This is a genomic window from Streptomyces sp. col6, from assembly GCF_008042035.1.
Lineage (GTDB): Bacteria > Actinomycetota > Actinomycetes > Streptomycetales > Streptomycetaceae > Streptomyces.
In genome coordinates this window covers 1-49,875 of sequence record NZ_RDBL01000025.1, presented here as the reverse complement: position 1 = coordinate 49,875, position 49,875 = coordinate 1, and the positions used below count along the sequence as shown (strand labels likewise).

The 49,875-nt window shown below is 73.5% G+C and carries 51 protein-coding genes and 2 pseudogenes; 23 read left to right on the top strand and 30 right to left on the bottom strand.

Annotated features, from left to right (window positions below; translation table 11 throughout):
* On the bottom strand, positions 1 to 250 hold a 250-nt coding region (locus EAO73_RS36760; protein WP_224756467.1), incomplete at its 3' end, for a hypothetical protein.
* Between the two features lies 1 nt (position 251).
* Between EAO73_RS36760 and EAO73_RS26815 the strand changes: the two genes are divergently transcribed.
* On the top strand, positions 252 to 548 hold the full coding sequence (locus tag EAO73_RS26815) for a hypothetical protein (RefSeq protein ID WP_412075326.1): 297 nt from the start codon (positions 252 to 254) through the stop codon (positions 546 to 548).
* Between the two features lie 49 nt (positions 549 to 597).
* Here the strand turns inward: EAO73_RS26815 and EAO73_RS26810 are convergent, their stop codons facing one another.
* Positions 598 to 1,458, bottom strand: a complete 861-nt coding sequence (locus EAO73_RS26810) for a DUF4157 domain-containing protein (protein ID WP_147974156.1) — start codon at positions 1,456 to 1,458, stop codon at positions 598 to 600.
* 240 nt (positions 1,459 to 1,698) lie between these two features.
* Here EAO73_RS26810 and EAO73_RS26805 point away from each other — a divergent pair, with 240 nt between their 5' ends.
* Both EAO73_RS26805 and EAO73_RS26800 read left to right on the top strand, forming a co-directional pair.
* Positions 1,699 to 2,109 carry a VOC family protein gene (locus tag EAO73_RS26805; RefSeq protein WP_147974155.1) on the top strand — a complete coding sequence of 137 codons (411 nt, stop codon included), beginning with the start codon at positions 1,699 to 1,701 and terminating at the stop codon, positions 2,107 to 2,109.
* Positions 2,110 to 2,190: 81 nt separating this feature from the next.
* Entirely contained in the window at positions 2,191 to 3,270 is a 1,080-nt protein-coding gene (locus EAO73_RS26800) for an NAD-dependent epimerase/dehydratase family protein (protein WP_147974154.1), read from the top strand.
* A gap of 3 nt (positions 3,271 to 3,273) precedes the next feature.
* On the opposite strand, the gene EAO73_RS26795 is transcribed toward EAO73_RS26800, so the two are convergent.
* Positions 3,274 to 4,380: a sensor histidine kinase gene (locus EAO73_RS26795; protein WP_147974153.1), complete on the bottom strand. Its 1,107-nt coding sequence runs from the start codon at positions 4,378 to 4,380 to the stop codon at positions 3,274 to 3,276.
* Positions 4,377 to 5,207 carry a response regulator transcription factor gene (locus EAO73_RS26790; RefSeq protein ID WP_147974152.1) on the bottom strand — a complete coding sequence of 277 codons (831 nt, stop codon included), beginning with the start codon at positions 5,205 to 5,207 and terminating at the stop codon, positions 4,377 to 4,379. The genes EAO73_RS26795 and EAO73_RS26790 overlap by 4 nt, the downstream gene beginning before the upstream one ends.
* A 124-nt stretch (positions 5,208 to 5,331) precedes the next feature.
* Here EAO73_RS26790 and EAO73_RS26785 point away from each other — a divergent pair, with 124 nt between their 5' ends.
* From EAO73_RS26785 to EAO73_RS26775, 3 genes are read left to right on the top strand one after another with little or no spacing between them, the layout of a single operon-like run.
* The gene (locus EAO73_RS26785) at positions 5,332 to 6,036 is read left to right on the top strand and encodes a glycosyltransferase family 2 protein (protein WP_147974151.1); all 705 of its coding nucleotides are present in this window, start codon (positions 5,332 to 5,334) and stop codon (positions 6,034 to 6,036) included.
* A complete protein-coding gene (locus EAO73_RS26780) occupies positions 6,033 to 6,701 on the top strand; it encodes a DUF2064 domain-containing protein (protein ID WP_147974150.1) in 669 nt (222 codons plus the stop codon). Before EAO73_RS26785 ends, EAO73_RS26780 begins: the two co-directional genes overlap by 4 nt.
* Positions 6,698 to 7,534, top strand: a complete 837-nt coding sequence (locus EAO73_RS26775; protein ID WP_224756466.1) for a class I SAM-dependent DNA methyltransferase — start codon at positions 6,698 to 6,700, stop codon at positions 7,532 to 7,534. Before EAO73_RS26780 ends, EAO73_RS26775 begins: the two co-directional genes overlap by 4 nt.
* A 325-nt stretch (positions 7,535 to 7,859) precedes the next feature.
* Here the strand turns inward: EAO73_RS26775 and EAO73_RS26765 are convergent, their stop codons facing one another.
* A complete protein-coding gene (locus tag EAO73_RS26765) occupies positions 7,860 to 9,173 on the bottom strand; it encodes a molybdopterin-dependent oxidoreductase (protein ID WP_224756465.1) in 1,314 nt (437 codons plus the stop codon).
* Positions 9,174 to 9,339: 166 nt separating this feature from the next.
* Between EAO73_RS26765 and EAO73_RS26760 the strand changes: the two genes are divergently transcribed.
* Positions 9,340 to 10,734, top strand: a complete 1,395-nt coding sequence (locus EAO73_RS26760) for a hypothetical protein (RefSeq protein ID WP_147974149.1) — start codon at positions 9,340 to 9,342, stop codon at positions 10,732 to 10,734.
* A 12-nt stretch (positions 10,735 to 10,746) separates the two neighbouring features.
* Here the strand turns inward: EAO73_RS26760 and EAO73_RS26755 are convergent, their stop codons facing one another.
* Positions 10,747 to 11,355 carry an endonuclease gene (locus EAO73_RS26755; protein ID WP_147974148.1) on the bottom strand — a complete coding sequence of 203 codons (609 nt, stop codon included), beginning with the start codon at positions 11,353 to 11,355 and terminating at the stop codon, positions 10,747 to 10,749.
* A 25-nt stretch (positions 11,356 to 11,380) separates the two neighbouring features.
* The gene (ligD, locus tag EAO73_RS26750) at positions 11,381 to 12,265 is read right to left on the bottom strand and encodes a non-homologous end-joining DNA ligase (RefSeq protein WP_412075320.1); all 885 of its coding nucleotides are present in this window, start codon (positions 12,263 to 12,265) and stop codon (positions 11,381 to 11,383) included.
* Positions 12,266 to 12,556: 291 nt separating this feature from the next.
* Here ligD and EAO73_RS26745 point away from each other — a divergent pair, with 291 nt between their 5' ends.
* Together EAO73_RS26745 and EAO73_RS26740 are read left to right on the top strand one after the other, a co-directional pair.
* Complete coding sequence (locus tag EAO73_RS26745; protein ID WP_147974146.1) at positions 12,557 to 12,883, top strand: plasmid stabilization protein; 327 nt, start codon at positions 12,557 to 12,559, stop codon at positions 12,881 to 12,883.
* 84 nt (positions 12,884 to 12,967) lie between these two features.
* A complete protein-coding gene (locus tag EAO73_RS26740; protein WP_147974145.1) occupies positions 12,968 to 13,492 on the top strand; it encodes a DUF6328 family protein in 525 nt (174 codons plus the stop codon).
* Between the two features lie 60 nt (positions 13,493 to 13,552).
* On the opposite strand, the gene EAO73_RS26735 is transcribed toward EAO73_RS26740, so the two are convergent.
* Positions 13,553 to 14,518: an LLM class F420-dependent oxidoreductase gene (locus EAO73_RS26735; protein ID WP_147974144.1), complete on the bottom strand. Its 966-nt coding sequence runs from the start codon at positions 14,516 to 14,518 to the stop codon at positions 13,553 to 13,555.
* A 126-nt stretch (positions 14,519 to 14,644) separates the two neighbouring features.
* Between EAO73_RS26735 and EAO73_RS26730 the strand changes: the two genes are divergently transcribed.
* A complete protein-coding gene (locus EAO73_RS26730; RefSeq protein ID WP_147974143.1) occupies positions 14,645 to 15,019 on the top strand; it encodes a VOC family protein in 375 nt (124 codons plus the stop codon).
* A gap of 12 nt (positions 15,020 to 15,031) precedes the next feature.
* Here EAO73_RS26730 and EAO73_RS26725 read toward each other — a convergent pair whose 3' ends face one another.
* The 4 genes from EAO73_RS26725 to EAO73_RS26710 form a co-directional block, all read right to left on the bottom strand.
* Positions 15,032 to 15,700: an HAD family hydrolase gene (locus EAO73_RS26725; RefSeq protein WP_147974142.1), complete on the bottom strand. Its 669-nt coding sequence runs from the start codon at positions 15,698 to 15,700 to the stop codon at positions 15,032 to 15,034.
* A 34-nt stretch (positions 15,701 to 15,734) separates the two neighbouring features.
* Entirely contained in the window at positions 15,735 to 16,271 is a 537-nt protein-coding gene (locus tag EAO73_RS26720; RefSeq protein ID WP_191134235.1) for an isochorismatase family cysteine hydrolase, read from the bottom strand.
* Between the two features lie 69 nt (positions 16,272 to 16,340).
* Positions 16,341 to 17,531, bottom strand: coding sequence for an alcohol dehydrogenase catalytic domain-containing protein (locus EAO73_RS26715; RefSeq protein ID WP_147974140.1), 1,191 nt, complete (start codon positions 17,529 to 17,531; stop codon positions 16,341 to 16,343).
* 42 nt (positions 17,532 to 17,573) lie between these two features.
* Positions 17,574 to 17,753, bottom strand: a complete 180-nt coding sequence (locus EAO73_RS26710; protein WP_147974139.1) for a hypothetical protein — start codon at positions 17,751 to 17,753, stop codon at positions 17,574 to 17,576.
* Positions 17,754 to 18,084: 331 nt separating this feature from the next.
* Between EAO73_RS26710 and EAO73_RS26705 the strand changes: the two genes are divergently transcribed.
* Complete coding sequence (locus tag EAO73_RS26705) at positions 18,085 to 18,972, top strand: SDR family oxidoreductase (RefSeq protein ID WP_147974138.1); 888 nt, start codon at positions 18,085 to 18,087, stop codon at positions 18,970 to 18,972.
* Positions 18,973 to 19,056: 84 nt separating this feature from the next.
* A pseudogene (locus EAO73_RS37240) lies at positions 19,057 to 19,560 on the top strand (ornithine decarboxylase); the annotation flags it as partial.
* Positions 19,561 to 19,598: 38 nt separating this feature from the next.
* Here the strand turns inward: EAO73_RS37240 and EAO73_RS26695 are convergent.
* Complete coding sequence (locus tag EAO73_RS26695) at positions 19,599 to 20,690, bottom strand: glutamate--cysteine ligase (RefSeq protein ID WP_191134234.1); 1,092 nt, start codon at positions 20,688 to 20,690, stop codon at positions 19,599 to 19,601.
* Between the two features lie 150 nt (positions 20,691 to 20,840).
* Positions 20,841 to 21,950 carry a PAS domain-containing protein gene (locus EAO73_RS26690; RefSeq protein WP_147974136.1) on the bottom strand — a complete coding sequence of 370 codons (1,110 nt, stop codon included), beginning with the start codon at positions 21,948 to 21,950 and terminating at the stop codon, positions 20,841 to 20,843.
* A gap of 80 nt (positions 21,951 to 22,030) precedes the next feature.
* Between EAO73_RS26690 and EAO73_RS26685 the strand changes: the two genes are divergently transcribed.
* Entirely contained in the window at positions 22,031 to 22,735 is a 705-nt protein-coding gene (locus tag EAO73_RS26685; RefSeq protein WP_147974135.1) for a GAF and ANTAR domain-containing protein, read from the top strand.
* Here EAO73_RS26685 and EAO73_RS26680 read toward each other — a convergent pair.
* Positions 22,732 to 23,697: an iron-containing redox enzyme family protein gene (locus EAO73_RS26680; protein WP_147974134.1), complete on the bottom strand. Its 966-nt coding sequence runs from the start codon at positions 23,695 to 23,697 to the stop codon at positions 22,732 to 22,734. The genes EAO73_RS26685 and EAO73_RS26680 overlap by 4 nt on opposite strands.
* 284 nt (positions 23,698 to 23,981) lie before the next feature.
* On the opposite strand from EAO73_RS26680, the gene EAO73_RS26675 reads away from it, so the two are divergent.
* Entirely contained in the window at positions 23,982 to 24,539 is a 558-nt protein-coding gene (locus EAO73_RS26675) for a DJ-1/PfpI/YhbO family deglycase/protease (RefSeq protein WP_147974133.1), read from the top strand.
* A gap of 57 nt (positions 24,540 to 24,596) precedes the next feature.
* Here EAO73_RS26675 and EAO73_RS26670 read toward each other — a convergent pair whose 3' ends face one another.
* Entirely contained in the window at positions 24,597 to 25,430 is an 834-nt protein-coding gene (locus tag EAO73_RS26670; protein WP_147974132.1) for a class II glutamine amidotransferase, read from the bottom strand.
* A 138-nt stretch (positions 25,431 to 25,568) separates the two neighbouring features.
* The gene (locus EAO73_RS26665; RefSeq protein WP_147974173.1) at positions 25,569 to 25,931 is read right to left on the bottom strand and encodes a YrdB family protein; all 363 of its coding nucleotides are present in this window, start codon (positions 25,929 to 25,931) and stop codon (positions 25,569 to 25,571) included.
* A gap of 321 nt (positions 25,932 to 26,252) precedes the next feature.
* On the opposite strand from EAO73_RS26665, the gene EAO73_RS26660 reads away from it, so the two are divergent.
* The 3 genes from EAO73_RS26660 to EAO73_RS26650 all read left to right on the top strand — a co-directional run bounded on the left by EAO73_RS26660 (position 26,253) and on the right by EAO73_RS26650 (position 28,620).
* A complete protein-coding gene (locus tag EAO73_RS26660) occupies positions 26,253 to 26,720 on the top strand; it encodes a DUF5709 domain-containing protein (RefSeq protein ID WP_147974131.1) in 468 nt (155 codons plus the stop codon).
* A gap of 159 nt (positions 26,721 to 26,879) precedes the next feature.
* Positions 26,880 to 27,644 carry a VOC family protein gene (locus EAO73_RS26655; protein ID WP_147974130.1) on the top strand — a complete coding sequence of 255 codons (765 nt, stop codon included), beginning with the start codon at positions 26,880 to 26,882 and terminating at the stop codon, positions 27,642 to 27,644.
* Between the two features lie 169 nt (positions 27,645 to 27,813).
* On the top strand, positions 27,814 to 28,620 hold the full coding sequence (locus EAO73_RS26650) for a SigB/SigF/SigG family RNA polymerase sigma factor (protein ID WP_147974129.1): 807 nt from the start codon (positions 27,814 to 27,816) through the stop codon (positions 28,618 to 28,620).
* 33 nt (positions 28,621 to 28,653) lie between these two features.
* Here EAO73_RS26650 and EAO73_RS26645 read toward each other — a convergent pair whose 3' ends face one another.
* A complete protein-coding gene (locus EAO73_RS26645; RefSeq protein WP_147974128.1) occupies positions 28,654 to 29,901 on the bottom strand; it encodes a glycosyltransferase in 1,248 nt (415 codons plus the stop codon).
* A gap of 225 nt (positions 29,902 to 30,126) precedes the next feature.
* Complete coding sequence (locus EAO73_RS26640; protein ID WP_147974127.1) at positions 30,127 to 30,879, bottom strand: SDR family oxidoreductase; 753 nt, start codon at positions 30,877 to 30,879, stop codon at positions 30,127 to 30,129.
* Between the two features lie 127 nt (positions 30,880 to 31,006).
* Here EAO73_RS26640 and EAO73_RS26635 point away from each other — a divergent pair, with 127 nt between their 5' ends.
* The 4 genes from EAO73_RS26635 to EAO73_RS26620 all read left to right on the top strand — a co-directional run bounded on the left by EAO73_RS26635 (position 31,007) and on the right by EAO73_RS26620 (position 35,169).
* Entirely contained in the window at positions 31,007 to 31,774 is a 768-nt protein-coding gene (locus EAO73_RS26635) for a hypothetical protein (RefSeq protein ID WP_147974126.1), read from the top strand.
* A 63-nt stretch (positions 31,775 to 31,837) separates the two neighbouring features.
* Positions 31,838 to 33,109, top strand: coding sequence for a HEAT repeat domain-containing protein (locus tag EAO73_RS26630; protein ID WP_147974125.1), 1,272 nt, complete (start codon positions 31,838 to 31,840; stop codon positions 33,107 to 33,109).
* Positions 33,110 to 33,296: 187 nt separating this feature from the next.
* Positions 33,297 to 34,313 carry a carbon-nitrogen hydrolase family protein gene (locus tag EAO73_RS26625; protein WP_147974124.1) on the top strand — a complete coding sequence of 339 codons (1,017 nt, stop codon included), beginning with the start codon at positions 33,297 to 33,299 and terminating at the stop codon, positions 34,311 to 34,313.
* A 169-nt stretch (positions 34,314 to 34,482) separates the two neighbouring features.
* Entirely contained in the window at positions 34,483 to 35,169 is a 687-nt protein-coding gene (locus EAO73_RS26620; RefSeq protein WP_147974123.1) for a response regulator, read from the top strand.
* Positions 35,170 to 35,186: 17 nt separating this feature from the next.
* On the opposite strand, the gene EAO73_RS26615 is transcribed toward EAO73_RS26620, so the two are convergent.
* Together EAO73_RS26615 and EAO73_RS26610 are read right to left on the bottom strand one after the other, a co-directional pair.
* Entirely contained in the window at positions 35,187 to 36,920 is a 1,734-nt protein-coding gene (locus tag EAO73_RS26615; RefSeq protein WP_147974122.1) for a GAF domain-containing sensor histidine kinase, read from the bottom strand.
* Positions 36,921 to 37,042: 122 nt separating this feature from the next.
* The gene (locus EAO73_RS26610) at positions 37,043 to 37,903 is read right to left on the bottom strand and encodes a universal stress protein (RefSeq protein ID WP_147974121.1); all 861 of its coding nucleotides are present in this window, start codon (positions 37,901 to 37,903) and stop codon (positions 37,043 to 37,045) included.
* A 273-nt stretch (positions 37,904 to 38,176) separates the two neighbouring features.
* On the opposite strand from EAO73_RS26610, the gene EAO73_RS26605 reads away from it, so the two are divergent.
* Positions 38,177 to 39,184: an Acg family FMN-binding oxidoreductase gene (locus tag EAO73_RS26605; RefSeq protein WP_147974120.1), complete on the top strand. Its 1,008-nt coding sequence runs from the start codon at positions 38,177 to 38,179 to the stop codon at positions 39,182 to 39,184.
* Positions 39,185 to 39,220: 36 nt separating this feature from the next.
* Here EAO73_RS26605 and EAO73_RS26600 read toward each other — a convergent pair.
* From EAO73_RS26600 to EAO73_RS26580, 5 genes and pseudogenes are all read right to left on the bottom strand, one after another.
* Positions 39,221 to 41,612, bottom strand: a pseudogene (locus tag EAO73_RS26600) (glycoside hydrolase family 65 protein).
* Positions 41,609 to 42,382 (bottom strand): HAD family hydrolase, encoded by a 774-nt coding sequence (locus tag EAO73_RS26595; protein ID WP_147974119.1) that lies wholly within the window; start codon positions 42,380 to 42,382, stop codon positions 41,609 to 41,611. The pseudogene EAO73_RS26600 and the gene EAO73_RS26595 overlap by 4 nt, the downstream one beginning before the upstream one ends.
* On the bottom strand, positions 42,379 to 43,461 hold the full coding sequence (locus tag EAO73_RS26590; protein WP_147974172.1) for a zinc-dependent alcohol dehydrogenase family protein: 1,083 nt from the start codon (positions 43,459 to 43,461) through the stop codon (positions 42,379 to 42,381). Before EAO73_RS26590 ends, EAO73_RS26595 begins: the two co-directional genes overlap by 4 nt.
* 122 nt (positions 43,462 to 43,583) lie before the next feature.
* A complete protein-coding gene (locus tag EAO73_RS26585; RefSeq protein ID WP_147974118.1) occupies positions 43,584 to 44,420 on the bottom strand; it encodes a universal stress protein in 837 nt (278 codons plus the stop codon).
* Positions 44,417 to 45,322: a universal stress protein gene (locus EAO73_RS26580; protein WP_147974117.1), complete on the bottom strand. Its 906-nt coding sequence runs from the start codon at positions 45,320 to 45,322 to the stop codon at positions 44,417 to 44,419. Before EAO73_RS26580 ends, EAO73_RS26585 begins: the two co-directional genes overlap by 4 nt.
* Before the next feature lie 188 nt (positions 45,323 to 45,510).
* On the opposite strand from EAO73_RS26580, the gene EAO73_RS26575 reads away from it, so the two are divergent.
* Entirely contained in the window at positions 45,511 to 46,368 is an 858-nt protein-coding gene (locus tag EAO73_RS26575) for a universal stress protein (protein WP_147974116.1), read from the top strand.
* A 79-nt stretch (positions 46,369 to 46,447) separates the two neighbouring features.
* Here EAO73_RS26575 and EAO73_RS26570 read toward each other — a convergent pair whose 3' ends face one another.
* The 4 genes from EAO73_RS26570 to EAO73_RS26555 form a co-directional block, all read right to left on the bottom strand.
* Positions 46,448 to 47,146, bottom strand: coding sequence for a helix-turn-helix domain-containing protein (locus EAO73_RS26570; protein WP_147974115.1), 699 nt, complete (start codon positions 47,144 to 47,146; stop codon positions 46,448 to 46,450).
* Complete coding sequence (locus tag EAO73_RS26565; RefSeq protein ID WP_147974171.1) at positions 47,143 to 48,051, bottom strand: universal stress protein; 909 nt, start codon at positions 48,049 to 48,051, stop codon at positions 47,143 to 47,145. Before EAO73_RS26565 ends, EAO73_RS26570 begins: the two co-directional genes overlap by 4 nt.
* Positions 48,052 to 48,226: 175 nt before the next feature.
* On the bottom strand, positions 48,227 to 49,066 hold the full coding sequence (locus EAO73_RS26560; RefSeq protein WP_147974114.1) for an ECF transporter S component: 840 nt from the start codon (positions 49,064 to 49,066) through the stop codon (positions 48,227 to 48,229).
* Positions 49,063 to 49,875: ATP-binding cassette domain-containing protein (locus EAO73_RS26555; RefSeq protein ID WP_147974113.1), on the bottom strand; the 813-nt coding region annotated here is incomplete at its 5' end. The genes EAO73_RS26560 and EAO73_RS26555, both read right to left, overlap by 4 nt.

The window sequence follows — 49,875 nt, the reverse complement described above, 5'->3', positions numbered from 1 at the left end:
CCTCTTCCGGGCCGCCGCCACCGGACGGGCCGACGTGGTGGGCACCGCCGGCATGGGCGTCCTCCAGCGCACGGTCGGCAACGCGGCGCTCGGCCCGGTGATCCAGCGCGCCCGTGCCGCGGCCCCGGAGCAGGCCGAGGAGKCCGAGCCCGTCGGCGGCGGGCGACGCGGGGGCGGCCACGCCGACCAGCGCGCAGGTCAGGGTGCAGGACTCGCTGGGCGGCGGGACGAACACCGGGACGGCGCTCACGGTGCCGGCCGGCAAGGCGTTCCAGCTCACCGACATCGTCGTCCAGAACCCGCAGGGCGACGCCGGAACGCTGGTCGTCTCCGCGGGCAGGGAGACCCGGGTGCTGAGCCTGGGTCTGGAGAACTTCCGGGACTCCGACTACCACTTCGTGACGCCGATCGTGGTCCCGGCGGGCGGCAAGGTCACCATGACCATCGACTGCCGCAAGGTGGGCAAGCCGGTGGGTGCGCAGACGCCTTCGCGGTGTGCGGAGTCGATGTTCCTGGGCGGCACGATGCGTAACACCGAAGGCGGCTGACGAGCCGTCAGTCACCGCTGCGCAGCATCGAGGCCCCGCCCGTCGCACGTCAGGCCGGCGGGGCTTCCTCTTCCTCCTCCGGGCTCTTCTCCTCGGCGCGCTGGACGAACGAGCCCTGTACGTCGGCCGGTTGCTCGTCCTCGTCCTCCGTGGCCGCACGCTGCACGGCGGGCGCGGCCGAGGGCGCGGCGGCAGCCGGGGCCGCGGGAGCCGTGGGCGCGGGCTCGGAGAGGACCCGGTCGGCGTTGGCGACCGCCTCGCGTTCGAACCGGTCCGAGGGGTCGCTGACGCGGATGCCGCCGGGCGCGTCGGTCCCCTCGACGGGCCCGTTGCGCTGCTGGATGACATGGGTCAGCTCGTGCGCCAGCGTCGTGCGGCCCTGCGGCGACGACGGGTCGTAGGCGTCGCGCTGGAAGACGACGTTGTTGCCCACGGTGTAGGCGTGCGCGCCGACGCCCTTCGCCGATTCGTGGGCGGCCGAGTCGTTGTGGATGCGTACGTCGGAGAAGTCCGCGCCCATCCGGCTCTCCAGGTCCGTCCGGGTCTCGATGTCCAGGGGGGTGCCGCCGCCGGACGCGATGACGTCGTGCACCGGTGAGCGCGGCTCGGTCTCCTCGGCCTGCTCCGGGGCCGCGGCACGGGCGCGCTGGATCACCGGGCCGAGCGCCGCGTTGCCGACCGTGCGCTGGAGGACGCCCATGCCGGCGGTGCCCACCACGTCGGCCCGTCCGGTGGCGGCGGCCCGGAAGAGGTGGTGGGCGTCGCGGGTGTCGGAGCCGGCGGGCGTCTCGGCCGTCTCGGAGTGCAGACGGCCGCCGGACAGCCGCTCGTACGCGTCCCCGGTCTCCAGGGGTGGCGTGTGATGCTCGTGCTGGTGGTCGTGGTCGTGGTCCTGTGCGTTCACCGTCATCTCCCCTGACCGCACCGGGGCAGGCCCGCGCCGCACGGTCGCGGCGGACCGCCCGCTCCTGCCGGCTCCCCACCCTGGTGGACGCTTGGCTGCCCCGTCCAGCCCGGCCCCGTCCGGCCCGGGGCACCGCGCGGTGCCTCTTCGGGCAGCGGGCGGGTACGGACGGTCTTTGCCGCCGCCGGCGCCAACCGGTCAGGATTCGAGAAGCGAGGGCGGGGGGCGCTACCTAGCATGATCTTCATGGACATCACCATTCACACCAGCTTCCTCCCGCACGACGACCCGGAGGAGTCCCTCGCGTTCTACCGCGACACACTCGGCTTCGAGGTCCGCAACGACGTCGGCCAGGGCAAGATGCGCTGGATCACCGTCGGCCCGAAGGACCAGCCCAGCACCTCGATCCTGCTGGCCCCGCCGGCCGCGGACCCGGGGATCACCGACGACGAACGCCGCACCATCACGGAGATGATGGCCAAGGGCACCTACGGCTGGATCCTGCTGGCCACCCGCGACCTGGACGCCACCTTCGAGAAGGTACAGGCCGGTGACGCGGAGGTGGTCCAGGAGCCGACCGAGCAGCCGTACGGCATCCGCGACTGCGCGTTCCGGGACCCGGCGGGCAACCTGGTCCGGATCCAGGAACTTCGCTAGAGCGAGCCGAAGGCTTACGGTCCCGTGACGTGCCGCGGCCAAAGCGCGTGACGGGGCCGCGCGCGGCCTAGCGTGGCCTCCATGCGTGTACTTGTCACCGGCGGAGCCGGTTTCATCGGGTCGGAGATCGTCCGGAGTCTCACCTCCGCGGGGCACGAGACGGTGGTGCTCGACGCGCTGCTGCCCTCGGCGCACGGTCACGCCGTGCACCGGCCGGCCGATGACGCGGAGGGGCGGATGCTCGTCGGGGACGTACGGGACCGCGCCGCCGTGGACCGCGCGCTGCACGGGGTGGACGCGGTGTGTCACCAGGCGGCGATGGTCGGCCTGGGCAAGGACTTCGCGGACGCCCCGGAGTACGTGGGCTGCAACGACCTGGGCACGGCCGTCCTGCTCGCCGCGATGGCCGGGGCCGGGGTACGGAACCTGGTGCTGGCCGGGTCGATGGTCGTGTACGGGGAGGGCAGGTACGCGTGTCCGCGCCACGGCACCGTCCGTCCGGGGCCCCGGGACCGGGCCGACCTGGTGGCGGGACGCTTCGAGCCCCGCTGCCCGGACTGCGGGGCCGCGCTCGCACCGGGCCTCGTCGCGGAGGACGCGCCGACGGACCCGCGCAACGTCTACGCGGCGACGAAGCTGGCGCAGGAACACCTCGCCGCCTCCTGGGCGCGGGCGACGGGCGGGAGCGCGGTCTCGCTGCGCTACCACAACGTCTACGGGCCCGGGATGCCCCGCGACACTCCGTACGCGGGTGTCGCGTCGTTCTTCCGGTCGGCGCTGGCCCGGGGCGAGGCGCCGCGTGTCTTCGAGGACGGCGGCCAGCGACGCGACTTCATCCATGTACGGGACGTGGCCGCCGCGAACACGGTGGCGCTGGAGGCCGTGGGCTCGCGCGCCCCGGGCGGCTTCGCGGCGTACAACACCGGCAGCGGCGAGCCGCACACGATCGGCGAGATGGCCGGGGCGCTGGCGGCGGCCCACGGCGGTCCGGCGCCGGCGGTGACCGGAGAGTTCCGGCTCGGGGACGTACGCCATGTCACGGCGGACTCGCGGCGGCTGCGGGAGGAACTGGGCTGGCGGCCGGAGGTGGCGTTCGCCGAGGGCCTGGCCGCATTCGCGACGGCACCGCTGCGGGAGGCCGGTGCGGCGCTGCCCGCCTGAGGCTCACCCCAGCGGCAGCGTCACCTCGAAGCAGCAGCCCCCGGCGACGTTGCGGACCTCGGCGCGGCCGGCGTGCGCCTCGACGATGCCCCGCACGATGGCGAGCCCCAGACCCGCGCCCGCCGGCGGCGTACGGGCGTGGCTGCCCCGCCAGCCCGTGTCGAAGACCCTCGGCAGGTCCTCCTCCGGGATGCCGCCGCAGCCGTCGGTCACCGAGAGGACCACTCCGTCCGGCGCGCGGTGGGCCGCGACGGCGACCGTGCCGTCGGCGGGCGTCCGGCGGATCGCGTTGATCAGGAGGTTGCCCAGGACCCGGCTCATCTCCTTGCCGTCCACCTCCACGGGCACCTCTTCGATGCGGCCGCCGACGAGCCGGACCCCGTGCTCGCGCGCGAGGGGGTCCGCGCCGGCCAGGGCGTCGCCCACCAGGTCGTGGGCGGAGACCCGGGTGGGGGTCAGGGCGAGCGAGCCGGCGTGGATGCGGGACAGTTCGAAGAGGTCGCCGACCATGTCGTTCATCCGCTCCACCTCGGTGCGGATCTGGCGGAGATAGCGCGACGAGTCGGCGGCCATGCCGTCCTCCAGCGCCTCGGACATGGCGCGGAGCCCCGCCAGCGGGGTGCGCAGGTCGTGCGAGATCCAGGCGACGAGTTCGCGCCGCGAGGTCTCCAGGGCGCGTTCCCGCTCGCGCGATGTGTCCAGTTTGGCGCTGGTGGCGGCGAGTTCACGGGTGAGGGCGGCGAGTTCGGCGGTGGCCGGGGCCTCGGGCGGCGCGAAGGTGCCGCCGTCGCCGAACGAACGGGCCGCCAGGGTCAGTTCGCGGCTCCGGGCGGCGACCCAGCGGCCGAGCAGCATGGCGGTGACGAGCGAGACGACGGCGGCCATGGCGACGACGGTCGTCACCACGGTCAGGTCGTGGCGTGACAGGAACATCGCCCAGGCGACGGCCAGGGTTCCGGCGAGCATCGCAGCGACGGCGACGGCGGCCACGATGCTCAGCGACACGACGAGGGAGCGGTGCCGGGTGAGCCGCAGCGCGAGCGCCCCGAGCAGGCCGGCGGCAGCGGCGCCGAGAAAGGCGAGGAGGGCGATGAGGAGCAGGTCGGTCATGACGGGCTTCCCGCGTCCGCGTCGGCGGTGTCGCCGGTGGGAAGGTCGAGACGGTAGCCGACGCCCCAGACCGTACGGATCAGTTCCGGGCGGGCCGGGTCGGCCTCGACCTTGCCCCGCAGACGGCGCACATGCACGGTGACGGTCGACAGATCGCCGAAGTCCCAGCCCCAGACCTCCCGCATCAGTTCCTCCCGGCCGAAGGCGCGGCCCGGGTGGCGCAGAAGGAAGGCGAGCAGATCGAACTCCCGGAGGGTGAGGCCCAGCCGCCGGCCACGGCAGGTCGCGCTCCGGGCCGCGAGGTCGAGGACCAGTCCCGCCCCTTCCAGCGGCGCGGGATGCCCGGCCGGGGCGGCGGCCGCCCTGGCCCGGCGCAGGACGGAGTCGACGCGCAGGACGAGTTCGCGCGGGCTGAACGGCTTGGTCACGTAGTCGTCCGCGCCCGTTTCGAGGCCGAGGATGCGGTCGTCCTCGTCGCCGCGCGCGGTGAGCATGATGACCGGGACCGGGCCGTGTGCCCGCATGCGGCGGCAGACCTCGAAGCCGTCCATGCCGGGCAGCATCAGGTCCAGGACCGCCAGGTCCGGCCGGCGGGCGGCGTACAGGGCGAGCGCGGCCGGTCCGTCCGCCGCGCGGGCCACGTCGTAGCCGGCGCCGGTGAGGTAGCCAGTGACGACCTCGGCGACGGTCGGGTCGTCGTCGACGACCAGGATGTGGCCGCGGGCCGGGGCGGCGGGGTGCGGTCCGGAGGCGTCCTGCGGGGCCGTCCGTGTCGTGGGTGCCCCGCCGGCGGGAGCGGGAGGCGGTGTGGGCGGGGTGGTCTGCATGGGACCACCCTGGCACCCGGGGCGGGACACCCGGAAACCCGAAGGGGCCGCCGTCCGGCGACGTCCACGTTTCGTAAGAACCCGATGCCCGGAATGCCCGTTTCGACTCCGTAGGGTGAGCCGGGTGATCCTTCCTTCCGATGACTCAGGACCCCGAGCCGATCTCGTCCTGCCGTGTCTCGACGAGGCAGCCGCGCTGCCCGGCGTGCTGGCCCGTGTGCCCAGGGGCTGGCGGGCGATCGTGGTCGACAACGGTTCGACCGACGGTTCGGCCGATGTGGCCCGTTCGCTCGGCGCGACCGTGGTGCGCGAGCCGCAGCGCGGCTTCGGCGCCGCCTGTCAGGCCGGGCTGCTCGCCAGTGAGGCGGACTTCGTCTGCTTCTGCGACTGCGACGGCTCGCTGGACCCCGCGCTGCTGCCCGGCTTCGTCCGCCGGATCGCGGACGGCGAGTGCGATCTGCTGCTCGGCCGGCGACGGCCCGAGGGGCGCGGCGCCTGGCCGCTGCACGCACGGGCCGGGAACGCGGCGCTCTCCCGGATGCTGCACCGGCGCACCGGGCTCCGGCTGCGCGATCTCGGTCCCCTGCGCGCCGGGCGCCGCACGGATCTGCTGGCGCTCGGCCTCACCGACCGGCGCAGCGGCTATCCGTTGCAGATGGTGGTGCGGGCGGCGGACGCGGGACTGCGGGTGGCCGAGACCGACGTCCCGTACCTCGCGCGCACCGGGAAGTCGAAGGTCACCGGTACCTGGCGGGGGACCTGGCACGCGGTGCGCGACATGCGCGCCGTCCTCGGCGAGCCGCCGGTCCCCGCGCGGGTGCCCCGATGAGCGCGGCCACGCCCGTCGCCGCCCCGGCCGGCGCGACGACCGTCCTGGTCATCGCCAAGGAGCCGCTGCCCGGCCGGGTCAAGACGCGTCTCACCCCGCCCTTCTCCCCCGCCGAGGCCGCCCGGCTCGCCGAGGCGGCGCTGGCCGACACCCTGCACACCCTCCTGACCGTGCCGGCGGCGCGGCGCGTCGTCGTCCTGGCCGGGGCGCCCGGACCGTGGCTGCCGCCGGGCATCGAGGTCGTGGAACAGGGCGCGGGAGGGCTCGACGACCGGCTCGCCGCGGCGTTCGGCGCCTGTACCGGGCCGACGCTGCTGATCGGCATGGACACCCCCCAGATCACGGCAGCCCGTCTGGCCCCGGCGCTGGGCCCCGATGGCTGGGACGGGTGCGACGCCTGGTTCGGTCCCGCCGAGGACGGCGGCTTCTGGGCGCTGGGCCTCGCGGAGCCCGATCCGGCGCTGCTGCGCGGTGTGCCGATGTCCGTTCCCGAGACGGGGGCGGTGCAACGGCGCCGGCTGGTCGACGCCGGGCTGACCGTGCGGGACCTGCCCGCACTGCGGGATGTGGACACGGCGGCCGATGCGGCGGAGGTCGCCGCCCTCGCTCCGGACGGCCGGTTCGCCGCCGAGTGGTCCCGGCTGACCCGGACGGCCGCCCGATGAGCCGCACGGGCCGGGAGCGGGGCGTGCTGGACGCGCGGGGCCGGGACCCGGAGGTGCTGGACGCCGGGCGTCCGGACGGCGACGCGTGGGGCACCGACCCGTACACCAACGCCCTGCGCAACGGGCACGGACCGCTCTTCCTGCGCCGCACGGACGGCTGGCTGCTGCCGCTGGACGTCGAGCGCTGGTGCGCCGGGGCGGACACGGCGGATCTGTCGGCGCTGCGGCGCTGCGAAGGGCCGGTCCTGGACGTCGGCTGCGGGCCGGGCCGGCTGGTCACCGCGCTGGCGGCGCGAGGCCACCGCGCCCTCGGCATCGATGTCAGCGCGGCGGCGGTCGCCCGGACCGTCCGGCTCGGCGGCCACGCCCTGCGCCGGTCCGTGTTCGACCCCCTGCCCGGCGAGGGGCGCTGGGGCACCGTGCTGCTTGCGGACGGCAACCTCGGCATCGGCGGGGACCCGGACCGGCTGCTGGGCCGGGCGGCGGACCTGCTCGCTCCGGGCGGACTGCTCATCGCGGAGACGGTGCCGCACGCCGTCGACGAGCGGGTCCAGGTACGGCTGGACGACGGCAGCGCCCCGGCCGGGCCGGCGTCGGCGGGCCTCTTCCCCTGGGCGAGGCTCGGTTCGCCGGCCCTGCTGGGCTACGCCCGCCCCCACGGGCTGCGCGCGGTCGATCAGTGGGAGGCGGACGGCCGCACCTTCGTCTCGCTGCGTCGCGCCCGGAGCATCCGGACGACGCACCAGAGCCCCGAGAGCACGAAGAGCGCGGCCGTGATCAGCAGCCAGTTCCCGAGGAACACGTCCGGGGAAAGCCCGCTCGCCGATTCGTAGCGCTCGGCCCGCCGGGTGATCAGCGGGAACCATACGAGCAGCAGCAGCGCGGACAGGAAGGCCGGCACCCGTACGTAGTTGACGGATGCCGGCCGCCGCCGTCCGAGACAGCGGCGCAGCAGCAGGTCCGCGGACGCGTAGACGGGTACCAGTACCAGGTCGTGCACGAGGGCCGCGCCCACGAACCACAGGACCACCCCGAGCCAGTCGCCCGCCAGCAGGCGCACGCCCGCGTACCCGGCGACGGCGAAGGACGCGGCCAGAAGTACGAGGTGCAGGGACCCCGCCCCGTAGCGGCGGCGCAGGAAGGCGTTCACAGAGAGATTCACAGCTCTCCAAAGGTCAGCCGGGACACCCACTTGGTGTTGAGCACTCCGGGTGCGGCAGGGACGATGACGCGGGCCGGATAGCCGTGATCGGGTGACAGGTCCTCACCGTTGACCCGCAGCGCCAGCAGCGAACGCGGGTCGCGCACCTGGTTGTCCCGCAGCGCCGCCCGGCGGAAGGGGCCGCTGCGCTGGAGGGACTCCACCAGCACCCCGGGCGGCCGGTCCGGATACCCGGCAAGGGCCGCCAGATCGCTCAGCCGTACGCCTCGCCACCACTGGTCCGAGGTGGACCAGCCCTCCACGCACGCGATGGGCAGGGCCGCGCTGTGCTGCTCCATGGCCAGCAGCTGGGCCCGGCTGAACCGCAGGTCGCCGGCCGGGCCGCTGACGGTGAGCCACCAGCCGTCCCCGGTCTCCGCGGTGGTGATCCCGACGGCGGCGGAGGTCTTGTTGATCTGGAAGCCGTTGGGCCCCGGCCCCGGTTCGGCGGCGCCGCGCGGGGTGAGCGCCGCGAGGCGGCGCAGCGGCCCGTCGAAGCTCCGGCCCACCGAGGTGACGAGCAGGACGGATGAGCCCGCGCCGACCACGGCGAGGGCGCCGCGCCGGGACAGGGTGGGCGGCGCGGGCGAAGGTGACTCCAGCGGGTCGTCGCGGACCGGGCCGTCGAGCCCGCCCGACCGCAGCACCCGTACCGCCTGCGGCGTACGCAGCCCGGCGTGGGCGAGGAACGCGGCGAAGAACACCCACGCCCCGTAGAAGTGCAACGGGTAGAAGGAGCCGGGGAACAGGTACTCCAGCTGGATGTTGAGCAGCCCTGTGACGAACTCGAAGAGTGCCCCGCCCACCAGCAGGAGCAGCGAGACGCGTTCCAGGGCGTGGGCGAGGGAGCGGGCCGGCGGAAGGGCGAAGAGCCTCGGCACCACCGACCACAGCTTGGCCAGCAGCACGGGAACGAGCACGATGCCCACGGTGACGTGGAGTCCCTGCGTCAGGCGGTACAGCCAGTGCGGCGAGGTGGGCCAGTCGAACAGATAGAACCCGAGCAGCCCCTTGTCCGGTGTCTTGTCGTTGACGGGATTCAGGTCCGGGTTGTACGCGGCGTACGACAGCAGGCCCGTCACGAAGAGCAGCGTGATCCCGGCGAGCAGGACGAGGCCGAGCACGGCGGTGAACGGCACCCCGCGCACGGGGCTGCGCCAGAAGCCGGGCGCCGAGGGCAGCCTTTCGAGGAGGCGGTCGGCACGGCCGGAGGAGACCCGGGTGGAGGAGGATGCGGAGGGTGTCGGAGCGTTCCGACGGCTGTCGCCCATGAGGCCCGACGCTATGCCCGGGGCCTGCGGGTCCGGCGGCTGCGACTCCTGACGAAACGATGACGTCACCCCGGAGAACGTATGGTCGCGGCCCGGAATCTGACGGTTGTGTGACGCGCCCGGCGGGTAGCCGCCGTCACGGCGCACCGGTGCGTACGGTGCCTGCGTGAAGACCGAGGACCGCACCGCGCCCCGTACCGGACCGGCCACCGCCGAAAGCTCCGGGCACTGCTGGGATCTGGTGGCGGCGGGCGCGGGCGTCGTGCTCGTGATCGCCGCCGCCCTGGGCGGACGGGCCATCGACGACTACGCGCGGACGCTGTACGTGCACTGGCCGCCGCTGCTGGCGTCCTGGTACCCGCACACGGGCCCCGGCACGGTGGCGGCTCCGGTCGTCGCCGTCGCGGTGATCGCGTACGGGCCCCTCCTCGCCCGGCGGCTGCGCTGGAGGCCCCTGCTCCTGTCCACCTACGCCGCCTCGCTCGCCTGGGTCTTCTCCCTCGCGCTGATCGACGGCTGGGGACGGGGCATCGCCGAACGCCTCACCACCAAGCACGAGTACCTGCGGGTCATCGGGCGCTTCGACGACATCGGGGCCGCGCTGCGCACGTTTGACGAGCACATCCTGATCGGCCCGCCGGGCAACTGGCCGGCCCATGTCGCGGGTCATCCCCCGGGCGCCACCCTCACCTTCGTGCTCCTGGACCGGGCCGGGCTGGGCGGCGGCGCCTGGGCCGGCGTCTGGTGCATCCTGACCGGCGCCTCGGCGCTGGTGGCCGTGCTGGTCACGGTCCGGGCCCTGGCGGGCGAGGACATCGCCCGCCGGGCCGCGACGTACCTCGTCCTGGCACCGGTCGCCGTCTGGGCCGGCACCTCGGCGGACGGCTACTTCGCGGCGGTGGCCGCCTGGTCCGTGGCCCTGCTGGCGCTGGCGGCGACACGTACGGTACGCGCGCCGGCCGCCGCCGCGCTCGGGGCGGGGCTCCTCTACGGCCTGGTCTGCTACCTGAGTTACGGGCTGGCGCTCATCGCGCTCCTGCTCCTGGCCGTCCTCGTGCTCGCCCGCACCGCACGGCCGCTGCCGTTCGTGCTGCTCGGCGCCCTGGTGGTCCCGGCCGTCTTCACCGCTGCGGGCTTCAACTGGTGGGAGGCGTACCACGTGCTCGTCGAGCGCTACCACCAGGGCGCGGGCGGTTTCCGGCCCTACGGGTACTGGGTGTGGGCGAACCTCGCCTGCACCGTGATCGCCGTGGGCCCGGCGACGGTCGCCGGACTCCGCCGCACCTTCGCGGGTGCGCCGGGGGCTGTCCGGGGGCTGCGGACCGGGGACGCGAGGGGGCAGGACCGTCTCGTCCCGCTGGTGCTGGTGGCGTTGCTCCTGCTGCTCGCCGCCGATGTGTCGGGGATGAGCAAGGCCGAGACCGAGCGTATCTGGCAGCCGTTCATGCTCTGGCTGCTGCCCGCGGCGGCCCTCCTGCCCGACCGGGGCCGGCGGGGCTGGCAGGCCGCCCAGGCGGTCGTGGCGCTGGCCGTCAACCACCTGCTCTGGACGGGCTGGTGACGGCGGGGGCGGTCAGTGGAGCCCGACCCGGACCAGCGCCGCCGCCAGCCGGGGCAGGTCCTCGTCGCCCACGAGGGCGGCCAGCTTCTGCGGGGAGTGCGGCAGCCCGAGCCCATCGGCGGCGTCCTGGGCCCGCGTGTCGAACGCGGGGCGCAGTTCGGGCCATACGCCCTGGGCCTCGCGGCTGAAGATGTCGGCGCCGACGGGCCCGATCCGGGGGAACTCCTTCAGCAGGTCGCGCAGCTTCTCCGGATCCCCGCCGGCCTCCTCGCGCAGCCGCCGCAGGTCCCCGTGGTACCGGTCGAGTGCGAGCCGCGCGCCCTCGCCGAGCGCGGTGGCCGTGCTCTCGTCGTAGCGGCGGTAGTGGGCGCGGCCCAGCGCGTCGACCCGGTCCTGCCAGGACGCGTCGGCCATGGCGCGGGGGGTGCGCATCCCGGCTCCGAAGAGTTCCCGGGCGGCGGCCACCGCGATGCCGGCCTTGATGCGGACCGAGAAGAGCACGCACAGGGTCAGCAGCTGGTAGAGCGGCATGGGTGTGTCGCGAAGGTGGATGCCGGCTTCCTCGGCGTACGTCTGTCCGTGCTCGTCCAGCAGGTTCCGCACGGTCGTTGCTCTGGACATGGTGGTTCTCCGTCGTGGTCCGGCTCTACGCGGTCAGCGCGCCGAGCAGCGTGCGGGCCCTGCCGAGGGAGCGGGGCCGTGGAGGGTCGTGCCAGGGGTCCCGGTCCAGGAGGGCGTCGGCGTCGCGCAGGGTCCAGCGGCGGGCGTCGAGCGCCGGGTCGTCGACGTCCTCCCAGGCCAGCGGCGCGGCGACGGGCGCTCCGGGCCGCGCCCGGACCGCGTAGGGCGCGACGGCGGTCTGGGCGTAAGCGTTGCGCTGGACGTCGAGGTAGAGGCGGTCTCCCCGGGTCTTTTTCCGGGCCTCGGTGGTGAACCGGTCGGGTTGGCGGGCGACGAGCGCGTCGGCGACCGCGCGGGCGAACGCCCGTACGTCGTCGAAGTCGTCCCGGCGGTCCAGCGCCACCACGACGTGCAGGCCGCGCGATCCCGTGGTCATGACGAGGGAGGGCAGTTCCAGCTCCTCCAGGAGCCCGTGCAGGCCGAGAGCCGCCTCGCGGACCGGGGCGAAGTCGTCGCCGGGCGGGTCGAGGTCGAAGACCAGCCGGTCCGGGTGATGGGGCCGGTCGGCCCGGGAGAGGAAGCGGTGTGGGGTGATGCAGGCCTGCCCGGCGAGGTACACGAGGGTCGCGGTGTCGTCGGCGACCGGATAGGCGACGGTGCCGCCCTCCTTGGGGAGTTCGACGCGGTGGACCCAGTCCGGGAAGTAGTCGGGCACGTCCTTCTGCATGAAGCCGTGGCCGCCGGTCCCGTCGGGGAAGCGCTGGAGCATGAGGGGCCGCTCCCTCAGGTGGGGCAGCATCCGGCGGGCCACCGTGCGGTAGTAGCCGGCGAGGTCCGCCTTCGTGATGCCGTCGTCCGGGAAGAGGACCTTGTCCGGGCGGCTGATCTCCGGGATCTTCCGAGCGGCCACCTGCCTCACCGGCCCCGCTGCCGTGGGGCGCGCTCCGCCGGGGTCTCCCGTACCGCGTTCATACGTTCCTCCTCGTCGTGGTCCAAGCCGGCTGTCCCTGCCCCGCAGGAAACCCGGTACCCGCAATCGGCCGGACCACTGGTGGGCGGTGCGTGGTGTCACCCGTCCGCACGACCCGGTGGGCGTGCCCGCCGGGGCGGTGCCATGTTTCGGACGGGGCCTCCCGGCAACCCGGGTGGTGACCCCGGACCGGGCCCGAGGGCCGAGGACGAGCACGAGGAGGACAACGTCATGCCGGCAGGATCGAGCCCCAAGCGCGAGCGTCAGTACGAGCACGTGAAGGAGAGCGCGGAGAAGCGCGGCACGTCCGAGAAGCGTGCCAAGGAGATCGCCGCGCGCACCGTGAACAAGGAGCGCGCACGCTCCGGCGAGTCGAGGACGGCGAGCAGGACGTCCACGCGCGACCCCAAGTCGTCCTCCCAGCGGGGCGGCGAGCGCTCGCACAAGGGCGCGCAGGGCCGCACGAAGGACCAGCTGTACGAAGAGGCGAAGAAGAAGAACATCGAGGGCCGCTCCACGATGAACAAGGAGCAGCTCCTGAAGGCCGTCAGCCGCTGAACGAACGGGGCGTGGCCGAAGCCTTTGTGTGCGGGCCGTAGGGCCGGCACACAAAGGCTTCGGCACGAGGGAGGGACACCGCACATGGACGACGGACACGTGGACGAGAACCAGGAAGCTCACAAGGGGCGGCACGAGACGACCAAGGAGAGAGCGGACCGCCGTTGGACGGAACTTCTCCAGGAACTACGGGTGGCCCAGACGGGGGTGCAGATCCTCTTCGGCTTCCTGCTCGCGGTGGTCTTCCAGCCGCGCTTCGCCACGCTGGCGGACTCGGACAAGGGGATCTACGTCGTGACCGTGCTTCTGGGCTCGGCCACGGCGGCGGCGCTGATCGGCCCGGTTTGCCATCACCGGCTGCTGACCGGACGCAATATGAAGCCGGAGACGGTGGTGTGGGCGTCACGGCTCACCCTGCTCGGGCTCGTACTGCTGTTCTGCACGATGTGTTCGGCGCTGCTGCTGATCATGCGCGTGGCGCTGCACAACACGCTCGCCCTGTGGCTGGTGGGCGGGATGGCCCTCTGGTCCTTCATCTGCTGGTTCGTGTTCCCCGCCTTGGCGGTGGCCCGCTCCAACGGACGCGACGGCTCCGGCGGCGGGGAGTAGACCTCCCGCGGAGGTGTGCCTCCGGCCCGCGGGCCGGAGGCACACCTCCGCGTACGGGCGTCACATGGCGCGCAGCGCGGGCAGGAGCTTCTCCTGCGCCCAGTCGATGAACGGCCTCTGGTGGCCGCCGCCGATCTGTACGAGGGCGACCTCGGTGAACCCGGCGTCGACGAACGGACGCACCGCTTCGACGAACTGGCCGACGTCGTCGCCGCAGGGCACCGCCTCGGCGATGTCGTCGGGGCGGACGTACTGGGTGGCCTGGTCGAAGGCGGACGGGCCGGGCAGCTCCGAGTTGACCTTCCAGCCGCCGACCGACCAGCGGAACTGGTCGTGGGCCCGCTTCACGGCCGCGTCGCGGTCGCTGTCGTAGCAGACGGGCAGCTGGCCGACGCTCGGCTTTCCGCCGCCGCCGTGCCGTTCGAAGCCGGTCAGCAGCTCCTCCTTGGGCTCGGTGGCGATCACCAGATCCGCCAGCCGGCCGGCGATCTCGCAGGACCGGTCGCCCGAGACGGCGACGCCGAGGGGAACGGCCACATCGGGCACGTCCCACAGCTTCGCGTTGTCCACGTCGAAGTGCGTGCCGTGGTGGGTGACGTAGCCGCCGGCCAGGAGCGCCTTGATGATCTCCACCGCCTCTTCGAGCTTCTCCAGCCGCACCCGGGCGTCCGGCCAGCCCCCGCCCACCACGTGCTCGTTCAGGCTCTCGCCGGATCCGAGACCGAGCCGGAATCGTCCTTCCGAGAGCAGTTGCAGCGTCGCCGCCTTCTGCGCGACGACGGCCGGGTGGTAGCGGGTGGTCGGGCAGGTCACGTACGTCATCAGCGGGATGCGGGTCGTGGCCTGCGCGGCGGCGCCCAGCACGCTCCAGGCGTACGGGGCGTGCCCCTGGGACTCCAGCCAGGGGAAGTAGTGGTCGGAGGTCACGGAGAAGTCGAAGCCGGCCTGCTCGGCCGCCACCACGTCCTCGACGAGGGCCCGCGGTGCCGACTGCTCGGTCATCATCGTGTATCCGAATTGCACCATATGGGATGGGTTACCGATCCCTGGCGGTCGAAACGTGCGGCTCCCGGATCATGTTTCCACCGTGCCGTGCGCGGAACCCGCTGGATGACGCCGCACATCCGCGTACCCCGAGAGCGAGGAACGACCATGCCCGTCGCGACCTACTGCCTGGTTGCCATCGACTGCCCTGATCCCGCGGCACTCGCCGCCTTCTACCAGGGGGTGCTGGGCGGGGAGGTGACGCACGACAGCGACCGCTGGTACGAGCTCCTGGTCCCCGGCGGGGCCCGCCTCGCCTTCCAGCTGGCCCCCGGGGATCAGCCGCCGGAGTGGCCGCGTGACGACCGGAACTCCCAGCAGGAGCACCTCGACTTCAAGGTGCGGGACATGGAGGCGGCCCAGCGCGAGGTGCTCGCTCTGGGGGCCACCCCGCTCGACCTCGATGACGACGGCGGCAAGCGCGACTTCCGCGTGTTCGCGGACCCGGCCGGGCACCCGTTCTGCCTCTGCTACGGCGGCTAGGGGCACACGGCCCTACGGGCTCATACGGGCGATGACGCCCGTGTCCAGGTGGGCCAGGAGGGCGGCCGGGGAGTCGTGGATCTCGACGGCGCCGGCCGCCTCCAGGTCCGCGCGGGGGATGCCGCCCGACAGGAGGCCCACGGCGGGGACCGATGCCCTGGTCGCCGCCTTCATGTCCCAGACGGAGTCCCCGATGTACACGGTCTCCTCGCTGGTGGCGCCGGCGATCTCCCTCGCGTGCCGGATCGGGTCCGGGGCGGGCTTCCCCTCGTCCACGTCGTCCGAACTCGCCGTCCCCGAGATGACGTCGTCCGCGTCCAGCGCGCCCCGCAGGGCCTCCAGCTCCGGCCCGGACGCGGAGGTGGCCAGGACGATCGTCCAGCCCCGGCCCGCCAGGGCGCGCAGCAGGTCCGCCGCCCCGTCCAGCGGGGGCAGGCGCTCGAAGTACGTGGCGTACAGGGCGGAGTGCGCGGCGCTGATCCCCGCGTCCTGGTCCCGGTCGCGGCCGGGCCCCAGCAGGTGGTCGATCAGGTCGTCGGAGCCGAGGCCGATGGCGCGGTGGATCGCGGGCGTCGCCACCGTGTGCCCGGCCTGGTGGAACGCCTGCCACCACGCGGTGACGTGCAGGTAGTTGGTGTCGACGAGGGTGCCGTCCACGTCGAACAGTGCGGCGCGGGTCATGGGGGTCCTTTCGTGCCGGCGTGGCCCGCCGGTGTCACAGGTCGATCTCTTCGGCGGCGCACACCAAGGCGCCCATGTTGCGTTCCGTCATCCGCAGGGCGGCGTCGGCCAGATCCTCATGGATGTGGGCCACTCCGTCGCGGGGGATGGTCAGGTCCATGTGGCGGATGTGCGCGTCGAGCGCGGAGTAGAGGATGCACTGCTCGGTCACCTGGCCGGTCAGGACGAGATGGCCGACGCCCAGCTGGTGGAGCAGGTACGGCAGGGGCGTCTCGTAGAAGACCGAGTGCCTGGCCTTGACGACGAAGAGTGAGTTGTCATCGGGGCGCAGCGGTTCGACCAGGTCGGGGCGGGCGCCCGCCAGGGCCGCCTCGACGATCTCGCCGTGGTGCGAGCGCCAGTCGCCGAAGTTGTCGTTGGCGTAGATCACGAGGCAGCCGCTGTCCCGGGCCGCCCTCAGCATGCGAGCGATGACGGGTACGGCCCGTTCGGCGGAGGGAAGCAGCCGGTCCGCGTCCGCGTGATCGTACGGGTTGATCATGTCGATGACGATCAGCGCCTTGCGGGACATGGTTGCCATGGTGGCATCGCGCGGACGGCGCGGCGAGCCGTCGTCGTCCGCGAGCCCGGACGGCGCCCATCAGGGCCGCAGCAGCGTCTTGACCATGCCGTCGGCCTTCCGCTGGAAGGTCTCGTACGCCTTCGGGGCGTCCTCCAGGGACAGGCGGTGCGTGGCGAAGCCGTCCACGCCCAGCGGGTCGTCGTCGACGAGCAGCGGCAGGATGTCGGGCACCCAGTGCTTGACGTTCGCCTGGCCCATCCGGAGCTGGATCTGCTTGTCGAACAGGGTGAGCAGGGGCAGTGGGTCGGCGGCGCCGCCGTAGACGCCGGAGATGGAGATGGTGCCGCCCCGTCGCACCACGTCGATGGCGGTCAGGAGGGCGCCGAGACGGTCGATGCCCGCGCGTTCCATGAGTTTGCGGGCCGCCGCGTCCGGCAGCAGGCCGGTAGCCCACTGGCCCGCCTTTCCGATCGGTGCGCCGGTCGTGTGGGCCTCCATGCCGACGGCGTCGATGACCGCGTCGGTGCCCCGGCCGCCGGTGAGGTCCCGGATCGCGGCCGGAAGGTCCTTGCCGTAGTGGCCCAGGTCGAGGGTCTGGACGCCGCGCGCGGCCGAGCGGGCGAGGCGTTCGGGGACCAAGTCCACTCCGATGACCAGGCCGGCGCCGCGGTGCAGGGCGATCCGGGCCGCCATGTCTCCGATCGGCCCGAGGCCGAGGACGGTGACGCTGCCGCCGGGCGGGATCGCGGCGTACTCGACGGCCTGCCAGGCGGTGGGCAGCACGTCCGACAGATAGACGAAGCGGTCGTCCGCCGGGCCGTCCGGGACCTTGATGGGCAGGGTGTTGCCGAAGGGGACCCTCATCAGCTCGGCCTGTCCGCCGGGCACCTGCCCGTAGAGCTTGGTGTAGCCGTAGAGCGAGGCCCCGGTGCCGTACTCCTTCACCTGGGTGGTCTCGCACTGGGAGTGGAGGCCCTTGGCGCACATGAAACAGGTGCCGCAGGAGACGTTGAACGGGACGACGACCCGGTCTCCGCGTGACACCGCGGTCACCTCGGGGCCGGTCACCTCGACAACGCCCATCGCCTCGTGGCCCAGGATGTCGCCGGCGTCGAGGAACGGGCCCAGTACCTCGTACAGGTGGAGGTCCGATCCGCAGATGCCCGTCGAGGTGACCCGGATGACGATGTCGGTCGGGTCCTGGATGACCGGATCCGGCACGGTCTCCACGCGGACGTCGCGCTTTCCCTGCCAGGTGAGTGCACGCATGGGTGTTCTCCTCACTGTCTGTGTGACGGCTGCGCCGCCGGGTCAGTGGCGGTCCGTGCGCTGCGCCGCCCTCGCCTCCGCCTGGGCGATCCGTCCGGCGGTCTCGCGCCGGCGCCCCTCCGCCTTCAGGTGCTCGTCGCCCAGCGCGGCGCCGTCCGACTTGAGCTTTGCTCCCTTCGCCCTCATGGCCAGGGCGCGGGCGATCTCGGCATGCCGTCCCATGTCTCCTCGGTTCCTCCCGGGTCGTTCCGCGGGCGTGCCCGCACAGCGGTTCCGAGCGACGGGTTCCCACGGAACGCGACCTCAACCGGAATGTACGATTCGATCTGGGGTGGCCGCCGCGCGACAAGACATCACGGCCCGTCCCGCATGTCCCCCGGCGCTACGGGTACCCGCCTGGCCAGGCTCCCGGCGTACGCGGGAGCAGGCGCTGCCGGTTGGGACCACAGCCGCAGCGCCGCCCAGCGGATTCCGAGTCGCGCACCGGTCCCGGTGCGCCCAGGATCGACGGCGGGGCCGCCGACGGGCCCCCGGCAGCGAAGGACATCCCGTCATGACTGAGTCCGCACCCGGCCAGGACCCCACCGGCCGCTTCCCGCGGCCGGACTTCCCGCAGCAGAGTCAGGAGCACCCCGGCTGGACCGGGCCCATGGACCCGCCGCCCGACCACGGCGAGGACTCCTACCGGGGCCACGGGCTCCTCACGGACCTCAAGGCCGTCATCACCGGGGGCGACTCCGGGATCGGCCGGGCCGTCGCACTGGCCTTCGCCCGCGAGGGCGCCGATGTGCTGATCACGCACCTCGAAGCCGAGGAGGACGAGGCGCGGGAGACGGCCCGGCTGGTCGAGGGGGCGGGCCGGCAGGCGCTGACGGAGGCGTGCGACATCCGGGACGAGAAGCAGTGCCGGGCCCTGATCGGCAGCGCGGTGCAGGAGTTCGGGCGCATCGACGTCCTCGTCAACAACGCCGCGTACCAGATGGCCCAGCCCGACGGGATCGCCGCGATCTCCACGGAGCAGTTCGACCGGGTGATGCGGACGAACCTGTACGGGATGTTCTGGCTGTGCAAGATGGCCCTGCCGCACATCCCGGCAGGCGGGTCGATCATCAACACCACGTCGGTGCAGGCGTACAAGCCGAGTCCGCACCTGCTGGACTACGCCATGACCAAGGGCGCGATCGTCACCTTCACCCACGGCCTCGCGCAGATGCTGGCCTCCGACGGAATCCGCGTCAACGCCGTGGCCCCGGGGCCGGTGTGGACGCCGCTGATCCCGGCGACGCTGCCCGACACGAAGGAGTTCGGGAAGCAGAGCCCGCTCGGGCGGCCCGCGCAGCCCGCCGAGATGGCCCCGGCGTATGTGTTCCTGGCGTCCGACAACGCGAGTTTCATCACCGGGGAAATCGTGAACGCGACCGGCGGCACCCCGCTTCCGTAGCCCTGTGGGGCGTTCGGTGGGCGGATTGGTGGAGCGGACCACGGGAAGGCGGCAGGTATGCCGAAGAATCACGAGGAAGCACTCGATCCGCTGCCGGTCGTCATCGACCTCGCGGACCTCGGGGTATCCGGCTACCGGGCGGCGGACTGGCTGCGCGAACACCACCACCTGGACACGCATCTGATGGACCACCGGCGCATCAGCGCCCAGCTCACCCACGCCGACGACGCCGAGACGACGAAGCGGCTCACGACGGCGCTGCGCGACCTCGCCCGGCAGGCGCCCTCACTGCCCCGGGGGCCCGGGGTGGCGGTCCCCGCGCCGGCGGAGCTGAGGATGGAACAGGCGAGGCTGCCGCGCGACGCCTACTTCCACGGGACCGAGGACGTCCCGGCGGAGGAGGCCGTCGGCCGCGTCGCCGCCGAGATGATCACGCCCTATCCCCCGGGCATCCCCGTGGTGCTGCCCGGCGAACGGCTCACGCAACCGGTGCTGCGCTACCTCCTGACCGGTCTCGACGCGGGAATGAACCTGCCCGACCCCGCGGACCCGCGGCTGCGCACCGTACGGGTCTGCGCGGACGGCTGAGCACCCGGTGCACGAAGGCCCGGGGCCGTCGGTCCGTATCAGCCGCGCGTCCTGGTGACGCACTCGGCTACCGCGTCGCGGAGGCTGCCGGTACGGGCGAGCGCGTCGCGCTGGATACGTGCCCCGGTGCCCCGCTTCAGCACCTGGTCGATCCCCTCCTCGGCCGCCGCGAGGTCCCCGCTGTCCTCCAGCGCGTCACGCACATGGGCGAGCAGGGCGCGGAGCACGTCCGGCCCGGAGGCGGGACGCATGGTCGCGGGATGCAGCAGCTCCCCTTCCAGCCCCGAGCGGCCGGCCTGCCAGCCGGCCATGCGCAGCACCCCGACCCCGTACGGCTCCGGCGGGTCGCCCGCCCGCCAGGCACGGGCCGCCGTCTCGACCAGGCCGCGCGCCAGGGTGGCGAGCAGTGCCGCGTCGGCGGGTTCCAGGCACACGTCAGCGACCCTGATCTCGACCGTGGGGTAGCGATGCGAGAGCCGGGCGTCGAAGTAGATCATCCCCTTGTCGCGCAGAACACCCGTGTCGACGAGCGCCTGGACCTCGTCGTGGTAGCGGCGCGCGGAGCCGAAGATCTCCACGGGTCCGGACGAGGGCCAGCGCCCCCAGACCCGGCTGCGGTAGCTGCCGTACGTGGTGTCCTGCCCCTGCCAGAACGGCGAGTTGGCGCTGAGCGCGAGCAGGACCGCGAGCCACGGGCGGATGCGGTCCAGGACCGCGACGCCCTCCTCGTCCGATTCCACGGAGACGTGCACGTGGCATCCGCAGGTCAGCTGCTCCTGCGCGGTCAGCCCGAACTTGTCGGCCAGCCAGCGATACCGTTCGCCCTCGCCGATCGTCGGGCTCACGGGCAGCGGGGAGGTGGCGAGCGCAACGACCGCTCCCCCGGCCTCGGCGGCGCTGCGGGCGGCCTCCGCCCGCCAGCGCAGGATCTCGTCGGCGAGTTCCCGCATGTCCGCGCGCGGCTCGGTGGCGAACTCCACCTGCTGGCGGTGCAGCTCCGACTCGAAGACCGAGTCGCCCTCGGCGCGGCGGTCCGCCAGGGCCAGAACGGCCGTCGACAGCGCCCGGGGGTCGCCGCTCTGCTCGTCGACGAGCAGCAGCTCCTCCTCGACACCCACAGTCCGCACCATCATGTCCTCCATGCTCGACCGGCCGGGGGCGGAGCCCGCCCGCGCCGGAGCGCCTGCGGAGCGGCCCTGCAAGGCTCCCCCACTTCGCCGTATGCCACCTCCCGGCTCCGGCACCCCTGACCGGCCGGTGTTTCTCCGTACGCGCCCCGCTCAGCCCGGTCCGGGACGGCCTCGCCCGGCGACGACGGCCATGTGACCGGCCGCGATCTCCGCGCTCGCGGCCTCCAGCAGCGAGAACGGCGGCGCGCCACCGGTCCGGAGCAGCGTCAGCGCCCCCAGCACCGTCGTGCCGTCCGGTGCGGTCAGAGGGACGGACAGCAGCGCGGTGACATCGGCCCCGGCCATCAGCGGGGTGCCCTCCTCGTCCGTGCCGAGCCCGTCCAGATCGTCGGTCAGCTGCTCCACCACCGTCGCGCCGTTGGTCATGACGTCCACGGCCACCGGGCAGTCGAGCGGGGCCTGCCGGAGGAACGCCTTCTCCAGGCCGGCGTCGTCCGGCGCCGCCGGCCCGTGCACCGCCGACCGGACCGGGCCCGCCGGGCCCACGAGGTCCAGCAGCGCCCAGTCCGCGAGCCCTTCGCGCAAGAGGCCCGTGGCGGCCCCGAGAGCCGCGGAAGGAAGCTTTCCGCTCAGGAGCGCGCGGTCGACGCGGTCCAGGAGACCGGTCAGCTCGGCCTGCCGGACGACCGCCGCAGGGCCGGTGCCGCCCTCGATGTGTCCGGCGGGCCGGGGAACGGCCGTCGGCGTGAAGGTCAGTAGCACGTCCCGCCGCCGCTCCCCCGGCACTTCGACGCCGGTGAGCGTGGCGTACAGCGGGCCTTCCGGCGCCCGCTGGAGGCGGAGCGGAAGGCTTCGGTCTCCCTCGCCCCGGGCCACGGCCGCCGCGTGGGCGCGCAGAGCCGCCCGGTCGGCGGGGCGCAGCAGCGCGGCGAGCGGGCGGCCCGCCGCGTACCCCGGGGGCAGTCCGGTCAGTTCGGCGGCGGCCGTGTTGAAGCGGCGCACCACGGTCTGCTCGTCGGCCAGGATGACGGGCCACGGCAGGTGATCGAAGATGGCCTTGAACGGATACGACGTCCCGGTCCCCGGCGGCGGCGCCTCCTCCGCGTGGCGTAGGGCCTCGCCCGCGTGCTCCAGCTCCGCGAGGGCCGCGTCGAGCAGGACCGGGTATTCGCAAGGAGGATGGGCACGGGCCGCGCGCAGTTCCCGCAGGCGGGCGACGAGGGCCTCGACACCGCTCTCGCGTTCCGGTGGCCGGCTCATACAACGAAGCTAACCGATCGCTCGGGCGTGGACGCTGAGCGGCGCGGGTGGTCCCGTGGCGCCGAGGGAGGCCGAGGCCGATGGACACGAGGTCCGATGCCGGGGCCGTGGCGCCGTGGCTCGTCGGGCTCGGCGGGCGGGCGCTGCGCTGCTCGGCCGGGTGCCGGGGTGCGACGGTGGTGCTGCGGTTCCCCGGCGGGGAGAGCCACAGTGCCGTGACCCATCCGGACCTGGCCGCGCTGGCGGCTCCGCAGGAGGAGGCCGGCGAGGGGCCGGGTGCCGAAGCCGCCCGCTCCGGTCTGCCGGTGCGCGCGGCCGACCTCGTCGCGGATGCGCGGTGGCCGGAATTCCGGGTGGCGGCGCTGGAGCGTGGCCTGCGCGCCTGTACGGCCGTGCCGGCCACGGCGTGGGGCGTGATGGCGACGGTGACGCTGTACGCGTTCCGGCCGTGGCGGCCGCCTGCGGAGACCCTGGACGTGGTCCGGGTGCTGGCCGAGGAGGCGGTCGGCGGGCTGCTGCGCGAGCGCGTCCGGGCGGACGCCGAGGCGGAGGCGGAGCAGTTGCGGACGGCGATGGCATCGCGGGCGGTGATCGACCAGGCCATCGGGATCGTGACGCACCTGCTGGACTGCGACGCGGGCCAGGCCTTCGACGTGCTGCGCACGCTGTCGCAGCGCTCGAACCGCAAGCTGAGCGCCGTCGCGGCGGGGATCGTCGAGGGCAGGGGCCGGGGCAGCACGCGGGAACTGCGACGGGTGCTGGGTGACGTGCGGGAGGGCCCCTAGGGCGCGCCCCAGTCGGTGAGGAAGCGGGCGCCGAGGCGGTCCTCCAGGAAGCCCGTGGTGTCGATTCCGAAGACGACGTCCGCCTCCATGCCGGGTTCGTCGTCGAGCAGCCCGCGTACGACGTCGTGGCGCACCACCTGTTCGTGGACGGCGTCGGCCTCCACGTGTTCGGTGTAGAAGAACTCCGCGGCGGGACCGGCCCCGGCCCGTTTCATCGCGAGGGCCAGGCGGCGCGACGCGGGCGACGAGGTGATCTCCACGGCGGCGAAGTGGCCGACCAGGGCACCCCGCAGCCGCCGGTGCAGCCCGAACAGGGACATGAGGTTGACGAGGGCGAGCATCTCGGCATGGCCCTCGTCCAGGTAGTGGCCGTACGCCGTCTCCAGGCCCAGATCCGCCATGAGGTCGGCGAACAGCCGGGCGTGGACGCGTTCGGCCCGGCCGGCGCCGAACTCGTCGTACTCGATGGCTGCCATGCCCGCCTTGGCGCGCCCGCCGAGCCGGGGCAAGACCCAGGCGTGCGGGTCGGCCTCCTTCAGGTGGTACAGCGAGCGCTGAGCGGCGTAGGCCCGCAGCCGGTCCCGGGTGGCGTGCTCCTGGAGGAAGTGCGAGACGCCCGTGACTTCGACCGGTTCGAGAAGCAGTTCGTCCAGCGTGTCGTCGAGAGCGGGTCCGGGCGGGACGTCCTGCCGCAGGGCCGACTCGAAGCGGCGTTCCAGGGCGGCCCTGACGGCCAGCAGCGCGGGGTCCCATTCCAGGGCCGGGTCCACGCCGTCGAAGCCCCGGTAGTGGAGTTCGTAGCAGAGGTACAGGGCGAGCTGGAGGTCGTCCCCGTAGGGGTCCGCCGTGTCCACCCGTGCGGGGTCCGGCAGGGGGCCGCTCCCCCGCAGATGGTCGATGACCCCTGCCGAAAGCTCACCGCGGGCCCGGGGAAGCGCGGGTCCGCCCGTCCGACCGGCCATGGTGTCACTCCTCGTACGTTGCTGCCTGGGCGTCCCGGTCCGGTACCCCTCGGTCGGTACGTCAACGATGACGCGCCTCCTCCCACCATGTGGTCCCGCCGCCGATGCCGCTACACCGGCGGCGGGACGGGGGCGTGCGGTTGCGGGGGCACCGGCGCGGCAGCAGGCTGCCGGAGGCGGGACGGGACACATGAATGACCGCCTCGGTGGGGGGAACCCAGAGGCTGCGACCCGGAAGAGACGTCACCGGGCGTGTTCCCCGCAGGACGGAAGGACGGCTGAAGATGAGCGACAACGGCGACAGGCGCAAGGTGCTGGCGATCGTCACGAACTACGGCGTGGAGCAGGACGAACTGGTCGTGCCGCTCGGCCATCTGCGCGAGCGGGGCGTCCAGGTCGATGTCGCCGCGCTGAAGAAGGACGACATCCGGACGCTCGTCGGCGACAAGGACCCGGGCAGGACCGTGCGCCCCGACCTCACGCTGGAGGACGTGGATCCGGCCGGTTACGACCTGCTGCTCGTCCCGGGCGGCACGTTGAACGCGGACACGCTGCGGCTCCAGGGCCCGGCCTGCGACATCGTGCGTTCGTTCACCTCGTCCGGGCGCCCGGTCGCGGCGATCTGCCACGGCCCGTGGATGCTGGTGGAGACCGGCAAGGTGTCCGGCAAGCGGCTCACCTCGTACGCCTCCTTGCAGACGGACATCCGCAACGCGGGCGGTGACTGGGTGGATGAGCCGGTCGTCACGGACGAGTCGGGCGGGTGGAAGCTCATCACCTCGCGCGACCCCGGCGACCTGGCCCCCTTCCTCAAGGAGATCGACGCCGCGCTCGCCGGCTGACACCGCGGACCGGGGGAGCCGCCCGGCGCACCGGCCGGGCGGCTCCCGCATGTCCGCTCACACGGGTTCGGGTGCGAAGGGCAGGAACTCGTCGGCGCCCGGCTGCACGACCCCGTAGCTGCTCTCCGGCACTTCCTTCCACACGCCGGGCAGCCCGCCCAGGGGCTCCGACACGACGAGGCGGGTGCTGTCGGAGACACCGCGCAGGAAGTCCAGGTCCGGGTGGAGCGCCCGCACGGTGTCGGCCTTGCTGCTGTAGTACAGCGAGCGGGAGGTACCGACACTCGAATAGCGGAACGACCAGAGGCGTTCGCCGTCGGACACCGCGACGGTCATCTGGAGCGGGTACTCCACCCCCGCGTCGTGCCCGACGCGTTCGATCAGACCCGTCATCCGGGCCACCGCTCCCGGTACGTCCTGGTCGAGCCCGAAGGTCAGCGCCAGGTAGAACATCACCTCGGAGTCCGTCGAGCCCTCCAGGGCGGAGAACAGGGCCGGGTCGAGCGCCAGCGAGAGTTCGCGGCGCAGCCGGTGGAAGTCCGCGATGGCCCCGTTGTGCATCCACATCCAGCGGCCGTGCCGGAAGGGATGGCAGTTGGTCTCCTGGATGGCAGTCCCCGTGGACGCCCGCACATGGGCGAAGAACAGGGGCGATCTGATGTGGCTCGCGATCTCCCGCAGATTGCGGTTGTTCCAGGCGGGCCCGGTGTCACGGATGATCGCGGGCGTCTCCGTCTCCTGCCCGTACCAGCCGACACCGAAGCCGTCCCCGTTGGTCGTCTCGACCCCCATGTGGGAGTGCAGGCTCTGGTCGATGAGCGAGTGCTCCGGCTTGTACAGGAGATCGCTGAGCACGACACTCGTGCCGGAGTAGGCCAGCCATCTGCACATGAGCGGCGTCCCTTCCCGGGCGGGCAGGGGCCGGGTCGGACGTGCCGGAGGTGCTTTCTCCGGACCTCGGTCCCTGGGCGGCCGGTCGTCGTTACGTCCACGCTACCGACTCCGCGTGCCGGTCGCCCGGCCGCGCCCCTACGCGGCCGGGGCGGACCTGCGCCGGAAGGTCTCGGCCAGCGCCGTGTTCACCACGACGACGGCCCCCATCACCGCACCGGCAGCGGGATGCCCGACCCCGTACAGCGCGAAGGCGCCACCGCCCAGCACCAGTGCCTTCACCGCCAGCACGCCGGCGAGCGGCGGCCGGAACCGGGCGCGCGGTGCGGCGAACCGCGCCCACAGCACGACGGCCGCGGCGAGAAGGGCGCAGCCGAGCAGGAGTCGCACCGCCAGGTGGTCCGCAAGCGAGAACCCCCACCAGAAGAGGCAGGCCAGCGCCACCAGTTCCACGAGGAACGCGAGCAGTTCGTTCGCCGCCCACCAGGGGCGCCCGGCCACCGACGGGAGCACCGGTTCGTCAGCAGGTCTGTCGTGCACCACTCCCCCTTGTCGTTCACGTGTGCGCAAGCGTACTCAGGCTTCCGGGGCGGCCGTGCCGGAGACGGCGGGCGCGGGAGGGGGCTGCGTCCCGGCGGGGCGCAGCCCCCGCACGACGAGGCCCGGGAGGACGCGGACCGGCCGCGCACCTAGAGTGACAAATGGGGTGTTTCCACCGCGCCCGGCAGGGCAGTCGCCGGATGCGAAGGACGGCCGCCGGGCGGACAGGTCTCACCCGGCGGCGGCCCGGCATTCATGACGCCTCCGACGGAAGGACGAATCATGCCGACAGAGGCACGTGGCGACGACGTCTACCAACCGCAGAGCGACGGCCAGGACCCGCCGAACGACGACCTCGACATGGAGAACGCGCTCGGCGAGCGGGGCCTCGACGACCAGATGGAAGAGGGCTATTCGCCGCCCGAGCGTCCCCTCGCCGTGGACAAGTACGGGACCACCGGCGAGGAGGAACGCCGCGGTGAATCCCTCGACCAGCGCCTGGCCCAGGAGGTCGAGGACGTCGAGCCGCCCGAGGGCGACGGCATCGGGGACCTGGACGACGGCGACGGCGAGCCGCTGGAACCGGAGGACGAGATCCGCTCGGGCCGGCTGAGCGCGGTGGACGAGGTGCCCGGACGGCGTACGGACGTCTACGCCGACGACGTGGGCATCGACGGCGGAGCTGCCTCGGCCGAGGAGGCCGCCGTGCACACCACGGACGACGAAGAGGACCAGGGCCGGGAGGGCTGACCACACAGCGGCGGGCCGGCTCCCGGCGCTTGCCCGCACGGGCAGGCCCGGCCGCACGCGGGCCCGGTGCGGAATCGGGCGCCGACGACGCTACGGGCGCGTGCGCCGCCCCCGGCGCGGGCGCATCGTGCAAGAGAAACCCCGGCGAAGGAGCGCCGCATGCCTAGCCTCGACTGGAAGACGCCCGTGGCGGGTGCGCCCTGCTGGGTGAGCCTGACGGCCCGCGACCTGCGGATCGCGCAGCCCTTCTACGAACGGGTCATGGGCTGGGAGTTCCACGACAGCACGCTCGGTGACGGCTTCGTCCTCGCCCGCGCCCACGGCAGGGCGGTCGCCGGCCTCGGCTGGTGCCAGGGCATCGACGGCCCTCCTCCGGCCTGGATCCCCTATTTCGCCGTGCCGGACGCGGATGCGACGGCCGACCGGATCAGGGAGCGCGGTGCCACGCTCGCCGTGGGTCCGCTGCCGCTGGGCGGGGGCCGCGCGGCGATAGCGGCCGACCGCGAGGGAGCCGCCTTCGGCTTCTGGGAGGGCCCGGCCCCCGTCTGGTCCGACGGCCCGCGCGCACCGGCGCGCGTGGACCTCCAGTCGCGCCACGCCTTCGAGGCGGCCATCTTCTACGCGGAGGTCTTCGGCTGGACCCGACCGCACAGCCGGTGCACCGTCGACTACACGGAGGACCGGGTTCTGGTGCGAGCGGGCGGACACACCGTGGTGACGCTGCGCGGCGGAGGGGTGGAGAACGATCCGGACCCCCGGGTCCGGGCGCGCTGGATCGTCGACTTCCTGGTGGCCGACAGCCGGCGGACCGCCGACGCCGCCGTGGACGCGGGCGGCGAGGCGACGCCCGTGGACGGGCTGCCGGAGACCGCGTTCGTGATCTGCGATCCGGAGGGCGCGCTGTTCACCGTCTCCGACCGCTGATCGGACCGCGGTTCAGAGCCGTACGCGTGTTTGAGGCGAGCCGGGACGGGCATGGGCCAGGCGTGCTTCGGACAAGAGGCGCGACCGTGGGAGCTCTGCTCCGGGTGGCGCCTGTCCGGCTCGGCCTCCCGCGGTGGTACCGACAGGCGACGCCGAGGGAGTGAACACCATGGCCGGTGCCCGACAGACAGCGCCCGGACGACGCCAGGACCTGCCGCCGAAAGCGGCGGCCTTCGCACGGCTCCGGGCCCTTCCCGAGGGCCCGGAGCGGGACGAGCTGCGCCGCGCGACGGTCTGCGCGTGGCTCCCCATGGCCCACCGCCTGGCCTCGCGCTTCCGTGACCGGGGGGAGCCCCTGGACGATCTGCGCCAGGTGGCCGCCATCGGTCTCGTCAAGGCGGTGGACCGCTACGACCCGGCGCGCGGCAAGGCCTTCGAGACGTACGCGATACCCACCGTGGTCGGCGAGCTCAAGCGGCATTTCCGCGACCACACCTGGGACGTCCATGTGCCCCGCCGGGTGCAGGATCTGCGCAACCAGGTGCGGGTGGCCCGTCGCGACCTGGCCCAGACGCTGGGCGGACGGCTGCCGGCCGAGGCGGAGATCGCGGCGGCGACGGGGCTCTGCGTCGAGGACGTCCGGGCCGGTCTGGAGGCCCTGGACAGCTACCGCACGCTGTCGCTGGACGCCGAGCTGCCGAGGGCCGTCGGCGACGGTTCCTGCCTCGCCGACACCCTCGGGCTGTGCGACCACGCGCTGGACGTGGCCGTCGACCGCGAGGCCGTCAAGCCGGGGCTGCGCAGCCTGCCGGAACGTGAGCGCACCATTCTCTATCTGCGGTTCTTCCGCGACATGACGCAGGGCCGGATCGCCGAGACGCTCGGCCTCTCGCAGATGCACGTCTCCCGGCTGATCGCCCAGTGCTGCGAGCAGGTGCGCAGGCAGGCGCTCCAGGAGGTCGGCGGCCCGGCGTAGCGTCTCGTGGCCGGTGCGTCACGGCACCGACGGTCAGACCCCGCGGACCGTCTCCTGGGGCCGGACGGCCGGGACGAGTTCCGCGTACACGAGCGAGATCGCGTCGGTCACCTCGTCCCACGAGAAGCGTGCCAGCGCGTGCTCCCGGCCGGCGGCTCCGTAGCGGGAACGCCGGACGGGGTCGTCGAGCAGGCCGCGGATCGTCGCGGCGAGGTCGTACCCCTCGTCGTCGGCCGGCGGCACGAGCGTGCCGGTCACACCATCGACGACGGTGTCCAGCTGCCCGCCGACGGCCGTGGCCACCACCGGAATGCCGCAGGCCATCGCCTCGGCCGCGACGACGGCGGACGGCTCGTGGCGGGGCAGGGAGAGGAGCAGATCCGCGGTGGACATGAGGTGGGGCATCAGGCTCCGCGGTACGCGGCCGAGCAGCCGGAATCGTTCGGCCACTCCGTGTTCGGAGGCGGCCTTGCGCAGCCGCTCGGCCTCCGGGTCCGTGTACAGGACCGGGGCCGCCGGTCCCCCGGCGACGAGCAGCTCCGCGTCGGGGACGCCCGCGAGGGCCGCCAGAGCGCGGTCGAGCCCCTCGCGGCGGTCGAGCCTGCCGACGGCGAGCAGGCGGTACGGGGCGCCCGGCGGGCGCTCGGCGAGGGGCACCGGGGCGAAGTGGACGGTGTCGACGCCACAGGGGACGACGCTGATCCTGGCGCGGGGGACGCCCATGGCGGTCAGCTCGTTCAGCTCGTCCGCGCAGGTCGCGACGGAGCGGTGGGCCTCACGGCCGATCCGGGTCTCGATGTCGACGCGCTCGGGCGGGTCGGTGTCCGCGCCTCCCCGGTGGCGCTTCTCCACCGTTCCGAGGCCGTGGTAGGTCTGGACGACGGGTACTGCGGCGTCCCTGGCCCCGGTGAGGGCGGCCACGCCGGACATCCAGGAGTGCGCGTGCACGACATCGGGGCGGTTGAGCCTCCAGAGCCGGGCCAGATACGCACCGAACTCCGCCATCCACGCCAGCAGTTCGTCCCTCGGTACGGGGACGGGCGGGCCGGCCGGCACGTGGACGATCTTCACGCCCGACTCGTTCCGCACCAGTGTCGGCCGGTCGGGCCGGTCGCGTCGGGTGTAGACCGTGACGTCGTGTCCCCGGCGTGCCAGGCATCCGGCCAGCTGGGCCACGTATCCGTGCGGTCCGCCCGCGTCGGGACCGCCCGGCCCGGCGAGCGGGCCGGGGTGGGCGGACACCAGGGCTATCCGTGCGAACCGCGGCATGGGATCCGTCATCGCGTGACCTCCTTCATGAGGCGGTCGCCGGTCCGCACGGCCTGCCGGTCGTCGTTGTCCGCCGTCGGCGGAGCGGAGGGCCGGGGCCGGCTCGGCGGCGACTCGTCTCTCCCCCGTCGATCCTGCCCGAGTGGGCCGCCCGCGCATCTCCGGAACTTCCGTTGGAATGAACCGGGACCCCACCGCCGGGACGGGCGGCCGGGCATCGCCCCGGCGGCCGGTGCCTCAGTTCGCCTGGCCGATCGGCCGGACCACCAGGGTGTTGACGTCCACGCCGCGCGGCTGGGAGATCGCCCAGACCAGCGTGTCCGCCAGCTGCCCGGCGGAGATCATCGGACCGGCCGCCGCCGCGCCGCCGGGGCGCTCGTCCCAGAAGGGTGTGAGCACCCGTCCGGGCGCGATCAGCGTCGTGCCGACGCCGTACCCGGTCGTCAGCATGCGGACGTTCTCCGCCAGCCCGGTCACCGCGAACTTCGTCATCGAGTACAGGTTGCCGGGCGTGTTCTTGAACCCCGCCACGCTGCCGACGAGCACGATGCGGCCCTGCGACTCCTTGAGTGCCGGGAGTGCCGCCCGCACCAGCAGAGCCGGGCCCAGCACGTTCGTCAGCACCATGCCCCGCCACTTCTCCGGGTCGCCGGTCTCGACATGCGCGTCGGCCGAGTACCCGGCGTTGGCGATGGCGTGGTCGAGCCGGCCGAATCCGCGCACGGTCTCCTCGACCGCCGCCGAGACGTGCTCCCAGTCCGCCGCGTCCCCCTCGAAGGTGAGCAACCGCTCCCCCGCCCCGGCCTCGTCCGCCGCCTCCTTGAGCGCGGCGAGCTTCTTCGCGCTGCGCCCGGTCGCGGCGACCCGGTGGCCGAGCGCGAGCAGCCGGTGCACGCTTTCCGCCCCGATGCCGCTCGAACCGCCGGTGATGAAGGTGACGGGTGATGCGGCGCCCGCCGTGCCGTCCGTCGACGCGGTGTCGTTGCTCATGATCTCCCCGTGCTCCGGTGCGGCGCCGCGCGAGCCGCGGCGCCGTCGCTGTCCCGTCCGACGCTAGATCGTCGGGGCCGAGGCGTCCATGGATCATGGTGCCCCGTCATCTGTCAGCCTGTCGTGCATGACGGAAGCCAACTACGTTGTCCCGCCCGCGGGCTGGCAGCCACTGCTCGCCTCGGCGCTCGCCGACTACGCGGCCCGGGACGGACGCGTCCACGCGATGCGCGTCCACGGTTCGGCGGCGGGCTCCGGGGAGGCGATGGACCAGTGGTCGGATCTCGATGTCCGCCTCACGGCCGACGAGCCGGTCGCGGTGGCCGAGGATCTGGTCCGGGAGATCGCCGGGCGGCACGCGCCGGTGTACGCCGCCGGGCGCGACGGCGACGCCGGCCGGTACACCGTGCGGCTGGTCCTGACCGACCTGCGGCGCCTGGACCTCACGGTGGTCACCGAGTCGCTGGACGCCCCGGGACCGGCGGACACCTCACCGCCCGCCGACGTACCGGGCGTGCTCGCCTCCCTGCTGAACGACTTCCGGTTCGACGCGGTGCTGGCGGCCTGCAAGGCGGCCCGCGGGGACGTCCTGATCGGCGCCCACCTGACGCTCGGGCTGGCCCGTCATGTCCTGGTCGCGGCAATGGTCCTGCGCGACGAGGAACGGGGCACCACCCATCACCGGTACGGCGGCAGCCGCTACGACACCTGGCCGGCCCGGCTGTCGGCCGCCCCGGCGCCGTACGATCCGGCGGGGATCCTCTCCGCGATCCGCTTCCACACGCTCGCGCTGCACGAACTCCTCGCCGGACACGGCGTATCCGGACCGGCCGACGACGACCCACTGCGGGCGCTCCTGGACGCCGTGGACAAGGCCGTCGCGCCGGGCACTTGACCTGAGCGCGGCCTGCCCCTCGCCCCGGCGGCGTTGTCAGTCCCCTCGGATATCGTCGGCCGTATGGATCAGACCGCGTTGATCGCCGAGCTCGAACTCGCCACGAAGCAGAAGGAGTCGACGTCCGGGATCGTGCGGCGGCTGGCCGAGCCGGGTGCCGCCGCCGCGCCCGGTCTCATCGCCGCGCTGGGCACCGTGAGCCGGCCCGCGCTGTGGGGACTGCGGGACGCCCTGCGCCTGATAGGCCCCGCCGCGTTGGACGCGGCGGTGGCAGCCCGCGCCCGCGCCGCCAAGGTCCCCGAATGGTGGGAACTGGGCCATGTGCTGCGCGGGTTCGACGAGCGGTGCATACCCGGGTACACGGCAGCACTGTCCCACCCCATGAAGGAGATCCGGCAACAGGCGCTGTGGGGCCTGCAGAATCTCGGCGAGGCCGCCGCCGGCACCGTGCCCGAGGTCATCCCGTTCCTGAACGACGCGGACAGCTACACCCGGTACCAGGCGGAGAACACGGTCAGGGCCATCGGCGCGGAAGCCGCTCCCCTGCTGCGCGCGATCCGCCGGGACGGCCCTTCCTCTCTGCGACGACACGCGCTCACCGCACTGGCGCTCATCGGCGGGGCGGACTCGATGGACGAGCGGGACCGCCGCGCCCTGGAACGGCTCATCCGCGTCAAGGCGGCCCAGGACACCCCGGATCCGCTGCCGGACCACTGGTGGCTCGCCGTCCCGGGCGCCACGTACGAGGGCCTCTTCGAGGCGATGGGGCTCCACGACCGCATCCCCTGCACCCTCTCGATGGGACTCTCCGCGATGGGGTCGGACGCCACGGAGATCACGGACCCCGACGGCACCCGCCACACGGCCTACCGCGTGTTCGTCACCCCGGAGCTGGACGGGTGGCGGCTGATCTACGCGGACACCCCGCTCAGGCAGATGACCTGGAGCCCCACCGACCTCATCAACCGCCTCAGCGCCGCCTGCGGCCAGGCGCAGTTCTTCTACCAGGACGACCACAGCGACTCGATGGTCTGGGCGGTCGCCGTCGACGGCGTCCCGCGTCGCAGGTACTGGCGTTACTCGGACCCCGAGTGGGAGGGCGAGCCCATGGAGTGGGAGACGCCGCTCAGCGCCGATCCCGACTACGACCCCGAGGAGGAGGAGGACGACGACCCCAACGCCACCACGGAGACCGACACCACCGGCGCGGCCTCGTACCTCTCCGTCGACCCGACCGCCGTCGGCTCCCGCACCGCACTCCGTGGTCACGGCTGGCTGGCGATCACCCGGCCGGACACCGGCCATGGGGCGTTTCGCGGGGCGCTGCGCATCTGAAGGTTGACGGAGCCCCCGGGCGGCGGCAGGATGAGCGACTGCGTGGCCTACGCCCAACCTCCGACGACCGTCCCCAGCACGGTCTTCCACCGGAGGCAAAGGGACCGGTGTCTCAGGCCGTCCGTGCAGCCCGACCGCCTCGGGCGAAGCCGCTGGGGAGCCGTCGCTCAGGGCGTGGAAGGCAGCGATGACAGCCCACAGGAACTTCAAGAACCAGGTACGCGCCCGCGCCGCCAGGACCGGTGAGTCCTATACCGCCGCCCTGCGGAACATCCGCTCGGCCCGGCCGGGGGACGCCGCACCGGAAGAGGCGCGGCACATCGGGACCGTGCGGCTCGCCGTGGCGCAGACGCACCTGCGCACCGACCCCCGGGACGCCACGGCGCTGAGCGGGAGCGGTCGCGAGGTCCGGGCCCTGATGCGCGAGGCCGCCCGGCAGGGGGCCAGGATCGTGCACTTCCCGGAGGGGGCGCTGTGCTTCCCCGGCAAGCTGGTCATGTCCGCCGACGGCCCCGACGAGGTCGGCCCGGCGGACTGGGACCGGTGCCGGTGGGAGGTGCTCCGGTCGGAGCTGAGGGCGGTCGCCGATCTGGCCCGCGAATTGCGGCTGTGGACGGTGATCGCGTCGGCGCACCGTCTGACCGGCTCGAACCGCCCGCACAACAGCCTCTACGTCGTCTCCGACCGGGGCCAGGTCGTCACGCGGTACGACGAGCGGCTGCTGTCCAGGACGAAGGGGTCGTACATGTACGCGCCGGGCAGCTCGCCGGTCACCTTCGAGGTGGACGGCACGCGGTTCGGGTGCCTGCTCGGCATGGAGATCCACTATCCCGAGCTGTTCGCCGAGTACGAGAGGCTGGATGCCGACTGCGTCCTGTTCTCCACGAGCGGCACGCTGGGCAACACCTCCGCCCAGGCTCAGGGCCACGCGGCGGTCAACGGCTACTGGGTCGGCCTGGCGGTACCCGCCGGGCAGGGTGCCGCGTCGCCGTCGGGCATCGTCGCTCCGGACGGCGACTGGCTCGCACGGTGCGCGGCGGGCGACTCGCCGGCCGTCGCGGTCGCGGACCTCGACGACGGCTCCGAGGCCGCCGCCGAGGCGGTGGCGTACGCACGTCCGTGGCGGCGAGCGGTGCGCGCGGGCCTGTACGACGGGCACCGGGTGACCGATCCGCGCAGCGAGGACCGGACGGCGGCCTTCTGACGGCTCAGGGGTACGCGTCCGTGACGAGGGCCTGATCCGTCGTCGCGGGGCGCATGCCCGCCCCCATGGCCGTCCGGGTGCCGGCGGGCTGCCGGGTGCCCACGACGGCACCGGATGACGGACAATCGCTGTGGGGGCGGGTATGTGTCCGCCGAACGCGAAGGCCGCCATGTGCGATCCACCAGCAGCCGCCACACCGACGCGGGTCTTCCTCATGGACGACCACGAGGTCGTCCGCCGGGGCCTGCGCGACCTGATCGACGACGAGCGCGACATGGAGGTCGTCGGGGAGGCGGCGACGGCCGAGCAGGCGCTGGCCAGGGGCCCCGCCCTGCGGCCGGACGTGGCGGTGCTCGACGTACGGCTGCCCGACGGCGACGGGATCACCGTGTGCCGGGAGCTGCGGTCCGCGATGCCGGACCTGGCGTGTCTGATGCTGACCTCGTTCGACGACGAGGACGCCCTGATCGACGCGATCATGGCGGGCGCGGCCGGGTACGTACTCAAACAGATCAACGGGTCCGATCTGGTGTCGGCGATCCGGACGGTCGCCACGGGGCAGTCGATGCTGGATCCGGCGACGACGGCCCGGCTGATGCGTTCGCTGCGCAGCCCCGAGGCGCCGAAATCGCCGGAGGACGAGCGTCTTTCGGGGCTCTCCGAGCGGGAACTCGCCGTCCTGGAGCTCATCGGTGAGGGACTCACCAACCGGCAGATCGCCGAGCGGCTGTATCTGTCGGAGAAGACGGTCAAGAACCACATCTCACGGCTCCTGGGCAAGCTGGGCGTCGAGCGCCGGGTCCAGGCCGCGGTCATCGCGGCGCAGGTCCACGAGCACGACGCCGAGGGTACGTAGCCGAGGAGACGCGGCCGTCACCCGTCCGCGGTGCCCAGCGGAACCCACCACGTGACCAGCGTTCCCGATTCCGGCGCGGGCCGGGTCCGGGCGTCCAGTCCGCCGCCGAGCCGCTCGGCGCGTTCGGTGAGGTTCCGCAGCCCGCTGCGCGCGCCGTTCTCCCCCATGCCGACGCCGTCGTCGCTGACCGTCACGGTCAGGACGTCGTCCCGCACCACGACCGCTACCTCCACCCCGCACGCCCGTGCGTGGCGGGCGACATTGGTGAGCGCCTCGCCGACCACGGCGATCACCTCATCGGCCGTCCCGGTCGGCACATCCGTGTCCAGCAGGCCCTCCATGCGCAGCGCCGGGGCGAAGCCGAGCGTCGGGGCGGCTGCGTCGACCGCCTTCGCGATGCGGCTTCTGAGCTGCGGGGCGGCACCGGGTGCCGTGTGTTCGCGGAGGCCGAAGATGGTCGAGCGGATGATCTTGATCGTGGTGTCCAGGTCGTCGATGGCTCGGGCCACGCGGTCCATGGCCACCGGATGCTCGACGAAGCGGCGCGCGCTCTGGAGGGTCATTCCGGTCGCGAAGAGGCGCTGGATCGCCAGGTCGTGCAGGTCGCGGGCGATGCGGTCGCGGTCCTCCAGGAGGCTCACCTGTTCGGCGTCCCGGCGCCGGTCGGCCAGTTCGAGCGCGAGGGCCGCGTGGTCGGTGAACAGGGGCAACGCGGTGGTCTCCGTACGGGTGAAGGGCGGTCGTCCTCTTCGGCGCGCGAAGATCAGCACGCCGCTCAGCCGGTCCTTCGTGGCGACCGTGGCGACCAGTGCCGGACCGGAACCCTGCCACCGCGCCAGCTGTTCCGTGAACCGCCGATCGGCGCCGATGTCCGCGATCGTGAGGAGCCCGCCGGCGGCGAGCGTCGCTTCGGCCACGGCCCCGTCGAGGCCGGGTTCCACGGCTCCCCGGTGCTCGCCGGCGTCCTCCCCGGCGGCGATCGACCCGCGCGGCGAGCCGCCGGGCCCCACCAGGTAGCAGACGCCCAGGTCGGCGTCCGCGATGTGCACGGCCCGGTCGAGCATCCCTTCGAGGGCCTCCTTCTCCTCCGCCCCGGAGAGCAGAGCGCTGGTGAAGTCGGTGCCGACGGCCAGCCAGAGCTGTCGAAGACGCCCCTCCTCGTAGAGGCGGGCGTTCTCGATGGCGATGCCCGCCGCCACCGCCAGCGTCGTCACGACGGCCTCGTCCTCGGCGTCGAAGCTTCGTCCGCCTCGCTTCTCGGTGAGGTAGAGGTTGCCGAAGACCTCGTCCCTGACCCTGATGGGAACGCCCAGGAAGGTGTGCATCGGCGGGTGGTGGGGCGGGAAGCCGTACGAGGCGGGGTGGTCGGCCAGTTCGTCCAGCCGCAGCGGCACGGGGTGCCGGATCAGCTCGCCCAGAATGCCGTGGCCGGAAGGCAGCGCACCGATCCGTTCGTGCAGCTCCGCGTCGATGCCGGTGGTGAGGAACCGGGAGAGCCTCCGGTCGTCGCCGATGACACCCAGCGCCCCGTACTCGGCGTCGACGAGCGTGACGGCGGACTCCACGATGGCTCGCAGTACCTGGGGCAGGTCGAGGTCCTGGCCGACGGACATGACGGCCTTGAGGAGTTCGCCGAGCTTGTCCTGGGTGCCGCGGGCCCGGTCGAGGCGCGCCTGCAGTTCGTCGAGCAGTTCGTCGAGTCCGAGGCGTGCCCGCCGCTCCTCCGCGCCTGCGGTGTTGTCCCGGCCCATCCAAGCCTCCGGTCGCATCGGGCGCGGGGCCGCGCCGGTCGCACCCCGTTTCACGGTAGTCCCGATGCTCCGGACCTTCCTGTCGGCCTCCGCGCGGGGTCCGACGGGAAGGTCCGGTGGTCTCACGGTGCCGGGACGGTGATCAACGGGCAGGAGGCGCGGTGCAGGAGCCCGTGGACGACCGAGCCGACGCGCATTCCGGTGTAGCCGCCCCTGCCCCGGCGGCCGACGACCAGGGCCAGGGCGTGTTCGGCGGCTTCCGCGAGCGTCTCGACGGGCGAGCCGACGGTGACCTCGTGGGTCAGCCGGACGTCGGGGTACTTCTCCGCCCATCCGGCAGTGGTCTCCGAGAGTTGTCGGCGTTCGGCCTGGAGCGAGGCGTCGTCGGTGCGCCGGGAGAACACCGGGGGCTGCCAGACGGCGACGGCGCGCAGGGCGCAGCGCCTCAGGGCCGCTTCCTCGAAGGCGAGGGCCAGCGCGGCCCGCGAGGGCTCGCTGCCGTCGATGCCCACGACCAGACAGGGAGGATCCTGCGTGCTGTGCTCGGCATCCGCCACGACGGCGACCGGACAGCGGGCCTGCGCGGTGACGGGGACGACGAGCGAGCCGGCGCTCAGGAACTCCTCCACGCGGCTGAGATGGCGGGAGCCGAGTACGGCCAGGGCCGCCTCGCGCGAGAGGCGGGTGAGGACCCGTGCGGGAAAGCCGTCGAGCACGGTCGTGGAGACCTCGACGCCGGGCTGCCGCTCCCGGACCCAGGCCGCCGCGCCGCCCACGGCGTCCCGGCCCGCCACCACCCGGGCCGTGTGCCGGGGAGTGTCGTCGACATGCTGGGTGTCGTGCTGCGGCGGCACGGCCACGACGAGCCGCAGCGGCGCCCGGCGGCGCTGTGCCTCGTCGGCCGCCCACGCCAGGGCGGGGTGCCAGTCCCTCGCCGGATCCACGCCGGCGATGATCTCGCGGTGTTCCGTGGTGCCGCTCATGATCCGCTCCTGTCCCGGGGCGGGGCGCACGATGGTTTCCTCACCCCGCTCGCTGTCCACGATGTCACCGGAGGACCGGCCCGCTGAAGGGCCTCCCAGGGGCGACGGAGGGGCCGAACGTCCCCATGTCCGGCCGGGGCCGAGCCCGACCGGCCCGGAGCGTGCACCGTACGGCCCTCGCCCCACGCCCGCCGTCGATGGACGGTGGGGCTGTGGGGCCGCGGCCCCGTACACCATCGCCACCTTCCCCATGACACGCAGACAGGACAGACCGTGACCGCCAACGCTCTCCCCCGTGAACTCGTGGCGTCCCTGGTGGAGGACGCCATCACCGCGCCCTCCATGCACAACGCGCAGCCCTGGACGTTCGTCCTTCGCACGGGCACGGGCACCCTCGAACTGCACGGTGACCCCTCGCGCGAGATGCCGCTCGCGGATCCGGACCGCCGCGCCCTGCACATCGGCTGCGGCGCCGCGCTGTTCGGGCTGCGGGTGGCCCTGGCGCACCACGACCTGCCCGCCGCGATCGAACTGCTGCCCGATCCCGGCGACCCCTGGCACCTCGCCGATGTGCGCCCGAACGCCACGGCTCCGGGGAACGGGACGGGCCTGGACGAGCGTCTGGCCGCGCTCCGGCCCGCCCTGCGGGACCGGCACACCAGCCGCTTCCCCTTCGGCGAGGAGCGCGTCCCCGCCGGGATCATGGACCGGCTGCGGACCGTCGCGGCCCGCGAGGCCTGCCAGCTGGTGATACCCGGGCCCTGGTTCGTGAACGCGTTCATGGACCTCGTGCACGACTCCGAAGTGTACGAGGCGGCCGACGCCCACGTCCGCGCCGAGGTCGACGCCTGGATACGCTCCGGCGGAGCCGGAGAGGACGTGGGGAACGAGGGGATTCCCGCCTACGCGTTCGGCCCGCGACAGCACGGCGCCACCGCCCCGGTACGTGACTTCGAGTCGCGGAGGCGCAGGGCGCCGGGGCGTGGTTCCGCGCACTTCGAGGAGGAGCCGCAGATCGCCCTGCTCGGCACGGCGGGGGACACACCGCGCGAGTGGCTGGCGGCGGGGCAGGCCCTGCACCGGGTCCTCCTGCGGGCCACGCTCGATGGACTGGCGACCTCGCTGATGTCGCAGCCTCTGGAGTGGCCCGAGCTGCGCACCCTGGCGCGCGACCCCGAGTCCGGGACGGGCTTCGTCCAGATGGTGCTGCGTCTGGGGTACGGGCCGCGGGGACGGGCGACCCCTCGGCGGCCGGTGTCGGAGGTTCTGACCTTCGCCTGAGCCGCGGTCGGCGGGCCGCGTGTCAATGAGCGGCGTTCACAGCCGGAACCAGCGCTCCTCCCCCGGCGCGACGCCGATCCTGCGCCCGTCCGGCAGGACCACGGGGAGCGGGCCGCGTGGCGAGGCGGGGACGCGCACCGCAAGGCGGCCCGGCAGGACGCGCACCCGGACGCCCCGGTGGCCGTGGAAGCAGATCGTGAAGGAGAACCGGGGAATCTGCGCCAGGGGCACCGGCCGCACCCGCAGGCCCTCCGGCCCGGCCTCCAGGCCTGTGATGCCTCGCTCCACCAGATCCACCGTGCCCGCCATCGCTCCGAGGTGGATGCCCTCGCCGGTCGTCCCGCCCTGCAGATCGGCCACGTCGCCGAGCAGGGCCTCCTCGCAGTAGCGCCAGGCGTCGGCGCCCTTCGCCCGGACGGTCAGCCAGCCGTGGACGAGGCTGCTGAGCGTCGAGCCGTGGCTCGTACGGGGCAGGTAGTACGCGACGGTGGAGGCCCAGACGTCGTCGTCGACACGCACCCCCAGCCGGTCGAAGAGCGCACGCAGCTCCCGGGGGCGGAAGAGGTAGCCGAGCATGAGTGTGTCGGCCTGTTTGCCTGCCTGGTACCGGTTGACGCTGTCTCCTTCGGCCTCCAGGATCCGGTCCAGGCGGCGGATGTCGCCGTACCGTGCCCGATACGCCTCCCAGTCCAGTTCCTCCAGGCCGCCGTAGCCCGCGAACTGGCTGATCACTCCCCCGTGGAACGGGATGTGGAGGCGGCGGGAGACGTCGTCCCACCGGGCAAGCTCCTCGTCGTCCAGCGACAGGTGCTCGCGCAGCTCCCCCGCGCGGGCGGCGGGCAGTTCGCTCAGCAGGTCGAGGCCGCGGGCCAGGACCCAGGCTGCGGTCGCGTTCGTGTACGCGTTGTCGTCGATGCCCGGCCGCGCGGCGCCGGGGTAGGCGTCGTGGTACTCGTCGGGGCCGACCACCCCCCGGATCCGGTAGCGGTCCAGCTCCGTGTCGTGGACGGCGGCCCCCGCCCAGTATCTGGCCACTTCCAGGAGGATCGCGGCCCCCGCCGAATGCAGGAAGCCCCGGTCCCCGGTGGTCTGCGCGTACCGCCACACGTTGTACGCGACGGCCGATCCCACATGGTGCTGGAGCCGTGAGTGGTCGGGGAGCCAGCGTCCGGAACGGGGGTTGAGGTGCAGTTCCTGGGTCTCCTCCTGCCCCGAACTCGCGCTCTGCCACGGGTACATGGCCCCCGCGTCCCCCGTTCTCGCGGGCCGCCGCGCGTGCGGCCGGCAGGCGACGGTGGCGGTACATGAGCAGCGCCCTGGCCACCTCCGGGAAGTGCAGGTTCAGGTAGGGCAGGACGAACAGCTCGTCCCAGAAGACATGGCCCCGGTACGCCTCGCCGTGCAGTCCCCGGGCCGGGGCGCCGGCGTCGAGTTCCGCGGTGTGGGGCGAGAGCGTCTGGAGAAGGTGGAACAGATGCAGGCGCAGGACGCGGCCCGCCTCGCCGGGGACGTGCAGTTCGCCCTGTTCCCACAGGCTCCGCCAGGACGCCTCATGCGTGGTCAGGAGCCGGGGGAAGGCAGGGGCCCGGACGGCCGCGGCGCGGGCGGACGCGAGCGGGTCGCCGCTGGGGCGGTCGGCCGAGGTGCGCAGGGCCAGGGTCTTCACGACGGTCACCGCGTGGCGCGGGACGACGGCGAAGCGGTAGGTCTGGACGGTGCCGGTCTCCGTGGCGGTGGGCGCGGCGGGTGTGCGGGGTGCGGTGGCCGTACGGACCGCCAGGGCGAGTCGGATGCCGGGCTCGTGTGTGCGGCAGGAGAGCCAGGCGATGCCGCCGGCCTCGAACCCGCAGCTGTGATCGGTCAGGTGGTGCCCCTCCAGGTTCCGGTACCGCTCCACCCCGGTGTTGGCCACCGCGCCGTCGAGCACGGACTCCACCTCCACGATGCCGCTCCATCCGTAGGCGCGCAGGGTGCTGCGCTGGGCCGCCAGGTACGGGTCTCCCATGTGCACGATCCGGGTGTGGACCACGCGCAGCCCGCGGCCGTCGCCGTCCCGGTAGAAGAGCTGCCGGGTGAGCGATCCGGCCCGCAGGTCGAGCCGTACGTCGTAGTGCCGCAGTTCCGGTGAGTCGGGGGTCAGCCAGTCGCCCGGCGGTCCGTCGTCCGGGAGACAGCGGTAGCGCAGGAGCGTCCAGTCGGGCAGGTTGACCATGTCCTCGTTCGTGACCGTGCGGCCGGCGACGGCCGAGGTGCGCCGGTCGTAGCAGCCGGCCAGGTAGGTGCCCGGGTAGTGAACGGGCCCGGCGGGGCACTCGGGGGCGGAGCCGCGGGTGGCGAACCGGCCGTTGCCGAGCGTGCAGAGGGCTTCGACCAGCCGCTCGCGGTCCGGTGCGTAATGGTCGTAGCCCCAGGTCCAGCCCGTGGTCATGTCCGTCCGTCCCAGCCATTGCGCACCAGTGCCGAAAGGTCGGGGACCACCAGGTCGGCGCCCTCCCGGCGCAGGGCGGCGGAGCCGTGCGCGTCCCGGCTCCGGTCGATGCCGACGACGTGTCCGAAGCCCCCTCGGCGGCCTGCTCGTACGCCGGCGAGCGCGTCCTCCACCACGGCCGTGTCGGCGGGGCGGGTGCCGAGACGGCCGGCCGCCTCCAGGAAGAGCGCCGGGTCCGGCTTTCCCGGGAGCGCGAGGCGGGCCGCGTCCTCGCCGTCGACGACGGCCGCCAGGAAGGTGTCCAGTCCGGTGGCCGCGAGCAGTGTCCGGGCGTGGCGGGACGCGGAGACGGCGGCGCACGGGATGCGGCGGGTGCGCCATGCGGCGAGCGCGCTCCCGGCATCGGCGAACGCGACGACGGCGCCGGCGTCCAGTGCCTGCCGGAACGCGGCTTCCTTGCGGGCCGCGACGGCCCAGACGGTGCCGCAGCCGGGAGGGTCGCCGGGGTGACCCGGCGGGAGGTGGATGTCCCGGGCCGTCAGGAGTGCCTCGGCTCCGTCGTAACGCGATCTGCCGTCCACGAAGCGGCGGTACTCGGTGTCCGCGTCGAAGGGCGCGCCCGTCCCCGCCCCGTCGGAGGCGTGTGCGGCGAGGCAGGGGTCGAACGCGGTCTTCCACGCGGCCGCGTGCGTACCGGCGGAGTCGAGGAGCACGCCGTCGGTGTCCAGCACGACCGCACGCGGCGGCCGGTCCCCGTCGGACCCGTTCATGCGGCGGCCGGAGCGGCGGGAACCTCCACCGTCGCGTGCTGCGGACCTCCGAGCACGACCTTGAGGGCCCCGGTGTCGGCCGCGCGGCCGAACACGTCGTAGGCCTGCTCCATCTGCCCGAGTTCGAAGCGGTGCGTGACCAGGTCCGACGCGGGCAGCCGGCCGGCCGCCAGCATGTGCAGCAGCATGGGGGTGGAGGAGGTGTCCACCAGGCCCGTGGTGAGGGTGATGTCCTTGATCCACAGGTCTTCGAGGTGCAGGGTGACCGGTGTGCCGTGGACGCCGATGTTGGCGACATGGCCGCCGGGGCGCACCATCCGGGTGCAGGTCTCGAACGCCTCGGGAACGCCGACCGCCTCCATGACGACATCGGCGCCGAGGCCGTCCGTCAGATCGGCGACGAGTTGTTCCGGTTTCTCGTCGGCGGCCGCGGTGGCGTCGGCGCCGAGGTCGCGGGCCGCGGTCAGGCGCGTTTCGGCGAGGTCCACTGCGATGATCCGGCCGGGGCTGTAGAGGCGTGCGGTGGCGATCGCGGCGAGGCCGATGGGGCCCGCGCCGACCACGACGACCGTGTCGGCGGGCCGGACCCGCCCGTTGGTCACACCCACCTCGTACGACGTGGGGAAGATGTCGGCGAGCAGGACGGCGTCCGAGCTGTCGATCGCGCTCGGCAGCGGGTGCACCGACAGATCGGCGAACGGCACCCTGACGTACTCCGCCTGTGTTCCGTCGACGGTGTGCCCGAGGATCCAGCCGCCTCCGCCGCGGCACTGGCCGTACCGGCCCTCACGGCAGAAGCGGCAGCGGCCGCAGGCGGTGATGCACGAGATCAGGACGCGGTCGCCCGGCCGTACCGTACGGACGTCCCGGCCGGCCTCGACGACGGTCCCGACCGCTTCGTGGCCCAGCACCCGGCCCGGGGTCACCTCCGGCACGTCCCCCTTGAGGATGTGCAGATCGGTTCCGCAGATCGTGACGACGTCCACCCGCACGATCACGTCACCCGCGTCCTCGATGCCCGGATCGGGCACGTCCTGCCAGGCGATGCTGCCCGGCCCCTGAAAGACGGCGGCCTTCATGCTGTCCACCCACTTCCTGTCGGCGTCCGACTGTTCCCCTTCTCAGACTCGGCCGTCACCACCCGGTGGCGCATGGGCCGGTCGGCCCCCGGAGCGGACCGCTCGGACCGCTCGGCGCGTCCTCAGTGTTCCGGCGCCGGTACGGTGATGACCGGGCACCCCGCGTGGTGCAGCAGACCGCGGACCGTCGAGCCGCCCCACGCTCCCGCCGCGCCACCGCGTTCGACGATCAGGGCGAGAGCCGACTGCGAGACGAGCGCGAGCTGCTGGACGGGCTGCCCGCCGACGACTTCCGCGACGACGTCCAGTCCGGGATGGTGCTCGGCCCATCCCGCCGCGCGGCCGGCGAGCAGCCGTCGGCACTCGGCGAGATCCTCGTCGGCAGAACCGGGCGCGGGCCGGGGCCGGACCCAGACGGCGCGGAGCCGTGCCCGCCGGAGCAGCGCCTCGTGGACGGCGAACGCGACGGCCGCCTGGCCGGAGCGGGGGCCGTTCACCCCGACGACGATCGTCCGGGGGTACACCTGGGTGTGCTCGGGCTCCCGCACCACCACGACGGGACAGTCGGCGCGGGCCGTGAGCGGCAGCGCGACCGCATCCTCCCTCAGGACCTCCGCGGGCCGGCTCGGGCGACGCGCGCCGACGACGACGAGCGCGGCGTGCGCCGCCCGCTCGCCCAGCACGGCCACCGGCGCCCCGTCGACCAGCTCCGTCACCGGCGACAGGTCCGCGTGCAGTTCGCGTACGAAGTCCTCGGTACTGGCGAGAGCCGACTCGGCCCGCTCGCGCAGGGTTCTGTGCTGGTTGAAGGCGTCACCCGCGCCGTGCCGGCCGCCCAGCGGCGGTACAGCCGCCACCAGGCGCAGTCCGAGACCGCGGCGTGCGGCTTCGTCGGCGGCCCAGAGCAGCGCCGGGACCGACGGCTTGCGGGGGTCGATGCCGACCACTACGGCGTTCATGGCGTGTCGGTTACGGCGGTGAGGGCGGCCGGAACGACCGCCACGGGGCAGTGCGCGTGGTGGATCAGGGCGTGTGCGACGCGGCCCGGCGCGGGCGCCGTGCTCAGCCGCCGACGGCTCCGCCCCGTCACCATCAGGTCGGTGCCCGCGCCGGCTTCGACGAGCGTGCCCGGGACACTCGTCCCGGTCGCCACGTGGTGCCTGACGACGAGACCTGGGTGGAGCGCGCGGACCCGGTCCGCGAGGTTCTTGACCTCGTGCACCTGGTCCCGTGCCATCCCGTCGAGGTCGTCGAGCATGGTGGCCACGCTGCCGACCTGGGAGAGGACGTTCCAGACGCTGACGAGTTCCAGCGCGGCGCCGCGAGCCTCCGCTTCAGCGGCGGCGAACGCTGTCCACGGCTCGTCCTGCGTGCCGCGCACCGCCGCGGTGACCGAGCCGGTCGCGGGGCGGTCGGCCGCTCCCCGCACGACGATGACGGGAACGTCGGCGCGCGCCGCGACCCCGAGGCCGACCGAGCCGAGCGTGAGGGACGCGAAGCCGCCGAGCCCCCGGTTGCCCACGACAACGGTTCCCCGCTCGCCGGCGGCGGCCAGGAGCGCGGACACCGGTTCCCGTCGGCTGAGTTCGCCGGAGACGTCGAGAGCGGGGAACCGGGCCCGGACGGCGCGCACGCCCTCGTCGAGCAGTTCGCTGCCTGCCTCCCGTACGGCCCGGACGGCCTCCGCGTCGGTGTACGTGGCGCGTGTATCGGTGTCGGCGCCATGGACGAGGAGCAGGGGGCGTCCGCGGCGATCCGCCTCGGCGGCGGCCCAGGACACGGCCTCGCCGCCGGACGGGGACCCGTCGACGCCCACGACCACGGTGCCGAACTCGTACCGGGTGGAGATCGCGCTGTTCATGGCTCTCCTCGGCAACTCGGTGCCGGCCGGGTCCACTACGGATTCCCGGGAGTACAGCTCTACGTTGGCACCGCCGCGCGCGTGGCGGGGAGGGGCCGTTCGGCCCCCAATGAGACCTGCACGGCCCTGCTGTCCCGGGGCGGTGGGGGGCAGGCTGAGGTTCTGGAGTCCGTGCGAGGAGGTACGTCATGACAGCGCAAGTCGTCGTCGGTGTGGACGGATCCGAGGAGAGCCTCGCCGCGGTGGACTGGGCAGCCGCGGAGGCCGTGGTCCGGCAGGTGCCGCTCGGGCTGATGTGCGTGGAGGAGTTGCCCGCGGCCCCGGAGGTGCCGATGGTGCAGTTCGAGGAAGCGACCGAGCGGGCCGCGAATCTGCTGCGTGAGACCGTGCAGCGCGTGCAGACCGAGCACCCCGGACTGGAGGTGTTCGCCGTACAGACCCGTGGCCGGGCGGCCGAGGAGCTGACGGCCGCCGTGAACGAGGCGGACCTCGCGGTTCTGGGCTCCAGAGGCCTCGGAAGGGCCTTCGGGTTCCTCGTCGGCTCGGTGTCCCTCGGTGTCGTGGCCGCCTCGCAGAAGCCTGTCGTACTCGTGCGGGCGGAGGATGATCGGCCGGCCGCGTCCCGTGACATCGTCGTGGGGATCGATCTCTACCGCGGCTGCGAAGCGGTGCTCGCCTTCGCGTTCGCGGAGGCCGCCCGCAGGCAGCTGACGCTGCGGTTCCTGCACAGCTGGACCCTCCCCGCCTCGTACGGCTACGCAGCGCTCATGGACCCCGCCCTCGGTGTGGATCAGAGCCAGAAGCTCGCCGAGGAGCTCAACGGGCTGCTGGAGCCCTGGCGCGAGCAGTACCCGGAGGTGGAGGCGACCGCCAAGGCGGTCGTGGGCTCGCCCGCGTTCCAGATGGTGGAGGCATCGCAGGAGGCGGAACTCGTGGTCGTGGGCCGCCGCGCCCGGAAGGTTCCGCTCGGTCCTCACCTCGGTCACGTCGCCCAGGCCGTCATTCACCACAGCCCGGCACCGGTGGTCGTCGTGCCTCAGCCGTGAGGGACGCCGGCCGCACGGAGTGGTCCCCGGCGCGATCGGACCGGGGACCACTCCGTGCGGCCGGCTTGCGGCCGGCGCCTCAGTCCCGCCCGGTGCCTGTGGTTCCCGGAGCCCCCGGAACCACGATGCGCCGCCCCGTCACCCGCTCCGGCGCGAGGGTCACGAAGGTCTCGCGCCCGTCCCCGGCCCACGGCCGCGAGTGCATGGCATCCTGCAACCGCCTGACCTCGGCCGCGTCGAGCACCGCGCGGGTCCTGCCGACAGCGAGCACGCTCCAGCCCTGGCTGAACGCCTCGTCCAGCCGGTCCTGTTCGAAGGCGACCTCGGCTCCGGTCGACGTCGTCCGCGCGAGGCGGGAGTCGGCGGCGGTCATGAAGACGATCCTCCCGTCGACCACCTGGTAGTTCACGGGAAAGACCGCCGGACCGTCCTCGCCCCCGATCGCGACGCGACCGACCCCGTGGCCGTCGATCAGCGCCCAGCACTCCGTCTCGTCGAGCTCGTCCATCCTCGGGTGGTGGCCGGCGAGGGCCGCGCCCTGCGGCAGGTCCGCCGTGGCACCGGCGAGATCCTGAATGTTCGTCTCCAGGGCGTCCGCGAGCCGGACGAGGAACGCGGGGCTCGGGGAGGAGATCTGCTCCTCCACGTACGCGAGGTAGCCGGGCGTGGAACCGGCGCGTGCGGCCACGTCCTCCAGGGAGAGACCGAGCTGCGCGCGCCGTGCCGCGGCACGGCGGCCGAGGTCGCCCACGCCGTGCGATCCGACGGTACTGGTCATGACGGGTCTCCTTCCGTTTCCGTGGTTCCCGGGTTCTCCTGCGGGACGACGGCGACCGGGCACAGAGCGTGGTGCAGAGTGCGGTGGGCGACTCGCCCGAGTTCCAGTCCCACCAGTCCCCGGCGACGGCGTGCGCCGACGACCAGCAGGTCGGCCGCGGACGAACGTTCCGTCAGCACCCGGCGGGCCACGCCCTCCACCGTGCTCCTGCGCAGCCGGACCCCGGGGTTCTCCCGCGCGACCGGGTCGAGCACTTCGTCGAGCAGCGCGGCTGCCTCGCCCTCGTGGTAGCCGCTCCCCTCCCCCGCCAGCAGCGGGTGGGCGGCCGGTTCGTGGGCGGGCCGTCGCCAGGCGCGTACGACGTCGAGTTCCGCGTCCCTCGCGGCTGCCTCGCGGAAGGCGAACCGCAGGGCCGGCGAGTCCTGGTCGTGGTCCCCCAGTCCCAGCAGCACGCGCCCGTGCCGGCCCTCCAGGGCTTCGCTCCCGCCCCGGACGACCACCACCGGGCCGGGCGAACGAGCCGCCACAACGAGTCCGACGGACCCGAGCAGGAGGCCGGCCCATTCACCGCGCCCCCGGGAGCCGACGACGACGGCCGTGGCCTCGCCCGCCTCGCTGAGCAGCGCCCCGGCCGCGTCCTCGGCACGTACGTCCGTGACGATTTCGATGTCCGGGGCGCGCCGGCGGGCCCGCTCGGCCGCGGTGGCGACGACGTTCTCGGCGAAGACCTGCCCCGAGGGGCGGTCGACGCTCCTGGCCGGCACCACACCCTCGTACCGCTCCCACAGGGAGGCGTGTACGACGCGCAGGGCAAGTCCGTGCCGAAGGGCTTCGTCGACGGCCCAGTCCAGCGCTGCGAAGCTGGGGCCGGAGCCGTCGACACCTACCACCAACGGCATCTTCATCATGCTCACCGCCTTCTGGGGCGCGGGGAGGTCCTCTTCCACGCTCGCACCGGCGCGGGGACCCGCGTAAGGGCCGAACGGCCCAGGGCGGCACCTCAACGACTCATGCGCACCTGCGCTTCGCCGAGGCACTGTGGACCGGACGGAGCGCGCCGGGGCCGGCACCGGGGCGGGTTCACAGCCCGTCGGCGTCCGTGCCCGTGGGCCGCGCGGGAGCCGTACGGTCGAAGCGGGCCGGGGCCCGGAAGCGGGCGCGGCGGGCCGCGCGGCGGAATGTGGTGAGCACCGCCGGGCCGGCCAGTACGACGCACACGAAGTTGGTGACGGCCCGCCCGGTGTCCCAGCCGAGTGAGGTCGCCAGGTCGAATGCGAGATAGCGGTGCCACTGCTCGGTGAACGGCAGCCCGGGGAGGTAGGCGATCGAGCTGTTCGGGTCGAGGGAGAACGGCCAGAACGACAGGTTGAGCAGAAAGCCGAAGAGGTAGCCGGAGAGCGATCCGTACACGGCGAGCATCAGCACCTCGCGGCGTCCGGTGGCGCGCGGCAGGAAGCCGGCGAGCATGCCGACGAAGGCGCAGCCGAACATCTGGTACGGCATCCACGGCCCGACGCCGCCCGTGATGAGCGCGGAGGTGAACAGCGAGGTGCAGCCGAGGGTGAAGCCGAAGCCGGGCCCGTAGACGCGCCCGGCGAGCACCAGGACGAAGAAGACGGTCTCGATGCCGGCCGTACCGGCGCCGAGGGGGCGCAGGGCCGCGTTGACGGCGGACAGGACGCCGAGCATGGCCAGGGCTTTGGAGCTGATGCCGCCCTCGGCGATCTCGGAGAGCACGACGCAGAGGACGAGCACGAGCAGCACGCCGAAGATGAGGGGCGGGGCGTAGTTCGAGCCGAACTTCCCCGGCGCGACGACGAAGGGCCAGAAGAACGCCACCAGGCCGAGGAGGGCGGCCAGGGCGATGACGAGCGAGACCCTGGGGGTGAGCCGGATGGCCGGGGTGGTGGCGGTGGTCATGCCGGTCCCCCGTCCTGCGGCGCGGCCAGGGCCGCCGTCACCTGGCCGACGGTGAGGAAGGGCAGCGGTGCCAGGATCTTGGCAGTCTGCGGCGCGAACACCGGTGAGGCGACGATGACTTCGGCGGTGGGGCCGTCGGCCACGATGTCCCCCTCGGCCATCACGACGACCCGGTCGGCCGTGCCGGCGACGAACTCGACGTCGTGCGTGGAGATGACGACCGAGCGGCCCTCGGCGGCGAGGGCGGCGACGATGCGGGTCAGTTCCGCCTTGGCGCGGTAGTCCAGGCCGCGTGTCGGTTCGTCGAGCAGCAGCACATGCGGGGCGGCTGCCAGTTGGATCGCGAGCACCAGCGCCAGCTTCTGCCCCTCGGACAGGTCCCGGGGGTGGGTGGCGCCCTCGATGCCGGGGGCCAGCCGGTCGAGGATCACCCGTGCGCCTGCGCCCGTGTCCTCGGTGGCCGACTCGCGGTCGGCCTGGGCGAGTTCCTGGTCGACGCTCTCCAGGTAGAGCAGGTCGGCGGGGGTCTGCGGGACGAGACCGACGAGCCGCCGGGCCTCGGCCGCGGACAGGGTGTGAGGGTCGTGAGCCGTACCGCCCGTGCCGACGCGTACGCTGCCGGCCCTGCGCGGTCCGGAGCCCTGGAGGGCCCAGAGCAGGGAGGACTTGCCGGAGCCGTTGCGGCCCATCAGCGCGGTGATCTCGCCGGCGCGCAGGTCGAGCGCGGCCTCGCGGACGGCGGGGACACCGTGGTAACTGACGGTGACTCCGTGCGCGGTCAGCAGGGTGGCGGCGTCGGCGGGCGGGGC

What these genes read in the sequence shown, in the direction of transcription:
- EAO73_RS26675 (WP_147974133.1), top strand. Translation starts at nt 23,982, where the DNA reads ATGAGCGACAACGGCGACAGGCGCAAGGTGCTGGCGATCGTCACGAAC.
- EAO73_RS26705 (WP_147974138.1), top strand. Translation starts at nt 18,085, where the DNA reads ATGACTGAGTCCGCACCCGGCCAGGACCCCACCGGCCGCTTCCCGCGG.
- EAO73_RS26795 (WP_147974153.1), bottom strand. Translation starts at nt 4,380, where the DNA reads ATGACCGACCTGCTCCTCATCGCCCTCCTCGCCTTTCTCGGCGCCGCT.
- EAO73_RS26765 (WP_224756465.1), bottom strand. Translation starts at nt 9,173, where the DNA reads ATGGGCGACAGCCGTCGGAACGCTCCGACACCCTCCGCATCCTCCTCC.
- EAO73_RS26755 (WP_147974148.1), bottom strand. Translation starts at nt 11,355, where the DNA reads ATGTCCAGAGCAACGACCGTGCGGAACCTGCTGGACGAGCACGGACAG.
- EAO73_RS26710 (WP_147974139.1), bottom strand. Translation starts at nt 17,753, where the DNA reads ATGGGACGGCATGCCGAGATCGCCCGCGCCCTGGCCATGAGGGCGAAG.
- EAO73_RS26565 (WP_147974171.1), bottom strand. Translation starts at nt 48,051, where the DNA reads ATGAAGATGCCGTTGGTGGTAGGTGTCGACGGCTCCGGCCCCAGCTTC.
- EAO73_RS26620 (WP_147974123.1), top strand. Translation starts at nt 34,483, where the DNA reads ATGTGCGATCCACCAGCAGCCGCCACACCGACGCGGGTCTTCCTCATG.
- EAO73_RS26640 (WP_147974127.1), bottom strand. Translation starts at nt 30,879, where the DNA reads ATGAGCAACGACACCGCGTCGACGGACGGCACGGCGGGCGCCGCATCA.
- EAO73_RS26585 (WP_147974118.1), bottom strand. Translation starts at nt 44,420, where the DNA reads ATGAACGCCGTAGTGGTCGGCATCGACCCCCGCAAGCCGTCGGTCCCG.
- EAO73_RS26805 (WP_147974155.1), top strand. Translation starts at nt 1,699, where the DNA reads ATGGACATCACCATTCACACCAGCTTCCTCCCGCACGACGACCCGGAG.
- EAO73_RS26720 (WP_191134235.1), bottom strand. Translation starts at nt 16,271, where the DNA reads ATGTCCCGCAAGGCGCTGATCGTCATCGACATGATCAACCCGTACGAT.
- EAO73_RS26570 (WP_147974115.1), bottom strand. Translation starts at nt 47,146, where the DNA reads ATGACCAGTACCGTCGGATCGCACGGCGTGGGCGACCTCGGCCGCCGT.
- EAO73_RS26575 (WP_147974116.1), top strand. Translation starts at nt 45,511, where the DNA reads ATGACAGCGCAAGTCGTCGTCGGTGTGGACGGATCCGAGGAGAGCCTC.
- EAO73_RS26630 (WP_147974125.1), top strand. Translation starts at nt 31,838, where the DNA reads ATGGATCAGACCGCGTTGATCGCCGAGCTCGAACTCGCCACGAAGCAG.
- EAO73_RS26595 (WP_147974119.1), bottom strand. Translation starts at nt 42,382, where the DNA reads ATGAACGGGTCCGACGGGGACCGGCCGCCGCGTGCGGTCGTGCTGGAC.
- EAO73_RS26735 (WP_147974144.1), bottom strand. Translation starts at nt 14,518, where the DNA reads ATGGTGCAATTCGGATACACGATGATGACCGAGCAGTCGGCACCGCGG.
- EAO73_RS26580 (WP_147974117.1), bottom strand. Translation starts at nt 45,322, where the DNA reads ATGAACAGCGCGATCTCCACCCGGTACGAGTTCGGCACCGTGGTCGTG.
- EAO73_RS26590 (WP_147974172.1), bottom strand. Translation starts at nt 43,461, where the DNA reads ATGAAGGCCGCCGTCTTTCAGGGGCCGGGCAGCATCGCCTGGCAGGAC.
- EAO73_RS26780 (WP_147974150.1), top strand. Translation starts at nt 6,033, where the DNA reads ATGAGCGCGGCCACGCCCGTCGCCGCCCCGGCCGGCGCGACGACCGTC.
- EAO73_RS26800 (WP_147974154.1), top strand. Translation starts at nt 2,191, where the DNA reads ATGCGTGTACTTGTCACCGGCGGAGCCGGTTTCATCGGGTCGGAGATC.
- EAO73_RS26790 (WP_147974152.1), bottom strand. Translation starts at nt 5,207, where the DNA reads ATGCAGACCACCCCGCCCACACCGCCTCCCGCTCCCGCCGGCGGGGCA.
- EAO73_RS26725 (WP_147974142.1), bottom strand. Translation starts at nt 15,700, where the DNA reads ATGACCCGCGCCGCACTGTTCGACGTGGACGGCACCCTCGTCGACACC.
- EAO73_RS26730 (WP_147974143.1), top strand. Translation starts at nt 14,645, where the DNA reads ATGCCCGTCGCGACCTACTGCCTGGTTGCCATCGACTGCCCTGATCCC.
- EAO73_RS26670 (WP_147974132.1), bottom strand. Translation starts at nt 25,430, where the DNA reads ATGTGCAGATGGCTGGCCTACTCCGGCACGAGTGTCGTGCTCAGCGAT.
- EAO73_RS26690 (WP_147974136.1), bottom strand. Translation starts at nt 21,950, where the DNA reads ATGAGCCGGCCACCGGAACGCGAGAGCGGTGTCGAGGCCCTCGTCGCC.
- EAO73_RS26625 (WP_147974124.1), top strand. Translation starts at nt 33,297, where the DNA reads ATGACAGCCCACAGGAACTTCAAGAACCAGGTACGCGCCCGCGCCGCC.
- EAO73_RS26775 (WP_224756466.1), top strand. Translation starts at nt 6,698, where the DNA reads ATGAGCCGCACGGGCCGGGAGCGGGGCGTGCTGGACGCGCGGGGCCGG.
- EAO73_RS26655 (WP_147974130.1), top strand. Translation starts at nt 26,880, where the DNA reads ATGCCTAGCCTCGACTGGAAGACGCCCGTGGCGGGTGCGCCCTGCTGG.
- EAO73_RS26740 (WP_147974145.1), top strand. Translation starts at nt 12,968, where the DNA reads ATGGACGACGGACACGTGGACGAGAACCAGGAAGCTCACAAGGGGCGG.
- EAO73_RS26745 (WP_147974146.1), top strand. Translation starts at nt 12,557, where the DNA reads ATGCCGGCAGGATCGAGCCCCAAGCGCGAGCGTCAGTACGAGCACGTG.
- EAO73_RS26715 (WP_147974140.1), bottom strand. Translation starts at nt 17,531, where the DNA reads ATGCGTGCACTCACCTGGCAGGGAAAGCGCGACGTCCGCGTGGAGACC.
- EAO73_RS26810 (WP_147974156.1), bottom strand. Translation starts at nt 1,458, where the DNA reads ATGACGGTGAACGCACAGGACCACGACCACGACCACCAGCACGAGCAT.
- EAO73_RS26680 (WP_147974134.1), bottom strand. Translation starts at nt 23,697, where the DNA reads ATGGCCGGTCGGACGGGCGGACCCGCGCTTCCCCGGGCCCGCGGTGAG.
- EAO73_RS26610 (WP_147974121.1), bottom strand. Translation starts at nt 37,903, where the DNA reads ATGAGCGGCACCACGGAACACCGCGAGATCATCGCCGGCGTGGATCCG.
- EAO73_RS26695 (WP_191134234.1), bottom strand. Translation starts at nt 20,690, where the DNA reads ATGGTGCGGACTGTGGGTGTCGAGGAGGAGCTGCTGCTCGTCGACGAG.
- EAO73_RS26650 (WP_147974129.1), top strand. Translation starts at nt 27,814, where the DNA reads ATGGCCGGTGCCCGACAGACAGCGCCCGGACGACGCCAGGACCTGCCG.
- EAO73_RS26660 (WP_147974131.1), top strand. Translation starts at nt 26,253, where the DNA reads ATGCCGACAGAGGCACGTGGCGACGACGTCTACCAACCGCAGAGCGAC.
- EAO73_RS26685 (WP_147974135.1), top strand. Translation starts at nt 22,031, where the DNA reads ATGGACACGAGGTCCGATGCCGGGGCCGTGGCGCCGTGGCTCGTCGGG.
- EAO73_RS26635 (WP_147974126.1), top strand. Translation starts at nt 31,007, where the DNA reads ATGACGGAAGCCAACTACGTTGTCCCGCCCGCGGGCTGGCAGCCACTG.
- EAO73_RS26615 (WP_147974122.1), bottom strand. Translation starts at nt 36,920, where the DNA reads ATGGGCCGGGACAACACCGCAGGCGCGGAGGAGCGGCGGGCACGCCTC.
- EAO73_RS26560 (WP_147974114.1), bottom strand. Translation starts at nt 49,066, where the DNA reads ATGACCACCGCCACCACCCCGGCCATCCGGCTCACCCCCAGGGTCTCG.
- EAO73_RS26645 (WP_147974128.1), bottom strand. Translation starts at nt 29,901, where the DNA reads ATGACGGATCCCATGCCGCGGTTCGCACGGATAGCCCTGGTGTCCGCC.